Raw genomic sequence first — 56,995 nt, forward strand, 5'->3', positions numbered from 1 at the left:
TTCTTCAGAAGAATAATTTGAAATTCCCATAGCGATAACTTCACCTTTCAGATTTTCTATTTTAGTAACAGCACCTTTACTAAATATACCCTCTATAGATTTTACCCCTACAGGCAAAAGACTTTTTCCTTTGTATAATGCTTTTTCCGCTCCCTCATCTATTGTCAAAACTCCTTTTTTATTAGTTCCGTAAGCAAGCCAGTATTTTTTTGAACTTATTTTTTTATGTTTTTTCACAAAAAGAGTTCCTATGTTTTCTTTTTCTACTATTCTCGTAATATTTTCAGGATCATCCCCGCTTGCGATTATTAAATGTGTACCGATTTTTGTAGCCATTTCCGCAGCAATTATTTTAGTTACCATTCCTCCTGTGCCAAACTTTGTCCCTTCCCCTCCTGCATTCTTTTTTATATCTTCATTTATATTTCCTACAATTTCTATAAGATTTGCATCTTTATATTTTTGAGGATTTTTATTGTAAAGTCCTTGAACATCAGACAAAATAATTAATAAATCCGCATCTATAAGTCCTGCTACAAGAGCCGAAAGCGTATCATTATCTCCCACTTTTATTTCATCTGAAACTACCGCATCATTTTCATTTACGACAGGTATTATTTTATTACTTAGAAGAGTATTGCATACATTTCTTGCATTCAGATATCTTCTCCTGTCGGAAAAATCTCCCTTTGTCAAAAGAAGCTGACCTATAATTTTATTATGCTCCTGAAAAAGCACCTGATAAAGATGAGTCAAAGCTACCTGTCCGACTGAAGCAAGTGCCTGTTTTTCCGACAATGTTTTAGGGCGCTCACTCATATTAAGTTTTCCCATTCCTGCTCCTATTGCCCCTGATGTCACAAGAACGATATCGTATCCTTTATCAGATAAATTACTTAGTTCAAGGACTATTTTTTTTATTTTTTCTCCATCCAGATTTCCGTCTTCTTTTGTCAAAGTCGATGTTCCTACTTTTACTACTATTTTCTGTATATTTCTTAATATTTCTTCTCTTATATTTTGTTCTTTTTTCATTTTTTCCCTTACTTTCCTTATAATTATTCTCCTTCAGGAATCCAAACTGAAATTTTCCCTGCCTGTACACCGAATATTGCAAATCCGTTTTCATCAACAATAATATTTTCAAATCCGCTTCCTGTGATTTCTTTCCATATCTGACCCGTTCTGTTTTTCCCCACTTCTATTATTTTTTCTCCACTGACATCATTTGACAGAACTGCTACACATCCACTGTTTCTGTCATTTTCTCTGCCTGTTCTATAAAATGCTATAATATTTGGAAAATCAAAATAATTGAATTGAGTTCCATAAGCATAATTTTTCCTTACATACAAAAGCTGATCTATTATCCATTTATGTTCACTTTCATTCCCGCCAACACCGTAATAATCGCCATAAAATAGACAAGGATATCCTTTTTCCGATAAAAGTATTATTGCATAAGCATGAGGTTTAAACCAACTTTCTATTTGGGATTCCAATGCACTTCCTTTCTGTGAATCATGATTATCCACAAAAGAGACTGCTTGCATGGAATCTGATATTAAAATTGTATTATCCAGTATTGTTCTTAAATCAAAACTTTTACCTTTTACAGAAGCTTCGTGAAAGTTAAAATGAAGTCCCACATCAAATAAATCTGTTTTGTAATCTAAACTTTCCAAATATTCTTTTAGTATTTCGAGATTATCTTTCCAATATTCTCCCACTGAATAAAATTCCTCTCCATAAACGCTTCTTATTTCTCCGAGAAAATCTTTAACAAATTCTTCACTTATATGTTTGACCGCATCCATTCTAAATCCGTCAAGCTTCAATTCATTTATAACCCATTTACCCCAGTTTATAACTTCTTTTTTCACTTCAGGATGAGCATAGTTCACATCAGCATTCATAAGATAGTCATAATTTCCCATTTCAGTATCTACACCTTTATCCCAGTCTTTGTTTTCTCCTAATATTTTATAAATGGCATTTTTCCCGTTCCTATTATTAAAATCTACTCCTGTAAAAAAATTATAATTCCATTTAAAATCCGAGTATCTGTTATTCCTTCCGGGAAATGTGAATTTTGTCCATCCTTCTATTTCATAAGGTTCTGATATCACTTTTGTTCTATCTGAGGAATCTACTTCGACTGCCTGAAATTTTTCAGTTTCATCTGCACCTGCCTTATGATTCAGAACAACATCGAGATATACATTTATACCGTATTTATGAAGTTCTTCTATAGCTTCTGTAAGTTCCTGTTTTGTCCCATATTTTGTTCTTATCGTCCCTTTCTGTTCAAACTCTCCCAAATCCCATAAATCATAAGCTCCATATCCTACATCCATAGAGGATGTTCCTTTATATGCCGGAGGAATCCAAACAGCGGAAACTCCTACTTCACTTAAATGTGTAGCATCATCTTTAAGTCTTTTCCAGTGTTTTCCATCATCAGGTAAATTCCATTCAAAATATTGAATCATTACACCGTTTTCCATCAGTTCTTCCTTTCTATTTCTTTTTTTAATATTTTTATACAAAAATTCTGGAAAATTTTATTACTTAAAAACTAAGAACCTTCGTTCATTATTTCCTTAATCTTTTAAAGAGTAATCTTTTTTTTATTTATGTATTCTATAACTTCGATTAAATCCTCAGGTGTATCCACTCCTATGACCTCCGAAACTGTTTCAAGTACTTTTATATTATATCCGTTTTCCATAAATTTCAGCTGTTCAAGAGATTCCACTTTTTCCAAAATTCCTTCTTTTAAATTTTTCAATTCTTTTAAAAATTTGAGTGTATACCCGTATATTCCTATATGTCTGTAATATTTAAAATCTTTCACCGCATATCTTTCATAAGGAATTAACGACCTGCTGAAATACAAAGCATTGTCATTAAAGTCTGTTATCACTTTTACTATATTCGGGTTTGAAATATCCTCCCCTGCCTGAAACTCCTTTTTCAATGTTATAATTTCGGATTTTTCTTTCCTGTAGTTGTTTGCAATGAGATTAATTGATTCAATATCTATAAGAGGCTCATCTCCTTGTATGTTTATTGCAAAATCATACTTTGCATAATCAGGATTATTTATAACTTCAGTTATTCTTGAAGTACCGTTTTCGTGCTCTGATGAGGTCATAATTACTTTCCCGCCGAATTTTTCCACAGTTTCAAATATTCTTTTATCATCTGTTGCTACGATTAATGTGTCAATATCAGCTTTTTCAGCTCTTTTATAAACCCATTCTATCATAGGATGTCCGTTTATATTTTTTAGCGGTTTCCCTTCAAATCTCGTAGAAGCGTATCTCGAAGGAATTACTCCTAATATTTTCATATATTTCTCCTTTAATTAATATTCTTTATTTTTCTAATTTAATATAAAATTCAATAATACCCGTCATTTTGACTTTTTTAATATTTACAAATAATAATTATACAATTTTTCCGTTTTCCAAATATAACTTAAACGTTAAAATTTCCTTTTTATGAAAAAAACAGAAATTCAATTCAGCATTATATCTATATACAAATCATTGAAATTTTATGCTCTCTCTTTCCTATCTGAAAATAAAATAATCGACCTGAGTGTAGTAATTTTTAATCTTTGATATATTCTATATATTCTAAAAGTAAAATATTTATTTCTTATAACGAAAATTTTAGTTTCTTTATATTTTTAATTTGTGTATTTTTATTATATCATTTTATTAATTGATATGGAACTGATAAATAATATAAAATAAAGTTAATTATAAATATTTATAGTAAAATAGATAAATCCTTTACGATAAGAAAAAATCGGTTCTGTCACATTTAAATATGAAATTTAAAAAATTAAAATTATTTTGTAAATCATAAAATTTTCTGATTTAATATACATCATTACATGAAAAATAGTAAAAACATATAATATTTAATAAGAAATTTTCCCTTTGACTCCATTTTCTCGCTTTATGTGAATACTGTCAACATTTAATTTCAATACCATCCCGGTATCATTATTTACTATAAAAAAAGCTTTATATAATTTACATTGTTTTTAAAAATCTTTAAATCGGCTATAATTTAAGCTTCTTATACCGTAATCATTCCAGATATTGTCAAAAATTCTCTTTAACTTATCCGTTTTTCATAATTCCATTATTATTTTCATTTGTAAATATTTTAAACAATACTGTATATCTTATTAATTTCATATTTTCAAATAAAATAAAAACTACTCAACTAAAAAAGCGAAATAATTTTATTTCCACTTTTTTTATTGGCATTATCAAAGAAATTTAACATAATATTAATTCTATCAACTATAGTCTTAATATTTTTATATTTAATTTTAATATACTATAAATTTTTTTCTTTATTAATAAAGATAATTCCTCATTTTCTTAAAAATATTTGAATGCTGATCCTGCTGTAATTAAAACAACATTTAATTATTCATCATATATACTTGTATAATATATAATTTATATTTTCATTTTAAATGTAAATAATATATTATAAAGTTAATAATCAAATCTTATTATGAAAGAAAGGGTGATAAATGTGGAAAATAATTTGTGGAAACTGTTGGAAACTTTAAAAAATTACAAATGGGTGGATCTTTCTCACGAACTTACAAATAACAGTCCTTACTGGAACGGAATGCCTAAAGGAGTGTTGGAACTTAATAATACTATTATAGATTTCCCTGAAATGAATCTGAATATACAAACTCATAAGTTTCCGGGACAATTTGGAACTCATATAGACTATCCGGGACATTTTGTAAAAAATGCACGTTTAGCGGGAAATTTTAAAATAGAAGATACTGTCCTTCCTCTTGTTGTCATTGATTTAAGTGAAAAAGTCAGAAAAAACAATGATTATGAGATAGACATTGACGATATCCTTGAATTCGAAAAACAATACGGTACTATTCCTGAAAATTCATTTGTCACTTTCAGGTCTGACTGGTATAAAAGATGGCCTAATATGAATTCTTTAACAAATACTGATGAAAAAGGAAATGCACATACGCCGGGATGGCCTATTTCTACACTTGAATTTTTATTTGACAAAAGAAACATTGCAGGAGTGGGGCATGAAACTCTTGATACCGATGCTGCTATTACTTGTGCAAAAAATGGAGACTTAATAGGAGAAAGATATATCCTGCAAAAGGATAAATTTCAAGTTGAAGCAATGAGCAATCTTGACAAACTTCCTCCTGTAGGAGGAATAATATTCATTACTGCACCGAGAATTGTTCATGCTAACGGATTACCCGCAAGAGTTTGGGCGATTATTCCTTAAAAACTTACTATTGAGGGCTGTAACGCCCTCATTTTTTTATGTTTTTAATTCCCATAATATTCAAAATTTTCCAAAAAAATATTAAATTACATTGAGCAGAGAAATAACTGTCTGAATAAAGTAAATTTGTTGTTTTTCAAACATAAGAATTGTTTTTGAATTTGCAGGACGATGAGACTCTCATAAAAGAAAAAATGCCCTCAAACCTAAAATCCGATTTTCAGACATTTTCTATTTTTCTTTTGTTATTTTTTTTCAGGACTATTACCCTGTTTTTCATTTAACTCGGCAAATGCAGTTACCATACTCGCCAGATTCTGCATATTACTCGGTATTATAATTTTAGTAGATTTTCCGTCTGCCACTTTTTCAAAAGTTTCCATTCCCTTTAAAGAAAGCACTTCTGCGTTCGGAGCAGCTTCTTTGAGTAATCTCAATGCTTCAGCTTTTGCCCTTTGAATGGAAAGAATAGCTTCAGCTTCTCCTTCGGCTTCTTTTATCTGTTGTTCTTTTTTTGCTTCGGCTCTGAGTATTGCCGCCTGTTTTTCTCCTTCAGCCACTAATATTGCCGATTCTCTTTTAGCCTGTGCTTCAAGGATGTTCGCTCTTTTTTCCCTTTCGGCTTTCATCTCTTTTTCCATAGCTGATCTTATATCCGCCGGAGGAATTATACTTTTCAATTCCACTCTATTTACTTTAATTCCCCAAGGATCCGTAGCTTCGTCAAGTTCCACTCTCATATTTGTATTTATTATATCCCTTGAAGTCAGTGTCTGGTCAACCGTCATATCTCCTATTATATTTCTTAATGTAGTAGCCGTAAGATTTTCTATGGCTGAAATAGGTCTTTCAATACCGTAAGTATAAAGTTTCGGGTCTGTTATCTGAAAATATACTATTGTATCAATTTGCATAGTGGCATTATCTTTAGTAATTACAGGCTGCGGAGGAAAATCCACAACTTGTTCTTTTAGTGATACCACTCTTGACACTTTATCAAAAAACGGATTTATAAAATTTAACCCTGAGCTGAGTGACTGGTCATATTTTCCTAATTTTTCAATTATATATACTCTTGATTCCGGTACTATTTTAATAGCTTTAAATATTATTATTAATGCCATTGTTATAATAATGATTATAAACGGTACAAGTATAAATCCCATAATCTCCTCCTAAAATATGTTTTAAACTATTTTTTCCCTAATATTATTTTGTTGCCTTCAAAATTCTTTATTATTACCGTATCTCCCACTTTAAAAAAATCTTTACTGATACCCGTCCATATTGAGCCTTTAAATTTGACTTCGTATTCTTTTTTTAAATTGTCGGTGCTGATAACTTTTTCTATTTTTATTTCCGTTCCTGTCATATTTGAATTAAAATCATTTTTCTTTTTTTTAATGTAATTTTGTAAAACAGGTCTTGTAAAAAGAATGAATACTAATGATAAAACTGCAAATATAAAAAACTCAATATAAGAATTATTAATCAATCCTGAAAATAATGTCACAATAAAAGCTGCCAAAGCCAACCATATTGTTACAAGACCCGGAATAACAATTTCCAATAATGCAAATATTGAAGCTGAAATTGCCCAAAAAATCGCTCCCATTACATAACCTCCTCTCTAAAAAAATAGTTTTCAATTAAAAATAAATTCCTGCGTGCCCTCTAACGCCTCCTTTACCGATACCTACTCCCACTCCTGCGGAACATGATACTAAAGTTAATGCTAATAATATAGCTACAACTAATTTTTTCATGTTTTATCCTTTCATTTTAAAATTTTTATTTTTTACCAACTTGTACATACATTGGAAACCACTTGACAATCTCTATATCTGCAATACTTTTTAGCACCTAAATTATTATTTCTCGGATTTCTTGAGGAATACCATCCGTATGCTCCGGTACTTGCAGACCATGCAACTGCGGCACAAGAATTTTTATATGAAACAATTATTCTGCATGCTCTCCCGCAATGTCTTAATGCCGCCCTTTCAGCATCATATTGATTACGATAGTTATAACTGTAACCTGAATACCCCGTATTTAAATTTAGAGCTATCGCTCCATAATAATCATAATATGAAAAAGAAAAAAAAGACATTATTATAAATAACATTATTATTTTTTTCATCATTATACACACTCTCCTTTTTTAGCATTTATTATTATTTCTAAATATTATACATTACTAATCTTAAAACAAGCTGAAAATTGAAATCTTTTTTGTAACTTTACTCCTTTTTCAATATCGGAAAGTATGTTATTGATAAATTAATATGTACTTTTAAATTTTAAACTTATGTCTATTTCCATATTATTTTCAATTTTTTAAATTTTTATAATTATTTTTATTGTATTTTTAAATATATCCCTCAGTTATTTCATACAATTGTTTTTTACATTATACTACATTTTTCAATTTTTTTTAAGTTATTTATATAAATTTATCATTTCTGTAAATTTTGCTATTTTTGTTTCCAGTTCCTCTTTTATTGAATTTTCCTTATTTATTACTTCTTGAGGAGCTTTCGATAAAAATACTTCATTGGACAATTTTCCCAAAACTTTATCAAGTTCTTTTTTTGTCTTTTCAATATCTTTTTCAAGTTTTGCTATTTCCTTTTCCTTATCTATCAAATTAGCCAGAGGAACATATATTTCTGTAGTTTCAACTAATCTGAAACCTGCCAAATCAGGAATTTCGACATCCGGAGAAAATTCATATTTTTCTATATTTGCCAGTTTGTCGAGAATCTTCGGATTATCCACCAGTATTTTCTTTTCTCTTTCATCAAAAGTTTTAAATATTACTTCTATTTTCTTTGCCGGTGAAACATTTGCCTTTCCTCTTATGTTTCTTATTGCTGTTATAATTTCTTTAAGATAATCGAATTCTTTTTCCGCTTCCTTATTTATTAATGCTTTATCTTCACACGGAAATTCAGATAACATTATTGTTTCTTCATCAATATCAAGCTTCTGCCATATTTCTTCAGTAATAAAAGGCATAAACGGATGAAGCATTTTAAGACCGTTATCCAGAATATGTCTTAATACCCACTGGGCAGTTATTTTATCCGTTCCTTCACTGCCATAAACTCTTGTTTTAGCTATTTCTACATACCAGTCACAAAATTCTCCTCTAAAAAATTCGTAAGCTATTTTTGCTCCACTATCAAGCTCGTAATTTTCCATATATTCATTTATTTTCCCCGATGCTGACTGAAGTTTTGATAAAATCCATACATCTTCCAACTTAAATTCCAGATCTACTACCGATGTTTCTTTATCAAAATCTTCCAGATTCGACAATACGAACTTTGAAACATTCCATATTTTATTTGCGAATGTAGAACCCATTTCCAGTAGCTTTTCGGAAAAATGTATATCCTGTCCTTGGGAAGTGTTGTATAAAAAACTGAATCTTATTGCATCTGCTCCGTATTTGTTTATTAAATCCAAAGGATCAGGAGAATTTCCAAGTGACTTGCTCATTTTTCTTCCCTGCTCATCTCTTATAAGTCCATGTAAATATACGTAATGAAAAGGGATCTCATTGTTTATATAAAGGCTCATCATTATCATCCTTGCAACCCAGAAAAACAATATATCGGCTCCTGTTACTAATGTGTTTGTAGGAAAGAATTTTTCGAAATCTTTAGTTTTTTCAGGCCAACCCATTGTAGAAAATGGCCATAATGCTGATGAAAACCATGTATCAAGAACATCAGTCTCTTCTCTTAAAGCTACTTCTTTTCCGAATTTTTCCTTTGCCTGACTTTTTGCTTCCTCCAAATCCCTTGCTACAAAAATTGTTCCGTCTTCAGCATAATAAGCAGGTATTCTGTGTCCCCACCATATTTGCCTTGAAATAGTCCAGTCTCTTATATTTTCAAGCCAGTTATAATATACTTTTTCCCATCTTTTAGGTGTTATTTTTACTTTTCCGTTTTTTACAACTTCCAGTGCTTTTTCAGCAAGAGGCTTCATTTTTACAAACCATTGAGTGGAAACTCTCGGTTCAATTACCGTATCGCATCTGTAACAGTGACCTACTGCATTTTTATGGTCTTTTACTCCTACAAGATACCCTCCTTCTTCAAGGTCTTTCAATATTTCCTTTCTAGCTGTAAATCTGTCAAGACCACAATATTTACCTCCATTTTCATTTACCTTTGCATCTTCAGTAAATATATTAAGAAAAGGAAGTCCTGTTCTTTTTGCCACTTCAAAATCATTAGGATCATGAGACGGCGTCATTTTAACTACTCCTGTTCCGAATTCCTTATCCACATATTCATCGGTAACTATAGGTATCTCTCTGTTCATAAGAGGTAATATCACTGTTTTACCTATTAAATGAGTATATCTTTCATCAGCAGGATTTACGGCTACTCCTGTATCTCCCAACATTGTTTCAGGTCTTGTAGTGGCAATTACTACAAACTCATCACTATCTTTTATTTTATATTTTATTTCCCATATTTTACCATTTTTTTCCACATGATTCACTTCATCGTCTGCCAGTGCTGTTTTGTCATGAGGACACCAGTTTACAATATATTCTCCTCTATAAATAAGTCCGTCATTGTAAAGCTTTATAAATACTTCCTTTACAGCTTTGGAAAGTCCTTCATCCATTGTAAATCTTTCCCTTGACCAGTCGAGAGATACCCCCAGCCTTCTGAGCTGTTTAGTTATTAATCCTCCATGTTTTTCTTTCCATTCCCATGTTTTTTTCAGAAATTCCTCTCTGCCTATTTCTTCTTTTGTAGTCCCTTGCTCTTTAAGCATTCTTTCTACTTTATTCTGAGTGGCAATTCCCGCATGATCGGTTCCCGGAACCCATAATGTATCAAATCCGCTCATTCTTTTATATCTTATAATTGTATCCTGAATGGCATTATCCATCATATGACCCATATGTAATATTCCTGTTACATTTGGAGGAGGAATTACTATGGAATAGCCCGGCTTCTCATCATTATGTTGTGCATTGAAATATCCTTTTTCTTCCCATATCTTATACCACTTCTCCTCAATTTCACTTGGAGAATATATTTTATTTAACTCCTTTATCATTTCTTTTCCTCCTGTCTGTTTTAAGTTATTTTATCAGTATTTTCTTTATTCATAATATTTAAAATTTTTTCCGTTACTTGTGATTCAATCGGCTTCCTCAGCATTGTTAATATACTCTTTATATCTTTGCAATTTTTTAACTTAACAGTTACTTATTTTTTCCAAAATACAATTAAAACTCATATTCATTTTCTCATTCCAAATAAATAGTAAATGCACTTAAATTAACACATTCAAGTAAAGCAATGTTTATGATATGATTTTTCAATAAATTTTTCATTTGTACTGATTATATTTAATTTGATTAAAGCAATCATCGTATTGTTTTCGTAACAAAACAAAAATATTAATATTTTTTGTATAGTGTTATTTAAATTAAACCGTATATATTATTTTGCAATATAAATTTATTCTTATTTGGAGTATAAATTATAATTATTTAATTTATTTTTCTGATTTTTGCCATAATAGCGGCATTTTTTCCGTTGCCATAATAATTTTTCCTTATCGAAATTTTTTTAAATCCATTTTTTTCATATAATTTTATTGCTTTATCATTATTTTCATCAACTTCTAAAAATATCTTCTTTTCTAAAACTGTTTCTTTACCTCTATCATTTTCATATATTTCCATATCAGAATAAATAATCTCGGATGTTTCTTTTAAAAGTATATTTCCATATCCTTTTCCCTGATAAATTTTTCTTATTCCGATTTCAAACAAATCAATATTTTCAAAAGTATCATAATAGACAATGTATCCTAAAATTTCTTCAAAATCCGATTCTATAAGACAATAAATCAAATATTTATCATTATTTAAAATATCGGAAAAATATTTCTGCTCCGCTTTATCTGAAAAAAGCTCGTTATGTATTTCTATCAATATTTCAGTCACTTTATTTATATTTCCGTCACTTTCATTTACCCTAATAATTTTCCACATATTGAACAAAGCTCCGTTTTATATTAACCCCAGTCTGTTAATAGGCCACCATCTAAATAAAAGGTTACCCTTTATTCTACTTTCAGCCGTATACCCGAAATATCTGGAATCTAAACTGTTCAAAGTATTATCTCCCATAGTCATATAATAATTTTGACTTAGAGTAAGTGTTTCTCCGTTCAGCAGTTTCATAAACAGCTCATCATTATATTTAAAATCCAGTATTGGAAGTACGAGTTCATCTCTTCCTTCCACTTTCAATGTAAATGTATAATATGTACTGTAATTTTCGTTTCCTATAATTTCTTTAAAGTTGCTTTTTGTATTTACATGATCTAAAAATTCTTCAGGTGTCAATGTTCTGAATACTCCATCTTCTTCCAATGTTATAAACTTATCAAGTCTTACTTTATCTCCTTTTTTAGGAATATATATTTTATTATCTCCTAAAATTCCTTCTGCCGAGTATTCTCTTTCACTCAGTTTATCTTCAATTTTATCATTTAAATATATTTTACCTAATTTTCTTTGGGCAACTCTTCCACCTACTTCTACATCTAAAATTTTGTCAATTTTTATCTGCATTGTTTGCCCTGCAGCTCCGACTACTCTTTTCGTGTACATTATCTTATCTGTTATAGGTTCTTTAAATGCTATAATATCTCCGACTTTTGGCAAAGTAAACCTGTATTTTATCATATTGGCAAAAACTCTATCCTGTACTTTTATTGTAGGTTCCATTGAACCTGTAGGTATCACATAATTTCCAAGGTAAAATGTCTGAATAAGCAAAACGAGAACTATTGCAGTTATAGCTGTATCCATTCTTGCAAATGCTTTTCCCAATGTACTTTGTCTTCTCTTTTCAGTTTCCACCAGTTCTTTTCTGGCTTCTTCAGCACTTTTCCCTGTTTCTTTCTGTATTTTTTCTACTTCTTTGCTAAATTCACCATCTTTACTTTCATTTCTTATAGTGGATTCGGTAATTTTCTCTTTTGCAGGTTTTCTATACAAAAATATTAAGGGCATGGAAAGCACCATAGTTATGAAAAGATAAACATAAAAATTTGTGTCCAAAATATTAAACATCAATTTTCCTAAAAAAAGCATTACTAAATTTGCCAGAAATATCCATTCATGTTCTCTTCTCAGTACAAGAAACAGAAAATTTAATGTAAATATTCCGTATATTCCCCAGATTTTCAATTTAATTACAGGATCCGGAACCCTGTCTACAATGAAAAAGAAAATACCCGTTATTATTATTCCCATTATTGTTATAATATTCGCAACTTTTATTCTTTTTTTCTCAGCTTCATCTCCAACGGGAATTTTTTTAAGTATATCATCTTCTTTTTTTCTTATAAAACTGACAACCTGTTTTTCCTTTATAAAAAAATATAAAAGAATTAATGAAGTTATCAAATAAAATATCCCCCATAATATTGTATTCATTGCATTTTCCTTTCTATAAAACAGAAAAAGCTAGCAAATGCTAGCTTTTAGCTACTTTCTAATTTCTTTAATTCTAGCAGCTTTTCCTGATAAATTTCTTAAATAATATAATCTTGATCTTCTTACTTTTCCTATTCTCTTAACTTCTATTTTCTCTATTAGCGGAGAATTGATAGGTATGATTCTCTCTACACCTATTCCTGAAGATACTTTTCTTACAGTGAAGTTTTTAGCTATTCCTCCTCCGGAAACTCTTATAACTACACCTTCGAACACCTGTATTCTCTCTTTATTTCCCTCTTTTACTTTATAATGAACAGCTATTGTGTCCCCTGATTTAAATTGAGGTATATCAGACTTCAAGTAATCTTTCTCTACCAGTTCGATTAATTTCTCTTTCAAGAAATTCACTCCCTTCTTTACGCGATATTCTTTTTATCTCTTCTAATACACAGTATCAGCATCAGCAATAAAAGCGGAATACCCTTTTTCATATACGAAACATATTATCATATTTTTATATTCAATGTCAAGTAAGAGTATAAATTTTTTTAAATTCCTTTTTCTAAATTTTTTTTGTAAAAAAGTTTAATAAAAATTTTTCAGCTCACTTCCTGCTATTTTTTAAAAAACATCGACTATGAACAATTATAAATGAGAATCTTTTTTCTCACTATACATTTTACAAATATTTATGGTATAATTTTTTAAATTAAAACAACGGCTTGAAAGGAAAAAAATGGGAATTATTATTGATTTTTTTGCTATTATAACGGGAAGTTTGCTCGGATTAATTATCGGAAACAAATTTAAAGAAAATATTCGGAATATTATAATGGACTGTATAGGTATGTTTGTTATAATTTCAGGTATAAAAAGTACTCTTAATTCTAATCGGGACATTATTGTTTTGACTTATCTGATAATAGGATCCGTTATCGGTCAAATTATTGATATAGATCTGCAAATAAAAAAATTAAGTATCTTTGTTGAAAATAAATTTTCAAAAGTTTCGTCTATTTCCGTCAAAAATGAGAATTCTATTGAAAGTAAAGAAAAAGTTTCCAATTTTGCTAAAGGTTTTTCCATTACAACAATACTTTACTGCGTAGGAGCAATGGCTGTCATCGGTTCTATAAACAGCGGACTTACAGGAGATAACAGAATATTGAATATAAAAGCCGTTTTAGATGGTATTACTGCTATAATCTTTGCATCAATATATGGTATGGGGGTCTTATTTGCAGCATTTCCGGCCCTTTTATACCAAGGGATGTTTTATTTTTTTGCAAACCAGATAAAACCTTTTTTGACTCCTCAGGCAATATCCGACTTGAATTTTTTAGGCGGAATAATGATATGTGCTTTAGGAATTAATATAATTCTTAAGAAAAATATAAAAGTGGCGAATATGCTTCCTTCTCTTTTTATTTCTATAATTGCCGGAATATTTTTTAAATAACTTTATACAGGGAGGTTGCTATGAAACTTATTGAACTTTACAAAATAATGTTAAAAATCCCTTTATTTAAAGGTTTAAGTATTAATGAAATAAAGGATTTTTTTCAGAAGATAAATTTTCAGATTAAAAATTATGAAAAAAATGAATCTATATTTTTTAGAGGTGATCCTATTGAGCATATTATTATAATCCTTGAAGGAGCTTCTAAAGGAGAAATGCAGAAATTTGACGGAGCTTCTATTACTATTGACTATATAAAACCTTATCAGCTCATAGCTCCGGCTTTTATATTCGGAGATATTAAAATCTTTCCTGTAGATTTAATATCTGTAGAAAAATCAAAATTTCTATTTCTTAATAAAAAAGATTTTGTAGAAATTATGCAGGAAGATAAAAGACTTCTCTTGAATTTCTTAGATGAAATTTCTAATAAAGGACAACTTTTATCCAAAAGAATATGGTTCAATTTCGTAAATAAGACTATAAATGAAAAAGTCATGAGTTATATTAAAGAAAATCAGAAAAACGGTATTATATCATTTAAACCTAACATATCCGAGCTGGCAAAAAAATTTGAAGTTACACGTCCGTCACTTTCAAGAGAAATTTCAGTTCTATGCGACAAGAAAGTTTTGATAAAATTACAGAATAATAAATATAAAATAGATTTTTCCAAATTAAAAGATTTAAATATATAAGGAAAAAGAGTGGTTGGGGTTCCACTCTTTTAGTAACGCTATGAAAAGACAAAAAAGATAAAATCTTTTTTAAAAATAAGTACTATTAAATATATACCTCATTTTTTTAAAATTCAAAATTTTTTTTGTATTTTTTTCACATACTTTTTTAACTTTTTTATTTTATTAAAATACAATTATTTATTTTAGATATAAAAATCCAAAAACTTTTTTAACTTTTTATATTTTTTAAATAAAAAATCCAATCTATCGTTCCGACTAAATTTTTGGTCGCCTGTAGTTGTTACAGGTGGTAGTCATATTTGTAAGTTGTACAGAATCCGTGCTAAGTATAAAACCGCCGTGATGTACCTGATTCAACATACAACAATCCGACCCCATTAAGAAAGAGTAAAGCCCAAAAATTATATTGTCGGTCACGAATAGACCAGACTCTTATTTATATTCTTATATAATTATGTAAATTATTTGTATATATTATATCTGTTAGTTCTAAGAATGTCAATGCCTCTTTTATTTTTTATTTCAATTTCTTTTATATATTCGATTTAATTCAAATTTTTCTTTAAAAATATATGTTTTTCTGATACAATATGAATATATAAATGACGGAATTGATAATACCGCCAAGTGCAGTATTATTTTTATTTTAATATTTTCAGAATATATAAAATATCAATAAGTAGAAAGGAAATTTTAATGGAAATTACTTTTAAATTCAAAAACTTTAAGTCTGATTTTTCTTCTATAATTGATATAAAATAGACTTTCCGTTTATTGTAATAATCACAACAACTTCTTTCTTAGTATTCCGGTTAAATAAAATTCTGCCTGCTTTTTCATCCACTACCACTGTAGTCCTTGAAATCTATTTTAAAATTCAGAGGTTTGTATATCCCTGTTTTCAGACTGAACAATGCTGTTATATACATTTTTTCCTATAACTACGATGCAGGAAATATAAAAAGACTTATAAATACTGTTAAGTTGAGCTATATACGCTATGGGAATTATGTTTACAGAATTTATACTCTGTCAGGTATTTCCCGTTCAGACTCTTGAAATATTTGATGCTTCAGATAAAATGATTGAAATTAAGATTAAAAGCTCTTGAAATTATAATCTTGTTTTCTTATGGTTGTTTGTTCTTTTGTACTCAGCTCAGTTTTTCAAGTTTTAGGCAGAGGAATACTAAGTCTTACATTTTTCCTTGTAAGACAAATTATCTTTATTCTTGCACTGACTTCCATATTTCCAAAAATCTGGAAGCTTGACAGGATATGGTAAATATTTCCGATTGCAGAACTATTCAAAGGAATCTGACTACAATATTTTTAAAAAATGTCTATGAAAATAATATTTTCCTTAAAATAAAAATTACAAAAGGAGTCTATATAAAATGAATGAAAAACAGAAATGGAAAAAGTTTTTTTCTTACTATAAACCTTATAAAAAAATATTTTTTGCAGATATGTTTTTTGCATTTACAGGAGCTCTTATAACTCTTATACTTCCTCTTATTATAAGATATATAACAACCAGTGTCATATACAGAGAACCTCAAAGTGCATTAAAAACTATTTCTTTTCTTGTTATTACTATGCTCGGACTTATAGCTATAGAAGGATACTGTAATTTTTTCATAGCTTATTATGGTCATATTATGGGAGCTAAAATGGAATTTGACCTGAGAAATGAAATTTTTCAGCATTATCAGAAACTTTCATTCAGTTTTTTTAATAATCAGAAAACCGGTCAGCTTATGTCTCGTGTAACAAATGATTTATTTGATATAAGCGAGCTTTTTCATCACGGTCCCGAAGATATACTTATTTCAGCAATAAAAATACTGGGTTCGTTTATTATCTTATTTCTTATAAATTCTAAGCTTGCTTTCATAACATTTACAATAACTCCTGTCATAATTTTGTATGCAGGCTATCTGAATAGAAAAATGAAAAAAGCTTTTGTCAAAAATAGAAGAAGAATTGCAGATATAAATGCTCAAATTGAAGACAATCTTTCAGGTATACGAGTCGTGAAATCATTTGCTAATGAACATATTGAGATAGAAAAATTCAATGAAGGAAATCATAAATTTGTACAAAGTAAAAAAGACAGCTACAGATATATGGGGCTTTATCATTCAGGGCTTTCAGCACTTATTACCTTAATAAGTGTGGTAGTTGTAGCTGTGGGTTCTTTCTTTATTACGGAAAAAATGATGAGTATTCCTGATCTGATAACTTTCCTTCTTTACATTAACAACTTTACAGATCCTATTAAAAAACTGATTAACTTCACAGAGCAATTTCAAAACGGGGCTTCAGGATACGAAAGATTTATTGAAATACTTTCTGTCGTTCCTGACATTGAAGATAAATCTGATGCTTTGGAATTGAATAATATAAAAGGTAATATTTCCTTTAATTCAGTAACTTTCAATTATGCCGAAGCAAATGAAAAAGTTTTGTCGAATATCAATTTTGATGTAAAATCAGGAGAATATATTGCTCTTGTAGGTTCTTCAGGAGTTGGAAAATCCACACTTTGTAGCCTTATACCAAGGTTTTATGATGTTTCCGGTGGAAGTATAACTATTGACGGAGTAGATATAAGAAACATAAAAATTAAAAATTTGAGAAACAATATAGGTGTTGTGCAGCAGGATATCTATCTGTTTACAGGAAATGTAGCAGACAACATCCGTTACGGAAGACCTGATGCAACAGATGAAGAAATTGTTGAAGCGGCAAAAAAAGCAAATGCCCACGATTTCATTATGGAACTTCCTGACGGCTATAATACCGATATAGGACAGAGGGGAGTAAAATTATCCGGGGGACAGAAGCAGCGTATTTCCATTGCAAGAGTTTTTCTTAAAAACCCACCTATACTTATTTTTGATGAGGCTACAAGTGCTCTTGATAATGAAAGTGAAAAAATAGTTCAAGCATCCCTTGAAAAACTTGCAGAAAACCGAACAACTTTTGTCATTGCCCACAGGCTTTCCACTATAAGAAATTCTGAAAGAATACTTGTCCTAACCGAAAACGGTATCTCGGAAAGCGGTTCTCATGAAGAACTTCTGGAACAAGACGGAATTTATGCAAAACTTTATAATATGCAATTTAATAAATAATTATTAATTAATTTGGAGGTGTTACATATGAATGAAACATTAAAAATTTTAAAGGAAAGAAGAAGCATAAAAAAGTACAAAGACATTAAAATTGAAAAGGAACTTCTTGATGAAATACTTGAAGCCGGTAAATTTGCTGCAAATGGAAAAGGAGCTCAGTCAGGATGTATGATTGTTACCCAAAATTTCGATTTAGTGAAAAAACTTGAAAAATTGAATGCTCAAATCCTTGGAAATCCCGAGGCAAAACCTTTTTACGGTGCTCCTACAGTAATTGTAGTTTTTGCTGATAGCACAAGACGCACTTACATAGAAGACGGAAGTCTTATTCTGGGCAATCTTATGAATGCCGCTTATTCTCTTGGAGTAGATTCCTGCTGGATTCATAGGGCAAGGGAAGTTTTTGAAACTGAAGAAGGACAAAAGCTTACTTCTGAATGGGGGTTACCCAAAGAACATAAAGGAATCGGATTTTGTATTTTAGGATATCGGGATTGTGAATATCCTAATCCCAAACCGAGAAAAAAAGACTTTGTAAAAGTTATAATATAAAGGAGCAGACAGGGGATGAAGTTATACTTTAAAAGAAAAAAGCAGACTTCCGATACTTTCAGGCTGGGACTTCTTCTCAGCATGGTAGGAGGTTTTACCGATGCCTATACTTTTGTTACAAGAGGAAAAGTACTTGCAAACGCTCAAACGGGAAATATAGTTTTTTTAGGATTGAGATTGGTCGAAAAAAAATGGGAGAAAGCTTTTTTCTATTTTCTCCCTATACTTGCTTATATTTTGGGTATTATTGTTGCAGAATATATAAGAAACGAATTTAAAAATTCAAAAATCCATTGGCGACAGATTATTATTATTATAGAAATTATAGTTTTATTTATATGCGGATTTGTTCCTATAGGAAATTTAAATGTTTTTGTCAATATTTCCATTTCTTTTATGTGTTCCCTTCAAGTTCAGGCATTTAGAAAAACCAATGGAAATATTTCAGCTACTACAATGTGTACAGGAAATTTAAGAAGCGGTACTGAAAATCTCTTTTATTTTATAATGAAAAAAGATAAAAATTCCGGAAAAAATTCTCTTATTTATTTCGGACTTATATTTTTCTTTATTATTGGAGCAATTACAGGTTCATTTTTTTCAGAATGGATATTTGAAAAAGCTATTTTAGTTGCATGTGTTATACTTCTACTTGTATTTATTATAATGTTCAGGGAAAAAATATAAGTTATATTTTTCTCCGTGAAGGTTTATAATTACTTTTACACTTCATCTATCAATTGAAAGTTTTTTTAACGAAAAATACAGGAATAAATATTAATCCGAACAGAACAAATGTGTGATTTTTTATCACATTTTTTCAAAAATACAAAAATATATGAGGACCTGAACCGGTCCTCATAAAATTTTATCTTCCATTTATTTTTTCTGATTTCAACTCTACTTTCTCCAAAATATTCAAATTTATGTTTTTTATAAAATAGATCTGCGGGTTGACTTACAATAAGGCCATATAAAACTGTCTTCATAAGTAATTTCATTAAAATATTTATCAATTTCACCCATGAGCATGTCTCTTATGCCTTGGCTCGAATATCCGGAATCCAATCATTTACTATAAAAGTTATCTCTCTATCCTCTACAACCCTTCCAAAGCTGATTAAAATTTTTGTCATAAACTGATATAACGAATAAAAAATTTTAAAGAGCTGTCTTGCTTCCATCCAATTTTTTTATCCTTATTCCTGAGCGGAGTCTTAAATTTATATAATCTTCTACACTCTATTAAAATTTATATTTTTTCATATTTTTTATTTTCTGTAACAGAAAATCAAGTTTTTATATTATTATTTCCCATTTTTCAATAATAATATATTTTTATTAATTTTTTACTTAATTATTCTTCTTTCAATATCTCCCCTTTTCTTAAATCTCCTCTCATTTTCTGAATAATATTATCCATTTCTTCAAGTTTTTTAAGGATTTTCTTTTCTTCTTGACTTGTTTTTATTATTTTTGAAATTCCCCCGTTTTTTATTATAATTCTTTTATCCGCTATTAATGCCAATGTAGGATCATGAGTAGCCATTAATACTATTTTATCTGAAGATACAAGTAAATCAAGGGCTTTTTTTCTGTCAATTCCGGCATTTTCTATTTCATCAATAAGAACTATGGGAGATGAACTTAAAATTGCAGTATCGGCTATCATTAGAGCCCTTGATTGTCCTCCGCTCAAAGCAGTGACTGGAGTACCGAGATTAAACTGTTCTCCTGCCAGCCTATTGGCTTCTTCTATAATTCTGTCAGTTATTTTTTCTATATTATCAACCATTCTACTTTTCGCATGAAGTTCTAGAAATTCTTTTACTGATAAATCCATTACAAAATTCATATTTTGGGATAACTGAGCTACAAGTTTGTTATTTGAGGAATATCTCCATTTTTTATCGGGTAATTCGTTATTTATAAGTATTTCTCTCTGTGTAGGAGTATCCTTTTGGGCCGTCCATTCAATATCAGCAAGAAGTCTTGATTTTCCTGACCCCGTAGGACCTACTATAGAAATTATTTCAGATTTATGAATATCAAGCCTGTCAAATCCTTCAGAATTTCCCGATTTATCCTTTCCTGCGATAATTGTGAGTATCTCAATACCTTTATCTTCTTCCATTCCGAGAAAAAGTTTCATCTGTTCTATATATTCTATAAGACTTTCTTTAAGCTTTTCAATATCAAGAGCAGCATCTTCTATTTCTTCTTCAGTAAATTCTTCTAAAAATTGACTGAATGTTTTATTTTCATGCCCATTTATATTTATAGCATTTTCAGAAAAAAAGTTTTCTGAAAAAGGATATTTTTCAAGAAGTTCACTGATTTTCAGCTCATTAACTATTTTTCTATTCATCACTACTCCCTAAATTCATTTTTCTTACATTTCCCATCTGATATTTTTCTCCTATTCTTGTTTCTCCAAGGCAATATGAGCATAAAGCTGAAGGCATAGGAAATCTGAGTTTTTTTCCTTGTACAGTTTCTATTTCCTTTTCTTTTTCATAAAGGAGAGTGCTTAATTCGTATGCTCCCTGTCCTGTAAGTCCATTCACATGCATTGTTACGGCTGTGGGATTTACAGAATTTACTCTTGAAGCAAATACTTCTCTTTCAGCTTGAGAAACTATATCTCCTTTTGTAATAATTACGATATCCGCAGATTTAAGCATCGGTCCTATTTTTTTAGGAGTATTTATTCCTGATAAATTATCAATTACACATATTCCTTTTATATCTTTTATATAAGGCGAACATCTGTTGCAAAGTCCTGCCGACTCTGTAATCAGTATAGAAAGCCCCAAACTTCTTCCCCACTGAACTACTTCTTCTATATTTGACACAAAAAAATGATCCGGACATAGTGCCCCTGAAAGACCTTTTTTCACAGGAATCCCCGCTTTTTCATATAATATATCGTCATCTGTATACAGACAATCAAATTTTACGACTCCTACAGACATTCCCTGCTGCTTTAGAGCATCTATCGTTTTTAAAATAACACTTGTCTTTCCTGATGATGGCGGTCCTGAAACTACTACTAAATTCATCCTTTTCTCCTCTGCTTCTTAATTTACAGTATTTTTATAATAATATTTCTATAATTTCATAATGGCTTCGTTAAATTCATTTTCACATTGTCTGACAAGTCCTCCAACATCGTTTCCATGTATAAAATCCCAACCTATCCATTTAAATTTCTGGTCTTCAGTCAAGTGATTGTCCACATTGGGATTTGTTGATGGAAATTTTCCGTTTGCAGAAAACAAAGTTCCTATTTTCTCTGACATAAAAAAATCTATAAACGGTTTAACCTTATCTTTTTTTGATTTTTTTGCTATCATAAATATAGGACTTAGTAATGCTCCGTCTTTTGGCCACACAGCTTCAAGATCAGTAGCCCCCATAAGCATTTGAGTAAAAAAATAAGGAATTATACTGATTGCCGGAGCATCTCCGTTTTTCCCTTTCGCCTTTACCATTTGTGCAGGATGAAGATTTTTTTTGTATGATCTTGCAAGTTTATGTATTCCTTCAGAACCGTGTTCCTTATATATATTAATAATTAAAGCGTTGAATAAATCCAAATCATTCATAGGCAATGCTACCGAGTCTTCAAACTCTTCACTTAATATATCTTCCCATGTTTCAGGGAATTTTCTGTCTCCCAATACCGTTTTATTTACTAAAAATACAGCAGGAACTACTCCCATTATTGCATACTGCTTTTTAGGATCACGCAAATCTATTTTATCATTACAAAAATCCTTATTCATTTCATCCAAATATGTTTCAAATATACCTTTTTCCATGTATTGCCCCATAAGTTCCTTATCAAAAAACAGCTCAAATCCTGCTGACAAAAGTATATCCGATACTTTATCGGGATTTCCCGTCTTTACTTTATCCACTACCCAGTCCAATCCCAAATTCGCTGATTGGAGCTCATAGGTTATTTTATAATCCGCTTCGGCATTTCTTTCATTTACCCAGTTTTTAATTCCTTCCATAAGAGGTATTCTTATAGGACAGGGCAACACTCCTTCAATAAGGATATCTCCTGTTGTATTTTCTTTTCTTCCTTCTAATGAAATATCGGTATCACTGTCTTTTTCAAGAAATGCTGCAAGTTTTTCCTCAAACAGTTCAGGATTTATTTTTTTTACTTTAAGTGCCATTTCAAGATTTATATTTTTAGCCATTGATTCAAACATTTGTTTGTTTTTTAGCTGCTCAAAACCGTTTGCTATAAGAAAATTAAGTGTTTCAGGATATTTTTCCACAATTTGATACAATGTATCTTTTAAACTGAAAAATTTATTCATAAAGTTTCATCTCCCTTTTATTTCAGAAATTCTGTATTAATTTTTTATTTTAATTATTTTGTATATTAAATTATATCATATCCACAAAAAAAATATGTAACTTACGTTACATATTTTAAATTATATTTTTTAATTTTTCTTTACTTCCAGTTTCAAAGCACCCAATCCCGTTATAATCACAAAAATTATTACCATTAATAAAAAAATCGAGAGCATAACAACCTTTATTCCTCCTAAAAAAATTATAACTAATATCATCCATAAAATTTTTATAAGTCCTAATGAAGTAGTATAGTCAATTTCAAAAGCTATTAATAATATTGCCAGTAAAGCTATCCCGAAAGATATTCCGAAAGCTGTATAATTTAATTTGACATCCATTTCAAATATTTCTTCCGTTATATTTATCTGTTTTTTCTGACTTTTCATTATAAAATTCTGATATATCTGAAATGTATGTTTTCCATTTTGTAAATCCCATTCTATCTCTTTATTCAAAGGTATTATTTTTGTTTCATTATCTATTTTTAATCTTAACTGTGTATATAGGCTCTTCGAAATTTTGTTATTTAAAATTATTTTCATATTTTTCATTCTCTTCCTTTTCAATTATCATATCCAATCCGTCTTTTCTGTTTACAGCATAAATTTTGCCGTCATTCAGTAAAATTATTTTCCTGATTATGGAAAGCCCAAGGCCCACTCCTGAAGTTTTTTCTTCTTTTTTATAATATCTCTCAAATATTTTTTCAGTTTCACTTTCAAAAATACCTGCACCATAATCCCTAACTATGATTTTTTTCTTTTTATTTCTATTTTCTGCTATCAATTCTATCTTTTTTTTACCTGAATATTTTATCCCGTTATCTATGAGACCTCTTACAGCTTCTGAAAGAAGATACCCGTCTCCCGTTATTATAATATCCTCATCCGCTTTAACTATTATATTTTGCTCTTTATCCAATACCTCATAGTCTCTTTTTATTTTCTCCAGAAATTTCTTTACATTTATTTCTTCTTTTTTCAGTTTCACCTTTTCCAAATTGGAACTTAAAAAAATATTGTTTATTATTTTTTCGATGTTTTTTATTTCCATATCAATATTTTCCAATGATTCGGTAAAAAGTTCTCTGTCATTTTCAGCCCATTTCAATATATCAAGATATCCTTTCATTACTGCAAGAGGGGTTTTCAGTTCGTGAGACACATCTGAAGCAAACTTTTTCTGACTCTTTATTAATTCTTCCTTTTTTGAAAATGTATCGTTAATGACATCTATCAACTCACCTATTTCATCATCTCTTGTTTTTTCAAGTTTCATTTTTATATTTCTGTTATTCAGTTCCTTACTTTGCCTTATAACTTCAGAAACAGGAGTAAGTATATTTTTAGCTACCAAACTTGAAATGACATATTCGGAAATAACTAAAAGTATGAATATAACAGTCATTATATAAAAAAATTTAGAAAACTCTCCAAAAGCAAAATTTCTTGTAAAATAGTATTCTCTTCCTTTTTTCCCCTTATAAATTTTGTTATATATGAGTTTTCTGCTCCTTATCTGTAATTTATCCGTTTTAAAATTATTCATTTCCTCTTCATCAAAATTTTCAGTCAAATAAATAATTTTATTATTTTCCCTTACTGCGACAGACATATATTCTTTGTCAGCATAATTATATTTTACATAATCTTTTTTTATTTCATTAAGATTATCATTTTCCATTTTTTCAAGAATACCATACACAATCTGATCCAACTCTTTAATTTCAGACTTCACTTCAATATGTATGAAAAAAAGAAACATACTTACGATAATAATAAAAGAAGCAATTATTATCCTCACTGTATTTGCAAAAATTATTTTATCTTTAATCTTCTGTATTTTCTTCATATTTTAATATATATCCTATTCCTCTCACTGTTTTTATTATATTTTTTTCTAATTTCTGCCTTATTTTCTTCATTGTACTGTCAAGAAGATTATCGCTGGCATTCCAGCCCCACACTTTTTCCACAATTTTATCTCTCGATACTATTTCTTCTTTATTTTCAACTAAAATTTTTAACAGCTCATATTCCGTCTTACTGAAAATAACAGGATTTCCATTTATGATAACTGAATAATTTTCGGTATTCAGTTTTATATTTCTGTAAATAAGTTCCATAATTCTCTTTTTTCTTATATTTATATCTATCCTCGCATTAAGTTCAGGCATATCAAAAGGTTTTGTAACATAATCAGATGCTCCCGACCTAAGAAGTTCCACTTTTTCTTCAGTGGAATTTCTTGCCGATAGAACTATAACAGGAACCTCAGAAATTTTCCGTATATTTTTACATACTTTATTCCCTTCCATTCCCGGAAGCCCTAAATCCAATATTACAAGGTCGTAATATTCCCTATTTTTATTAATATTGTTTAATGCATCAATTCCGTTTGTTTCAATACTGACTTCATGATTTTCATGCTCAAGTTGGATTTTTAATATTCTCACAATTTTTTCATCATCTTCTACAACTAAAATTTTCCCCATATCTCTAGAATCTCCATATTTTATTAATTTTATTCATTAAATATTTTTATTCAGTTTAAATTCATTTAAAAAACTTTTGTTTTTGTTAGAATTAATTATATATGACAAAAATATTATATATTAATTCCTTAAAAATGAAAAGAAAAAATCAAAAAATTCAGATAGTTTCTTTGTAAAATTATCTGAGAAAGGAGATTCCATTATGGAAATTTCATTTATCATACCTGTTTACAATGAAGAGAAAAACATCCCTCTTTTATTGAAAAAACTTGAAGAAACTGTGGAAAACAAATATGTAGATTATGAATTTATTTTTATAAATGACGGAAGTACAGATTTATCAGGAGAAATTTTACACAGTCTTTCTTTAAATAAAAGTTACGTTAAAATTATTTCTCTCGAAAAAAATTCAGGGCAGTCCAAAGCACTTTATAAAGGCTTTAATCTTGCAAAAGGAGAAATTATAGTATCCTTAGACGGTGATTTACAGGCAGACCCTACAGATATAATCCTTTTATTGCCTTACTTGGAAAAATATGATATGGTCAACGGTGCAAGATCCCGAAGAAAAAACAAAAATTCCGACAAGTTATTTTCAGTTTTAGGAAATCATTTAAGAAATATCATTGTAGGTGATGACATTCAAGATGTGGCAAGTTCTATGAAAATTTTTAAGAAAAAAGTACTGAAGTGTTTTTATCCTTATACAGGTATGTACAGAATACTTCCCGTTCTTGCACAAATAAGCGGATTTTCCGTTGCTGAAATTCCCGTTCCTTATTATGACAGAATTTTCGGAAAATCAAATTATACTTTTTATGATCGTTTTTTTACAAGTCTGAAAAATATTTTTATTGTAAAACGGATAAAAAAGAAAAAAAGAAATTATAATGTTAACTGTTTTGTGTAATCTTAACTAAATACAAACTTAAAAATTATAATAGCTTTTTCAATTTTTTAATTTTAAATTTTTGATCAAAATATTAAAAAAATATCATTTAACAAAATTATAATCATAATTATAATCATATAATAGGATATAAAGTTTGATCAAAATATTTATATCCTCTAATAGATAAAAAAGTATCAGCTTAATTATATAAGTTATAACTAAACTGATACTTTTTTAATTTTTCTTTGCATTTTAAGCTATTCTTCTTACTTCAATAATTCTAAAGCAGCACTATAAATATGTTCCGAAGTCAACTCATATTCTTCCATAAGAAAATCCAATGTTCCTACTTGTCCGTATCTTTCCTTTATTCCTATTCTTTTCAATCGTGCATTTCCTTTTTCAGCCATCACTTCAGCAACTGCACTTCCCAATCCATTATGAATACTGTGATTTTCACATGTGATAATTTTCCCTGTCTTATCTGCATATTTAATTATTAGTTCCTTATCTATAGGATTTAAAGTAAACATATCTATCACTGCTACACTTTTTCCTTCTTTTTCAAGTTTCTTTGCCGCTTCCAATGCCTGACATACCATTATTCCGTTGGCAATAAGAGTAATATCATTTCCGTCTTTTAAGACATTTCCTTTTCCTATTTCAAAAATCGAACCTTTCTCATAAACAGTCGCTGCATTTTTCCTCATTGTCCTAATCCAGTAAAATCCGTCTTTCAAAGCTATCTGTTCAAGAACATTTTCAAACATTACTCCATCTGTCATTTCCATTACGACAGTATTTGCAAGTCCTCTCATTATTCCCATATCTTCAAAGGACATATGAGTTCCTCCATTATGTACAGCTGTTACTCCCGCATCAGAGGCAATCACTTTTATATTATTTTTCTGATATGCCGCCGACATGAAAAGCTGATCAAAACATCTTCTACTTGCAAATGCTGTGAATGTATGTACAAAAGGATATTTCCCCGCAATAGACATTCCCCCTGCCACTCCTATCATATTTGCTTCCATTATTCCACAGTTTATTACTTTATCAGGCTTTTCCTTTTGAACGGCATCCATTGTCATAGAACTCATAAGATCCGCTTCAAGCGCTACTATTCTGTTGTCTTTTTCCATTAATCGGGAAAGTACGGTAGAATATACTTTTCTCATTTCAATATCATCCTTTTTGAAATCTCCGTTGTACACCTTAATCATTTTATTCTCGCCCTCTTTCCAGCTTTTCCACTTCTTTTTCCATTTCTTTTTTCAAATCGTCATTTAATCTCATATGATGTGAATTTTTCATTTTCTCAATATATTCCACTCCTTGACCTTTTATTGTATCGAGAATTATAAATAAAGGTTTTTCATTTTCTGTCCGTGGAGATTTCACGGCGTCATATATTCCTTTAATATCATCCCCTTTTATTGTAACAGTATCAAATCCGAAAGCTTTCATCTTTTCTTCAAAGGAAAACGGATTTATTATTTCTTCCAAAGCTCCATCCAACTGCTGCTTATTATAATCGAGAAATATAGTCATATTATTTAAATTATGGTGAGCTATAAACTGGAAGGCTTCCCAGCACTGCCCTTCGTTCATTTCTCCATCTCCGATGATTGAAAACACCCTATTGGGCTTTTTATCCAAATGAAGTGCCATAGCTATACCGGTAGCAATGGATATACCTTGTCCGAGTGAACCTGTAGTTACATCTATTCCTTTTGTTTTAAGTCTGTCAGGATGGCTCGGAAGATTTGTACCGTTCTGATTTAAAGTATAAATTTCCTCAAGAGGAAAAAATCCTTTTAATGCCAGAGTCGAATATAGTGCAGGACCTGCATGCCCTTTTGACAGAACGAAATAATCCCTTTTCTCCCAACACGGATTTTCAGGATTTATATTCATAACTCCACCATAAAGTACGGCAAGAACTTCGACTACCGATAAGCTTCCTCCGTAATGTCCAAATCCTAAATGATTTAGGGATTTTAATGTGTTTATTCTAATTTCTCTAGCCAGTTTCTTCATTTCTTCCAATTTTTCTTCATAATTACTGTTACTCACTTTAATTAGCTCCTTTCAGCTTATATAAATTAATTTTCTTTTTTCTTTTTTGAAGGTATAAAGCCGAACACTACTAAAATAGCTGTTATTCCTATTATTACACCTGACACTGCCATAGGTGATACATATTTCGCCATATTTCCCAATACTATCCCTACAGTTACAAAGTCGGCATCTGAAAATGTAGTATTTGCAAATCCTAAATTTCCCAATACAGGAAGTAATATTACAGGTAAAAATGTCAGCAGAAGCCCATTTGCAAAGGCTCCTAAAGCAGCTCCTCTTCTACCTCCCGTAGCATTTCCGAATACTCCCGCTGTAGCTCCACAGAAAAAGTGAGGTACTACTCCCGGCAAAATAAGAGTCCATTTCAGCATACCAAGCATAAATAATCCTACTATCCCTCCTAAAAAACTACATAAAAATCCTATTAATACTGCATTAGGTGCATAAGGGAAAACTATCGGGCAATCCAGTGCAGGCTTTGCATTAGGTACAAGTTTCTCCGAAAACCCTACAAAGGCGGGAACTATTTCAGCTAAAACAAGTCTGACTCCTGATAGTATTATATACACTCCTGCTGCAAAAGTTATTGCTTGAATTACTGCAAATACTATATAGTTATCTCCTCCGCTCAGATTGGTCTCTACAAATTCCTTCCCTGCTACTAATGCCAATATTAAATAAATTATCATCATAGTCAGAGAAATAGAAATTGAGCTGTCTCTTAAAAAGCTTAGGTTTTTAGGTAATTTCATTTCTTCAGTGGATTTTGATCCTTTTCCTGTGAGAGAACCTACCATTCCTGACAGTACATATCCTATCGTACTGAAATGTCCGAATCCTACATCATCACTTCCTGTAATTTTTCTCATGTAAGGCTGTGCAAGAGCAGGAAATATAGCCATTACAAGTCCCAATGTCAATGAACCTATAATTATAAGTAACGGTCCGTTAAATCCTCCAACTTTTAATATTATCCCTATCATACAAGCCATATACAATGTATGGTGACCTGTCAGGAAGATATACTTCAGTCTTGTAAATCTTGCTATAAATATATTCCAAAACATACCGAGTGCCATTATTAACGCAGTTACCGTTCCATATTCTTTCAATGCCAATGACACTATCGCTTCATTGTTAGGTACAATACCCTGTACGTGAAATCCCTGTTCAAACATACTCCCCATAGGTGCAAGAGAGCCTACTACCAATCCTGCTCCTCCTCCCAATACAAGAAATCCGAGTATTGTCTTAACCGTTCCTTTGACTATGTCCGTTATAGGTTTTTTTTGAACGATTAATCCTATCATAGCTATCATTCCTACTAAAATTGAAGGTACTTTTAAAATATCTACTATAAAAGTCAGTAAAGTTTTCATATTTTCCTCCTAAATTATTATTTTAATTCTTATTTTTTAAAATAGTTTGTCAATTTTTCCTCAAGCTCAGACATACTTATAATACTGTCCAGAACTATAAGTTTCTCAGATGAAATACTTGCACTTTCAGCAATATCCTTTCCCATTACAAATACATCAGCAGCCCCCGGAACTGCTGAAGCCAGATCTGAATGTTCCACTTCGGCTTCCACTCCAATTTTCTTTAAAACTTTCTTTATGTTCATTTCTACCATAAAACTGCTTCCCAGTCCTGAACCGCAAACTGCCATAATTTTCATAAAATTTCTCCTCCTATTTCTTTTTTATAAATCTATATATGAATTTTCTTTTTCATATCTATATCAGTATTCTTTTATAATTTCTTCTATTTCCTGAATATTATTTGCATTTATCAACTTATCGATACACTTGTCATTCTGAAATAATTCCATTAATTTCATAAGTATTTCCATATGACTGTCCGCATCTTTAGAAGCGAGGATAAATATAAGATATATTTTCTGTTCTCCGTAATTTACAGGATTATTAAGTTTCAAAAAACTTATTCCTGTATTTATTACTCCGTCTTCGGGTCTTGCATGGGGCATTGCCAAATTTTCTCTTAATACTACATAAAAGCCCAATTCATTTATACTTTTTATCATCGCATGTATATATCTTTCTTCAATCACACCTTTTTCAAGTAGAGGCTTTCCCGCTATACGTATACTTTCCTCCCAGTTTTCTACAAAATCAAGTATCTGTATATTCCCATTCAGTTCTTTTTTCAACATACAAGTTCCTTTCTGAAATATCGTTCCAATTCTTCATATTCCGACATCTGTGAAATTTTTTCAATAAATCCGTATTTAGTTACAAGCTCAAACAAATCATTAATTATATTTAAGTGATTATCTTTATCGATAGTTGCAAAGCTTAAAAATATATTTGCACCTTTTCCGTTGGGGAAAAAAACTTTTTCTTTTACAACTAATAATGAAATACCGCTTTTCAAGACATTTTCCGAAATTCCTGCATGGGGTATCGCAAGTCCTTCTTCAATTACTATATATGCTCCATGTTTTTCTACAATTTTTATCATTTCTTTTATATATTCTTTTTTGACAATTCCGTTTTTCTCTAAAATATTTCCTGCTTCAATTATGGCTTCTTTCCAGTCCTCAACTTTTTCCAAAAATTTTACATTATTATAATTAAGCATCTTTCCGAGCACTGCTCCTACATCCGACAAATCATCAATCACTTTATTTTCAAGCTCTCTTTTCAAATCACCTACAAGTTTATTCCTGTTTTCTATATCTGTATTGTTTTCTATTACTTCTATCAGTTTTTTCATGGATATTTTCGTACTGCTTTTTCTTATTCCATATTTGGAAAGAAGTATAAAATCTTCTTCTTTAAGTAACGGATTTATTTTAATAACGGGAATTCCGTATTTATCTTCCAACTCTACAGTTGATAATATCAAATCGGTGTTTTTATAGTTCGGTACAAAATCTTCTATTAAATAATAAGGAAGTACATCCACTATATCCAAATTATAATTTTCTTTCAGGCTTTGTTCCAATACCTTTGAACTCCCGTATCCAAGTCCACAAATCAATATTACTCTTTTTGTTTTTTCCGAAGTATTTCTTTCAATGGAAGATTTTATGTGAAATCCCATTAAAGCTATTTCATCTTCAGGAAATTTCATCTCAAAAATTCTTTCTATTTCTTTAACTCCCTGACTGACTACATCAAGAATGGGATCCTTTGCCAAAATCAATTCTTTGAAAACGGAATTTGTTATACTGATATTATTTTTAATACGATACATGGCAGGTTTTATATGATACAAAAGTCCATCATAAAGTATTTCGTCTCTTGTCAAATCTATTTTAACTATTTTGCTTACTTTAGAAATCATTTTTTTTATAATCAGTTCTTCATTTATCCAGTCTTCAAAAGAATTGTTCTTAAAATTGTTTATGTTAATCCCTGTTATAAGGTCGGTTATTTCAATTAAAACTTCTGATTTTAATTTCTTTTCACCTGAAATTTTTTTCAATATATTTTCAATTTTTGCATATTCATCAGTATGTACAAGAAATTTTCTTGAGATCATATCTCTATCATTTTCATAAACTTTATGAGAATTCAGCAATACCAGTACATAAGAAAATATCTTACTGTAACTTTCTTCATTTATGTTAAGCTGCATCATTTTCTTTATTTCCAGTATAAATTCTTTTGTATTTTCAATACTTTCCTCTTTTATATATTTATAAAAATAATTTAGAACATGTGTTTTAAAAACTTTCAGATTATTTTTTCCATTTAAAAAAATAAGTACTTCTTCCAACAATTCCACTTTTTTTATGAGAAGTTCCCTTGTATTTCCTACAAGCATGTAACCTTTATCATTTTTATAAAAAAGTTTTATTTCCTCTTTTTCAAGTTCTGACGATAACCGTTTTATATCTTTTTTTACTGTCGTTCTCGAAACTTCAAGTTCCTCACATATTTTTGTAATGTTTAGTCCTTTTTCATCAAAAAACAGTATTAATTTTAAAATGATTTTTCTATCCTCTACAGATAACTTCCCCGATTTTTCCAGAACTTCATAAAGACTTTTAAAATTCTGATTCTTTTCAATAAAAATAGTATTCCTGTCTCTTTCTGTAACTTTATAACCTAATATTTTTAACATGTAATCTATGTTATCAATATAATATCTTGCCGCTCTGTCAGACACTCCGTATTCTTCTGATATTAACTTAAAAGTATATTTCTTTCCTTTAATAAGATTGTTCAATATTTCGGTTTCTCTATAATTCAACATCATATATCACCTTTCACTATAAGAATACCTCATAAAATAAAATAAACAATTTACACTATATTTCAAATATATTTGAAATAATGTTACCCCCTATCTGATTTATGAAATCATTTCGTCACAAAATATCTACAGTTTTAAACATTCATTTAAATACATATTTACAATATAAAAACATCTTCATCTATAGTATAATAATAAATAATACAGATAAAGATGTTTCATGAGGATTTGCTGTTGTTCGCTTCTCTTGCTATCTATTACAAAATTTTGTTCCTCATAAATATTCATTATACTTGGAAAATAGCAACTCCCTTCGTTTACACATCTGTTTTCTTTACCGGCACAATTTCATATTTCTTCGGAAAATTTTGAATGCCTTAAAATTCCGAGATTTTTCTTTTATTCTATATTCTAAATATCGAATAAAAGAAAAACATAAGTTTAAATTATTATTCTCGATTCTTATTTAAAGTAATTGCTCAAATATTAAAAAATTATATATTTTCAAAATAACTTTCAAGCTCCTCATATTTACTTATCTTGGATATTTTCTCAATAAATCCATATTTTGTTGTGAGTTCAAATAAATCATTTAATATTTCCATATGTTCATTTTTATTTTTAGCTGCAAAACTTAAAAATATATTTACTCCTCTTCCGTCAGAAAACTTCACTTTTTCCTTTACAATCAACAATGAAACTCCTGTTTTTAAAACATTCTCTGAAATTCCTGCATGAGGCATCGCTATCCCTTCATCAATTATTATATACGGTCCATGTTTTTCCACTAGCTCTATCATTTCATTTACATAATCGAAAGTCGTATTTTTATTTTTTACAAGCATCGTACCTGCTTCCAACATTCCTTCCTGCCAGCTTTTTACATTATCTAAAAATTTTACATTGTCTCTGTTGAGCAGCCCTTTTAATACTGATCCTATTTCCGATAAATCATCTCTTATCCTCCTATCCAAGCCTTTTTTCAAATCATTTACAAGACTTTGCATATTTTTTATCTCTGTATTATTCTCTATTATTTTCAGTAGTTTTCTTAGTGAAATTTTTGTACTGCTTTTTTCCATTCCATATTCAGACAATTTTTTAAAATCATTTTCTTTGAGTAAAGGATTTATTTTAATAACGGGCACATGATATTTTCTGTTAAGGGAAATTGTAGATATTATTAAATCTATGTTTTCATAACCCGGTATTAAATCATCTGCTAAATAATAAGGTAATACATCTATTATATCCAACTCATAGTTTTCTTTAAGACTCTGTTCAAGAATTTTTGAACTTCCATATCCCAATCCGCAAATTAATATTACTTTTTTTACGTTTTCTCTTTTACTTCTTTCTATAGCGGAATTTATATGAAAACCTATGGAACATAAAGAATATTCTCCAAATTTTATGTTAAATATTTTTTCTGTCTCCTGTACTGCTTTTTCAGCAATTTCAAGAATAGGATCATTATTTAAAATCATTTCTTTAAAAACTGAGTTTACTATCTGAATTTCATTTTTTATTCTATATATTGCAGGTTTTATATTATTGAGAAGCTCTTTATACAATATAATATCATTGGTAAAATCAATTCCTGTGAGCTTTCCTGCTTTGGAAATAATCTTTTCTATAATAACACCTTCGTTTATCCATTGATAAAAAGAATTTTCTGAAAATCCGTTTATCATTATTCCCGTTATGAGATCAGCAATTAACAGTAATTTCCCGTCATTTAAACAAAAATCTTTATTTCTGTTCGTAAATATCTTTTTCAATACTTCTTCAGATATTAAATATTCCGGAGTATGCAATAAAAACTTCTTAACGGTGTGCTTCCTGTCATTATTGTATAATTTTTCAAAATTAATTAAAATAAGTATATATGAAAATACTTTACTGTAATTCTGCTCTCTTATTTCAATATTCATTTTTTTTCTAATTTCTGCTAAAAATTCTCTGACTATTTCTATGTTTTCATATTTTATATATCCATAAAAATAATCTGAACTTTCCCATTTATCATTATTTTCAGAAACAAAAAAACTTCCTCCGTCAAATTGTGCCATAATCTCTTCCAAAGTTTCAACTCTTTTTATGAGAAGTTTTCCTTTATTCCCTTCAAGTTTATATCCCACATAATTCTCATAAATAAGGTTTATGCCATCTTTTTTCAGCTCATCAGTCAGTTTCTCCAAATCTTTTCTAACCTCTATTCTGGAAATTTTCATACTTTCAGCTATATCAGAAAGCTTCAGTCCGCTCTCATCAAAAAAAAGTATCATTTTCAATATGTTCATTCTTTCTTTTAATGATAGATTTTCACGATTCATTTTCATCTCACCTTTCATTTTTGTTTGCTTAGGTTATCTTCAGCAGTATATTTTTTGAAAATATATACACTTTTTCAATATTTCTTCATAAAAATTATTACTATAATAAAATATTACCACTTAAATTAAAAAAAGCAAGTTTTTTTAAAAAAAAATGTTGACATATATATAAAACTATGCTATATTATTCTTGTTAGCAATCACTGTGAAGGAGTGCTAACAAATTTATAAAAAGAATACATTTTATATAAGATGTATAAGACATAATATATAAGGAGAATGATAAATATGGAAGAAAAATTTACACGGAAAAGCATGGAAGCTATTTCAGAAGCTCATAATTTTGCAATAAAATATAGAAGTTCCGATATGAAAGTGGAACATCTGTTACTTGCATTAATAGGACAAATGAATGGTCTTATTCCGAACATTTTGAAAAAAATGGGGATAGATACAATAAGTCTTATGAAAGTATTGGAAGATAAATTAAATAAAATGCCTAAAATTGAAGGAGGAACTTCAGAACCGAGACCTAATGCGGAATTGAACAGAATATTGGTAGGATCGGGAGATTATGCTAAAAAAATGGGAGACAGCTATATAAGCACTGAGCATTTATTTCTGTCAGCTTATGATAACAACAGTTTTTTAAGAGAAAACGGTGTTATAAAAAATCAATTTGAAAATGTTCTTAACGAAATAAGAGGAGGTAGAAAAATTATGTCGGATAACCCTGAAAATTCTTATGAAGCATTGGAAAAATACGGAAAAGACTTAGTAGAACTGGCACGTAAAGGGAAAATAGACCCGATTATAGGTAGAGATAATGAAATAAGACGTGCTATTCAGATTTTATCCAGAAGAAATAAAAATAACCCTATATTAATAGGGGAACCGGGAGTAGGAAAAACTGCCATTGCCGAAGGAATTGCTCAAAGAATACTAAAAGGTGATGTTCCTGAAAATTTGAAAGATAAAACTATATTTTCTCTTGATATGGGAGCATTAATTTCAGGAGCAAAATATAGAGGAGAATTTGAGGAAAGATTGAAAGCCGTACTGGATGAACTTGAAAACAGTGAGGGAAGAATTATACTGTTCATAGATGAAGTTCACAATATAGTAGGGGCAGGGAAAACTGAAGGTTCTATGGACGCCGGAAATCTTTTAAAACCTATGCTTGCACGTGGTGAAATTAAAGTAATAGGGGCTACCACTCTTGACGAATATAGAAAATATATTGAAAAGGATGCTGCCCTTGAAAGAAGATTTCAGCCTATCATGGTTAATGAACCATCTGTAGAAGACACTATTTCCATATTACGTGGTTTGAAAGAGAAATTTGAAATATTCCACGGAATCAGAATTACCGACAATGCTATAGTGACTGCCGCTACAATGAGCGATAGATATATAAACGATCGTTTTTTGCCTGACAAAGCTATCGACCTTATTGATGAAGCCGCAGCAAAAGTAAAAACTGAAATAAATTCAATGCCTACAGAACTTGATGAAGTTACAAGACGTCTTATGCAGTTGGAAATTGAAAAAGTGGCATTGAAAAAAGAGAAGGATCAAGCTTCCAAAGATAGACTTGAAACATTGGAAAAAGAAATTTCAGAACTTAGAGAAGAAGAAAAATCCCTTAAATCCCAATGGGAAAGTGAAAAGGAAGAAGCCGGAAGACTCACGAAAATAAATGAAGAAATTGAAAAAGTTAAGCTCGAAATTGAAGAAGCCGAAAGAAAAAGTGATTATAACAAGCTCGCTGAATTAAAATACGGAAAACTTGCCACTCTTGAAAAAGAAAGAGAAGAAGAGGAAGAAAAGTGGAACAATGCTGATAAAGGAAACTCAAATAAACTGTTGAAACAGGAAATTGACAGTGAGGAAATTGCCGAAATCGTAGGAAAATGGACGGGAATCCCGGTCTCTAAACTCTTACAAGGAGAAAAGGAAAAAATATTGAATTTAGCAGAACATATGAAAACTCGTGTTATCGGACAAGATGAAGCTATTGAAACAATAAGTGATACTATAATAAGATCCCGTGCAGGGCTAAAAGACCCGAACAGACCTATAGGTTCATTTATTTTTCTCGGACCTACAGGAGTAGGAAAAACATATCTGACTAAAACCCTTGCACATAATTTATTTGACGATGAAAACAATATCGTCAGAATAGATATGAGTGAATATATGGACAAATTCAGTGTCTCCAGACTTATAGGTGCTCCTCCGGGATATGTAGGCTATGAAGAGGGAGGACAGTTGACTGAAGCGGTGAGAAGAAAACCATATTCCGTTATACTGTTTGATGAAATTGAAAAAGCTCACCCCGATGTATTCAATGTTTTGCTCCAGTTACTAGATGACGGAAGACTTACAGACGGAAAAGGTAAAGTAGTCGATTTTAAAAATACAATCGTAATAATGACTTCAAACATAGGAAGTGAAATTATATTAAAAGACCCGAAACTTTCAAGGGAAACTAAGGAAGAAGTTCTTGATGAAATGAAACACAGATTTAAACCTGAATTTTTAAACAGAATTGATGATATAGTAGTATTTAACTCGTTAGGAAAAGAAAATGTAAAAAATATTATAAGTCTTATACTGAAAGATATAAATAAAAAACTTAAAGATCAGTTTATAAAAATCGAATTTACAGACAAAGCCCTTGATTTCATAGTGGAAGAGGCATATGAGCCTGCTTATGGAGCAAGACCTTTAAAGAGATTTGTGCAGAAAGATATAGAAACTAACCTTTCAAAAATGATTTTGTCAAATGAAATACCTGAAAACAGTACAGTTTTAATAGAGAGCGACGGAAAGAAGCTGACTTATAAAGTAAAATAACAAAAAAATGTAAAAAAACTCACTGAGTGATAATTCATAAAGTGAGTTTTTATTTTCCGTTTTATTTAAAATATCATTACTGTCGCAGGTATCATGAAAATAATTCCGGAAAAATTTGTAGCTGACAACAGATAACTTTTTTCTCTTAAAAGTCTGATTCTGCAATTTATTACAGCAATCAAAAATCTTAAAAAGATGTTTTATTTTGTTTTTTAATTTTATTAAATTAAATTTCAAATAATTAAAACATAAGAAAATATTTTAAATATCAGCTAACTCTATACTTTTAGTCTTTTCATTTAAAATCAAAATTTCATCGGAAATATATTTTAATATGCTTAAGTTATGACTTATAAATATAATTATTACGTTTTTCAATGATTTTAAAATATCAAGAATTTTCTCCTGATTTTCCAAATCCAATGCTGATGTCGGCTCATCCAGAATCAATACTTCCGGGTTTCCTGCCAATGCTCTTGCAATAGAAAACCTCTGTAGCTCTCCTCCTGATAGCTCACACGGATATTTATTTATAAATTCAGAGTTTACTCCTACTTTATCGGCAAGTTCATTTGGAGTATAATTCGTAGAATTTAGCCGAATAATTTCCAATACGGAAAACTTTACAGTTCTTTTCGGATCAAAGGAATTAAAAGGATTTTGAAATACTATTTGAAAGCCTTTTCTACTACTTAACATTCTTCCGTTTAATAAAATTTCTCCTTTATATTGTAATAGTCCTAAAATCGCCTTTATAAAAGTTGTTTTTCCTGATCCCGTTACTCCTGCCAATCCGTATATTTTCCGTTCCAGTTTTAAATTTATATTTTTAAGTATAATTTTTTCATTATAATTTACTGTTAAATTTCTGATTTCCAGCATTATAGTCTCCTAATTTAAATAATTTCAGTAATTTTCTACTATACTCTTCTTTCGGATTATTTATAACTTCTGAAACTGCTCCTCTTTCAATTATTTTTCCATTTTTCATAATTAACAATTTATCTGAAACTTTTCCAACAATATTCAAATTGTGCGTTATAAATATCAGTGACATTTTTTCTTCTCTTCTGTATTTGTCGAGAAATCTTACTATCTTTATTCCAGTATCTTTATCCAAAGATGTTGTCGGTTCATCACAAATTAAAATTTTAGGTTTTAATAACAGTGCTGTAATAATTACCAGTCTTTGTAACTCTCCTCCTGATAACTCATGCGGACATTTTTTCAGATGATTTTCATTAAGTGAAACTACTTTAAGAAGAGAACTTATTTTTTCTTCATTTCTTTTCAATTTTTTTATTTTATAAATTCTATCAATCTGTTTATCTATTTTTTCTACAGGGGAAAAAGTATTAAAAGGATTCTGATATACTATAGCTATATCTGAAAGCCTTATTGAAGCAATTTCTTTTTCCTGTAATTTTAAGATTTCTCTATCAAAAAATTTTATACTTCCTGAAAAATTATATATCTTTTTATCCAATAATCCTATTATTGCTAAAGCCGTGAGAGTTTTTCCCGAACCTGACTGTCCTATTATTCCCAGTGATTCATTTTTATTAATTTTAAAATTTATATTATCTACTAAAATTTTATCTTTAACCGTTATTTTTAAATTATTTACTTCCAACATCCCGAAGTCCCTCTCCTATTAAATTTATAGAAAAAATTAAAAGTAAAACCAAAATTCCCGGAGGTAACCACAACCACAGTTTATTCTGTATATTTAATACATTCAGTGCTATCGAAAGCATAGATCCCCAGCTGGATCGGGGTTCCTGAACTCCCATTCCTAAAAACGATAGAGATGACTCCATCAAAATAGCTTGGGCAACGGAAGTAGTAAAAATTACAAGAACGGTATTTTTCAAATTAGGAATTATATGATTTATAAGTATTTTTATTGTTTTTTCATCATTTAATTTTAAAATTTGAATAAACTCTTTATTTTTTAATGTTTTTATTTCCGTTCTGATTAATCTTGTAGGCACTGCAAAAGTAAAAAATACTATTATCATTATCAAATTTTTAACAGAGGGCCCTGTGAAAGCGGAAATTGAAATTGCAAGAACATAAAAAGGAAAACACATAAGTATGTCACATATTCTCATAATTACACTATCAAGTTTTTCAAAATAAACCGAAAGAAAACCTAAAATCAGAGAAATAAGCATTTTAATTAAAGTCGCTAAAATCCCTACAGTTAGTGAAACTTTTCCTCCTTCCATTAATCTTGCCAGAATATCCCTTCCTGTAGAATCCGTTCCTAATAATGCTGTTATATTCGGTGGATTTTCTATATTCATCAAATTGACGGCATTGGGATTTACAGGATAAATAACAGGACCAAGAAAAATAAATAAAATAATTGTCAGAAATATTAATCCTCCTGATAATAACTTATATCTCATATTAAACTCCTATTCTTTTATCTAAATAGTAATTTAAAATATCTGATAAAAAATTTGAAATAAGGACAGTAAAAGCTATTATTATAATTATTCCCATAATTAAAGGATAATCCCTGTATAAAACCGCATCATAATTTAATTTTCCAAATCCCGGCCATACAAATATGGTTTCGGTTATTAATGTACCAGAAATAAGATTGGGAATTTCTGTAAAAATCATCGTAAAAATTTGAGGTAAAATATTTCTCAATCCGATTTTTTTGTACGCTTCATATTCTGTCATTCCAAAGCCCCGATATGTTCTTATGTATTCGGCGTCTTTTACAGATGACATATATCCTTTTATATATCTTACAAAATGTGAAAAATTTATAAAAGTTAAAACAGAAATGGGTAATGCCGCGTAATAAATTTTTATAAAAAATTGACTTAACTTATCAGTACTTAAAAGTTCTCCTGTCCCTGAAACAGGGAAAAGCGAAATATCAAATGTAAACCATTTTATAAGTAAAATTGCAAATAAAAACGTAGGCATTGAAATTCCTATTCCACTTATAATATCCGTTATTTTATCAAAAAATTCTTTATTATATGCGGTATACCTTCCTACTATTATTGAAATGTAAAGTGATACTACTAATGACGGTACAGTCAAAAAAAGTGTATTGAGTAATCTTTCCGAAATCACCGTCATTACAGGTTGCCCATACTTCATAGAATAACCGAAATCAAATTTCAAAACTAAAGTAAGCCATTTTAAAAATTTTATCGATATCGGAGCATAATGTCCTTTTTTTTGAAGCATTATTTCAATCTGTTCAGGAGTCATTCCCGGTTTCATTGAATCCATATAAGGGTTTCCGGGAGATAACTGTAGTAGTACAAACACAAAAATACAAATCCCAATTAATATTACTCCGGATATTAATATTCTTCTAATTATATACTTCCTCATTTTTCCTCTTTCACATTAAGTTCTGGAAAAGCTATTTTTCAAGTTCCCAGTTTTCAACATTATAAAAATCTGCAAATGTATTCGGAGTATAGTTTTTCAGATTTTTATTATAAGCTTTTACTATATCCGAAGCATATAAAGGCACCCAAGGTAATTCTTTATTCAATAACTTTCCAAAATCATTAAGTATCTTTGTTCTTTCAGTAATTTCAACAGCTTTTCTATTTAAGTCCATTAAATTATCAGCTTCCTTTGATCTATACCCTGCTATATTCCAACCGAAAACTCCTCTTTTGTCAGAAGCCTGTGTAGAATACCAGTAAGGTGTAGGATCAGGGTCTACATCAAGAGTATTCCCCATCAGATACATCTCAAATTCATGATTTCCCACTACTTTTGTCATTACCGCTTTAAATTCCATAGCTTCTATATTTACTTTGATTCCTATTTTAGCCAGATTGTCCTGAATAACCATACCTGTTTTTTCCCTAATCGTATCTTCTGTAGGAACAGTAAGAGTCAATTCCAGATCTTTTCCATTTTTATCTACAACTCCATTTCCATTTGTATCTTCATAACCTGCTACTTTTAAAAATTTTTTTGCTTTAACTTCATCAAACTTATATTCAATCAGACCTTCTTTCGGATATGACCACAAAGACGGAATCATAGGTGCATTTATCACGACTCCGTTTCCTTCAAGAAGTCCTTTAACTATTGCTTCTCTATCTATTCCGTATGCAATTGCAGTTCTTAAATTTATATCTTTTAAGACCTCATTTCTTAAATTAAAACCCATATACTGTATTTTTGAATTCGGATATTTTATTATTTCTATGCCCCCATCTTTCAGTGTTTTGACATTATCTGATCTGATATTTGAAATATCGGCTATCTGAATACTTCCTTTTAATAATTCTACACTTACGGTTTCTTCATTAACTACTTTAAATATGAAAGTTTTTAATTTAGGCACTCCTTTATAATATTCATCATTTGAAATCAGTTTTACAAATTCTCCCAATTTGAATATATCCAGTTTATATGGACCTGAACCTACGGGATTGGAAATATACTCATTATTTTCTCTCCATTTACTGATCTCAATTTTTTCCCAAATGTGTGAAGGTAAAATTCCTAAAGTTCCTATATTAATCAACATAGGTGAATAAGGTTCATCAAAATTAATTTCTATTGTTTTTTCATCAGGACACGCAATTCCTGCGATTTCAGATGCTTTATTTTCGTGAAACTCTTTAAATCCCTTAATAGACTGAACATAGCTTGCCAAATCTCCCTCATATTCAGGACTTGCCAAAGATTCTAAAGTAAATTTAATATCTTTTGAAGTAACGGGCATTCCGTCATGAAATTTAATATTCGGTTTTAAAGTGAATACAATCTTTTTTCCGTCATTGCTTATTTCATATTTTTCAGCCATTGAAGGTTCTAATTCAATTTTAGAATTTAATTTTAAAAGAGAATCATACACTAATGAATTTACAACAACATCATACTGAGTATTGGCTACCAACGGATTAAATTTCCCCTCGGGAGAAACCGCTATCCCGTAATTCAATTCTGAAACTTTTTCGCCCGCTTTGTCGGCTGTACTTTGTCCTTTTGAACAGTTTATCATTCCTAAACATATTACAACGAGCATTGTTGTTATTTTTAAAGTAGACCATATCTTTTTCATACTAAAATTTTTCATCATTTTCCTCCTCATTAATTACTTATATTTTTCTCTTAAAATATGTGAAGCCTTTACCATTGATGATAATTTTTGTTTTATTACTTCATAAGAATTCAACGGTCTTTTGGCAAATGTTGCAAATCCACAGTCAGGATTCAACCATATTTTTTCAGGCGGTAAAAATTCCAATACCTTTTCTGTCGCCTCAACAATCTCCTCGGGAGTTTCAATAATATGATTTCTCGGATTTATACATCCGAAACCTAATATTATTTTTTTATCTAAAAAATTATTTTCAAACAGCTGCTTTACTTCTCCTGCCCGAGGAGTGGAAAATTCCAATGCCAGCATATCCACATCTAGTGAGTCGAAAAATTCTCCGAGTTTGTCATAAGCCCCTTCAAGTAATACCGTTTCATGACAAGTCCAGTTTCCGCGACAGACATGCATTCCACTTAAAACATCTTCATATTTACGAAGTTCGTCAAATATGGGAGCTAACAAATCATTAGCAAATTTCAATTCCCGATCAACCTTGATCTTTGCAGACAATGCTCCTCAATAAAAAGAATTATCTCCGCTCTGTCTCATAAAAACAACTTCAGATAAAATCGGCTCATCAATCTGAATAATTTTAACTCCCACTGAAACAAGACGTCTTATTTCATTAATCAGCAGTTTTACTACATCATTCCCTAATTCTTTACGATTTTCGTATACTTTCCCCGTGACTTCTTTTAACCACATAGAACGAGTCAGCAAATAAGGACTCGGTAAAGTCATTTTAAAAGGTTTATCCGTAATACTTTTTATCATATCCACTTCTTCAATATTCAGCTTGGTATCTGTAGAAATTTTCCCTGTACATACGGGACTGTTCATAGAATTGTCAGCTGCATCCATTTCTTCGAGACTTTTATTAAAATCATCAGTATTTCCCGTGATTTCTTTTATATTTTCCATTGTCATTAGCTTTATACCAGAAACACGTTCGGCAACATAGCTCATATAATTATCCCGTGACAATTCTCCGCTTATAATTATGTCTATCCCTACGTCTTGTAGCATATTAATAACCGTTTCCGTTTCCGAAAACATTTTTTCTTTATATTTATTACAGTAATAGCTGTCTTTTATACTCTTTTCCTTTAACTGTAACAATTCTTCAGAACGTGGCATACTTCCAATTAATGTAGTCGAAAAAGGTTTAAATATATTTTTCACATTAACCTCCTTAAATTTGATTGTATAACACAGAAAGACTGCCTAAAAATTAAAAATTACTTTTTCAATGTATAAATTCAAAAATATTTTTAAAAATTTATACCACAAGTATTTATTAATTCTAAAGCAATCTTTTATTTTATAAATCGATTAATTTTTAAGGTTCTACTATTAAATTACTGTTAGACAATATTTCTACAACTTCTCCCATCGTGGTTATAGTTCCTACTTCTAAATGGTCATTCAGCTCATAGTAATCAATACAAATACCACAAGTCATAACTTTTACTCCCCTTTTTTCAAGCTCTTTCAAATCTTCTAGACATCCTGAACCTTTAGCAGTTAGTTTTGCTCCTTCTCCGTAAAAAACAATATGAGCAGGCAGATTTTCCCTTTGGGCAAGAGTATGAATAAAGGCTTTCATTAAATTATCAACTAATACTTTTTCACCTTCTCCCATTCCTGTTCCTTTAATTACAACATCATAACTTTGTGCCATTTCAGATCACTCCCATATAATAATTTTTATTACTTTAATTATCATCTTGTCATCTTCTTATTATTAAATATAACACTCGTATATTCCTTTGTCAATAAATATAAGAATTTAAAATACTCTATAAGATTTTTTTATAACAGTCAGAGTTAAATGATTTTTAATAATTGAAAAATAGTAAGATTATGCTTTCACAACTGGAACCCAAAGTTCCATTTCGTAATCGCTACTTTCCATATTTCCTTCAGAATATACTTCAAAGTCAGGTGTTCCTGCATGTTTATATCCCTGCTCGGGGAAAAATACTTCTGTTATATATTTCCAACCCTCATGAATACCGCCCGGCATAGGCCCTCTCAACTTGACAACGACATATTCCGCTTCAGGCACTTCTATTGTTTCAAGTCCTAAGCCTGCAGCTTTCTCCGTATCTTTAACATCATATTCCGCCATATATTCAAATCCGTAACAGGCTCCGTAACTTTGTCTGTCACCTAATTTTTCCGGAATATGATGAGCGACTTTTTCAAATAATTTAATCCAAGCCTTCTGAAAAAAATCTTCTCCGTTTCCTTCAGCTTTTATGCCTGCAACTTTAAAAGCTCTTTTCTTTTCAATTTTTATTTCCATATTCTTTCCTCCTTCAACATTTAAAGATAATCTGATTGGAGAGAAAATTTGAAATGATTTTCCGTTTCTTACTTCTGTGGGAATGGGGAGCCATGAAACTTTTTAAAAGCCGCTGCAAATGAATCAGGAGATTCGTATCCGTATTTAAACGCTATATCAATTATTTTTTCATTACTTTCTCTCAAATCTGTAGCGACACGGGAAAGTTTTCTAAAACGGATATATTCATTTAAAGAATAACCGACCATTATTGAAAAGATTCTACTGAATAAAGGATAAGAATATCCTGAAAGTAATACTACCCGTTTTCTGTCAAGTTCATCAGCCAAAGTTTTCTCAATATAATTCATAGTCTGATTGAAAGCTTTAATAATATACATTTCTAATTCCTCCTTTCATAAAGATTATATATTGAAATGTATAATTTTCCCCGATAATTTCTGTACAAATTTTATCGTTTCAAAAAAGAAGAAAATTCTGTCAATTTTCTTCTCTATCGTTTTTATTTCTTTTTTCTTTTGTTTTAATTTTTTTATTTCTTTATATTCCGACAAAATTAAAAAATATTGGTCATTTAATATTCTATACACTCGGAATTCTTGCGTTTTAATACTTTTACACTTGTACAAACTGTAAATATTCCAAACATAAAGACTGTAATAATCCGTCATTGCTTAATTTTATTTTATTTTCCAAGTTCCCGGAGCAAATAATACAAGCATCGGAAATATTTCAAGCCTTCCTGCCAACATTGCAAAACTCAGTACAATTTTTGACAAATTATTAAGTTCTGTATAACTTAATGTCGGTCCCACTTTTCCAAGTCCCGGCCCTATATTATTAAAAGTCGCTGCAACTGCACTGAAAGCAGTCAGAAAATCATCCGTATTTGCAGCTATTATAAAAAGCATAACTACAAATAAAACCATATATACAAGAAAATAATTTGTAACACTTTTCTGTATTTTTACATCCAGAGTTTTATTTTCATACTTTACGGAAATTACTCTGTTAGGACTTACCATATGTTTTATTTCGGCTGAAAACATTTTCCCAATCATAACTATCCTTGATATTTTAAGACCGCCTGCGGTTGACCCTGCACAGGCTCCGAAAAACATTAATATAAGAAGTATTGTTTGTGAAAATACCGGCCATGAACCGAAATCAGCTGTGGAATACCCTGTTGTTGTTATTATTGAGGAAACTGAAAAAAATACATCTCTGAAACACTGCCATAATGAATTATATTTTGAAACTATATTTATAAATATAAATACCGTGCTCATAAATACCGTTATTAAATAGTATTTGAGTTCTTCATTCGCAAAGGCTTCTTTTATCTTTTTTATTAAAATATAATAATATACATTAAAATTCACTCCGAATACAAGCATCCCCACTGCAAGTACCATTTCCACATAAGCACTGTTATACGGCAGTATACTTCCGTTTCTTACTCCAAAACCTCCTGTTCCTGCTGTTCCAAAGGCAATAAGAGCTGCTTCAAAAATATCCAGTCCCCCGAATACTAAAAGTACGGTAAGGACTATTGTCATTACAACATATATTTTATAAAGAACTCTCGCAGTTGTAGAAAGTTTTGAAACAAGTTTTCCGAAAGTAGGTCCGGGAACTTCAGCTTTCATAACATGAACTGAACTGGGAGAATTTTTCGGAAATACTGCAAGTGCAAGAACAAGAACACCCATTCCACCTACAAAATGTGTAAAACTTCTCCAAAACAAATTTGAACGGCTTATTTTTGAAAGATCAGTTATTACACTTGAACCTGTTGTTGTAAATCCGCTTACAATTTCAAAAAATGAATCTGTAAACGAAAGTACTTCCTTTGTCATAAATAAAGGTAAGGCTCCGAAAAATGATAAAAGTATCCATGATAGGGAAACTATAACAAATCCTTCTCTCCCTTGAATTGATGTATCTTTAGGAGTTCTTGCCGAAAGAACAAACCCTAAAATTAAAAGAATTACTATTACTGAAAAATAAGAAACTTTATATTTTAAAGTTTCTCTGTATATAAAACTTATTATTAAAGGCAGAACCATCAGCCCTGCTTCAAGTAGAAGTATTCTTCCCACTATAAAAGCTATCATTTTTTTGTTCATTTTTTAATTTCTCCTGTTTTTACTTTACATCAGAATATCATCAATGTCTTCTATTGCCTTTCTGAATGTGACAATCATAACTTTATCTTTTTCCTGAATAATATCATTTCCTCCCGGATAAATCATTTCTTCTCCTCTTAATATACAAGTTATTAGAAGGTTAGGAATAACTTTCAAGTCTTTAATAGGTATACTTGTAACTTTACTTTGGGAGCTTACTTCAAATACGATAGCCTCTATCCTATTTTCCACAAGTCTGTGAAGAGTATTCATTTTTGATCCTTTTGCATTTATTTTTGAACGCACGACTCTTATAATTATATCCGATATTATTTTTTTAGGAACAATAATGGAATACAGTCCTTTTTCGTCTAAAACCGGCAATAGAAGAGTTCTACTCATTTTAATCATAATTTTTCCTGAATTAATCGACTTTGCAAACATTGAAATTACTACATTTTCCTCGTCTTTATCAGTTAAAGCCAGAACGGCATCATAATTTTTAATTCCTTCACTTACTAAAAATTCCTGATCAGTTTCTTCACCGTATATAACCACCGCTTCAGGATAACTTCGACTCAATTTTTCAGCTTTTTCTCTGTCGGATTCTATTATTTTCACTTTCTTTTTATTATTCAAAAGCCTTTCAGTAAGATAGTGAGATATAGTTCCTCCTCCTACAAGCATTGCTGAATCTATATTTTTATTTTCATATCCCATTTCATTGTAAAACTTTGTTATAGCTCCGTTTGTTCCTGTGACATATATACTGTCATTTTCAGACAGAATAAAATTCCCTGTAGGTATAAATATGTCATCTCCTCTTTTAACTACAAAAACTATAATTTTATCTGAAGAAATATTCCCCAGATTTTTTAACATAACTCCATTAAGACTACTTTCTTTTGTTATTTCAAGTTCGAGGATATTTGCTCTATTGGAAAAAATACTGTCTACACTTATTGCATTGGGAAACTTAAGTTTACTGATTATACTCTTGGCAGCTTCAGCTTCGGGGTTTATCATCATGGATATTCCCAATTCTTCTCTTACAAATCTCATATTTGTACTGTATTCAGGATTTCTTACCCTTGCAATAGTATATTTCGCCCCTATTTTTTTTGCGATAATACATGAAATAATATTTAATTCATCGGCTTCCGTTACCGCTATAAATACATCAGCACTGTCCGCTCCGGCTTCCAGAAGATTCTCATAGGAGGCCCCGTTTCCTACTAATCCTGTAATATCATTTGTATCTATTATACGATTCAGCACTTCTTCTCTTTTTTCAATTAGAATTACATCATTTCCCTCTTCTGACAATTCACTGCACAAAGATTCTCCAACTACTCCGGCACCTACTATTATTATCTTCATTTTCACCTCTTCTTTTTTTTATTACACCTGTATTATATTTTATTTTGTTATTATATGCAAATATTATTTTTTCTTTTTTTAATATTGAATAAAAAAACTCGGTTAAAATCATTCGAAAATCCCCGAGTTTTATATTATTTGAAAATATTGACATCTAGATTTCACTCCATTTTTCCTAAACACTTTCATCAGGATATTTTGCCACATCTTTTGCAAAATATGTTATTATTGCATTTACTCCTGCTCTTTTAAAAGCATACATCTGTTCCATAACTATATTTTTTTCATCTATCCAACCGTTAAATGCTGCGGCTTTCACCATGGAATATTCTCCCGACACATTATAAGCTATGACCGGAATCCCAAACATTCCCTTCACTTTAGTCAATATATCGAGATAAGCTAAAGCAGGCTTCACTATTATCATATCCGATCCCTGTATAAGATCGGATTCTACTTCGCTTAAATCATCTCCTGCATATCTGTAATCCATCTGGTAAGATTTTCTGTCTCCAAATTTCGGTGCCGAATTTGCAACATTTCTGAAAGGCCCATAAAATGATGAAGAATATTTTTACTGAATAAGACATTATAGCAATATTTCCAAATCCATTTTTATCAAGTATTTCAGATATTTTTTCCACTCTTCCGTCCATCATATCTGATGGGGCAATAATATCCACTCCTGCTTTTGCATAAGACAAAGCTATTTTTGCTAAAATTTCCAAGGTTTCATCATTTTTCACATATCCCTTTTCATCAAAATCCCCGCAATGGCCATGGTTTGTATATTTGCAACAACACACGTCCCCTATGATTAAAAATTCAGGATATTTCCTTTTTATATATTTTACTGCTTTCTGAATGATTCCATTTTCATTATAGCTTTCAGTTGCATATTCATCTTTATACTTCGGTATACCAAACAGCAATATTGAATTTATCCTAATCTCAACAATTCTTCAAGTTCTCCGTCTATTCTGTCTAAAGAATATCTGAATATTACGGGCATTGATTTTATTTCTGTTTTTATATTTTCTCCTTCTTCAATAAAGATAGAATATATTAAATCTTTTTTTTAAGATATACATCTTTCACAAGATTTTTTATTTCAGCACTGTTTCTTAGTTTTCTATGCCTTTTATACATTTCAACCTCTTTTTTATATAATTTTTCTTTTATATTTAGGTAATGCCTAACAATATCTAATTTTTTGAAAAACAATATACAGTATAAAAAATTTTATTCATTATTTAATTTTTCGCTATTTTGTCTATAGTTTCCTGCACTCTTCCCTTTAAAGCCTTGGACCTTTTACAGCTTTTCCCGTATGAAGATATACTTATCTGAAATTCATCATTTTTAACTATTACCCCAAACATGGAATTCATTTCTGTTTTAGATGAAACATTGTTTACAAGTATGTTTTCTTTCATACATATGCCGGATATTTTATCGTTTAATTCCGTATCATCTATTGCAGTCACTACAAGAAAATAATTCTTAACGAGATTTTTTATTTCATTTCCATTGTGTGTCATATTTTTATTTATTATTTTTATTCCTTTTATTTCCGATAATCCCTCTTCTGTAATTTTTTCAGAATAAACCGTAATATTTGCTCAGTATTCTTTTAAAATTTCAATCTTTCTTTTTCCGATTTTACCTCCTCCTATGATTAATATTTCTTTATTTTCAAGATCTACAAACATTGGGAAAAACATTATCAATTCTCCTTTAATTTTTTAGTTTCAATTTTTATAATTGTACATACATTATAGTAAGAACATATTTTTTTGAAATTTATTTTTCCTGAAACAAATACTCTATTATCTGCTCAGCACACTTTCCTTCATTTTCATTGTGAAACTCTTTTTCAAAAACTCTATTTTTTGTCATATAAACTTTATCATAATATTTTTCAATCAAATTTCTTATTACAATATCAAACTCATCTTTTTTGACATTTTCAACATGTTCTGTTATCTGTTTTCCCCCTATATATTTTTCAAGTTTCCAAAGACATGAAATAATCTCTTCCTTACTATAGTTTTCCTTTAAATATTCTTCTTTTATTATTCCGATCCTTTTTTTCAATTGAGTTTCTATAAGTATTTTTCTTGAGTTTAATATTTTGTCGTATAAATACATGGGCATAACTATGTTTCCTATTCTCCTGCTTTCTCCTTCAACTATTACAGTATTCGTTCTGAATGACAAAATCCTTTTTAAAACCTGAGATTCAAAAAATTTTTGTGAATATCTTTCTCCTAATCCTATGTCTCCTAATAAAGAACCTCTATGATTGGCACATTCTTCCAAATCAAGCACATCATATCCTTTTTCTTCCAAAATTTTTAATATCTTAGTTTTTCCTGAGCCTGTTTTCCCATATAATGATATAAATTCGATTTTCCCTATCATTTCAGGTAGTTTTTCATTTAAATACTGTCTATACCCTTTATATCCTTTTGACAATTTTACGATCGGTAAAGAAAATTCTTTGAAAAGTGAAACTATCGTTGAAGAACGCATTCCACCTCTGGAACAGTAAACAACTATTTCAGTGTTTTTTTTTATGTATTTTTCAATTTCCATATATATATCATATACTTTAGGTCCTGCGACTTTTAAAGCTTCTTTTATCGCTTCTTTTTTCCCCTGCTCTTTATATAATGTCCCTATTACTTTCCTTTCGATATCTGAAAAAACGGGAATATTTACTGCTCCGGGTATATGAGCTTCTTTATATTCCATAGGACTTCTTACATCAATAAATACAAGTTTTCTATTTTTTTTCAGCAGTTCTTCATAGCTTTGAGCAATAATCATTTTTCAATCCTCCGAAATAAATCCTTTCTTAAACATTTTCTCTCTCTTATATTCTGTTTACATAATCAAAATATACAAATCCGTCTTCCAATACACACATTTTTGTCATTGAGCCGTTATCTATCCTTATTTTCCAATATCCATCAAGATTTCCGTATAAATAATAACTAACTATAGTTTTTATTACCCCTGCATGAGTAACAATTATAAGCTTTTTATTTTTATATTTATTTATAAGTTCTTTGAGTTTTGTAACAACTCTTCTCATTACTTCTTCAAGACTTTCACCACCTTGAACTTTAAACGTTCTCCAGTTGTTATTCATTTTTTCAGCTTCTTCGGGAAACTCACTGACTATTTCTTCGTAAGTTTTTCCTTCAAATATTCCAAAATTAATCTCTTTAAATTCTTCTAGGAGAATTTTTTTTATTTTTTGATTTATTTTAAGTATTTCCATGCTTTCTACACATCTTTTCAAATTACTTGAAAATACGATATCTATATTTTTTTCAAAATATTTCAGTAATTTCTTTGTTTTTTTCAGCTGTTCTTTTCCTGTTTCATTTAACTCAGGGTCAAGATGTCCGAAATACAGTTTCGACTTGTTCATATCCGTTTCTCCATGTCTTATAAATACGATATCCGTCTGTCTTATTTTCATCTTATTATCACTCCTGTTAATAAAACTAAAATTGTAGAAGCTCCCATAGCATCACCTGTTACCCCTCCTATTTTTCTTTTTACATTTTTCATAAATAATAATATAAACAAAATTGATATCACTAAAACTATCAATCCTTTTATCTTTAATATTAGAAATGAAAGAAATCCCGTCAAAACAATTGAAAAAATAGCTTCACTTTTACCGTTCCCTTCTATATATCCCATTACTCATCCCTTCTTTTCCGGCATATCCCTCAAATCCTGCATTTATAAGTGTGGATAACCTTGAAATAATAGGATAAAGCAATATATAGTCCGACTTTACTTCCGAAAGAAGGATAAATACAGTATCAATGCAACAGCACCGTTTGTACCTATTCTGGAGTCTTTCATAATTTCAAGTATTCTGTCTTTTGAAGCATAACTAAACAAACCGTCAAAAATATCTGCTAAACCGTCGATGTGTATAAGACCTGTTATAATTATCTCTGCTATTATAATCATTATTCCTGTAAGAAGTCTGTTTTCTGTTATTTTTCCCATAAACATATTTATTGTTAAAAGAAAAAATCCTATTATAAATCCCACAAAAAGAAAATACTTTATTGATTTCCCCGGTTTTTTTCGTCATATTTCACTTTTATAAAAACAGGAATTCTTGTCATAAACTGTATTAAAATTAAAAATTCTTCTATCCTTTTTCAATTCCTTTATTTTTCTATAATTACTTTGTATAGCTCTATAATTTACCTATAATACATCTCATATTCCGAAAATATCCCTATTTTTTAAATAAATTTACATACTTTTGTTCAGAATCTATATTGCATATAAATTAAAATTAATACTAATAAAAATTTCTTTAAAACTAAATCTACTAATAATTTATAATACACAATTGTTTTGATAAATCCTTTCAAATCTAAAAGATAACAGCTCTATTTAATTAACCGGAATTACAAATCCTCAAATTATTTTCATTATATTTTTTTCTACATTTATTATAAAATATTGTGTTAGTTTGTTTTTTATCATTTACTGTTTCATTAGTTTCGTTTTCAATTTTTCCAGTTCTTCAAAAAATTTCATTCTTTTTTCTTTTCTTTTCCCATAAACATTTTTCTAAATTTTCCCAAATTTTCATCATAATATTTTTTTACTTTTTTCAACTCGAATAATTTATAGTTTTACTTATACTTTTCTTTATTTATTATAAAATCCAATATAAATTTCTCTTTTTCTAAATTTTTTTCTATTTTTTCCGTTTTATCATTTTCCAATGTTACAATATCATAAAAATCATGATTTTCATAAATTCTATATAAATTTTTATTTCCGGGAACTGACATTTTTTTATGTTATCCCCGTAGACATTTTAAAACTGCCACTCTCCATGTTCCAAAAAAAATCTTTCTTCACTTCTTGCTGACTGTACTATTTTTGCTGTCATTGTTGTAGTTAGTGTCCAATAATTTAATAAATTCAAAATAGGTATCTCCAATATTTTCCCTGCAATAAAAGGAGCTTTGTCTGTAAAAGGTTCATCGGAAAAAATCGTTTTTTCATCTCTTATTCCTTTTATTAAACCTGTAAATTTCATATTTGATATATACTCTATGAGTTCATTATTATCAAACATTTTTTACAAATATTTTTTTTTCACAGGATATCTCATTAAATATTCTATCAGTTCAGAGTATCCGAAATTCAATATACAATAACATAACTGTTTCTATTCATACGCAAAAATACATCAAATACAGCTTCCTGATTATGCATATTATTTTTCAGATAAACTTCACTTTCTGTATACTGATATCTGTCTGAATTTAAAAATCTAAAAGATTTATCCATTATAACCTCATTTTTTTATTTTTTTAATTAATTTCATTTTATCATATTTACTTTTAAAAAAGAATAGATAATTAAGAATTTACAAATAAAGGAAAGAAAACTCATAACATTTTAGTTTCATAAATTAATGCTACCATAGTTTTATACTCCTAAAATATATTTTTATTAATCTTCCGACTTTTTTAAACAAATTCACCTTTCTTTTTCTTTATAATCATAAAGTTAATTATTTCTAATATCATTATTATTTCAGTCTAATTATCAAATCAAAGTTTTTCAATTAATCTGAAATTTTATAAAATAAAAAAGGAACTAAAAAATTAAATAATTTTTAGGCTCCTTTGCTTCAAATCTTGCTATACTGATATTTATATTATTTTTATAATTTTACTTCAAAACCGTTATTTTTATTTAAAAAGTCTGTTTTACCGCATTATAAATTGTACTCTTTTATGATTTTTAATTTTTTCAACAGTTCTAACATTATTTTTTTAATAATAACCTTTGTTTTATTAAAATTTTTTTCAAAAATTTTATATATTCTCAATTAATATTTATTTTCTTTATTGACTTAAAAAAATATCGAGGTATAAATATATTGTTAATTAAATATTATTTTATGCGATAGTGGAAAAGGAGAAAAAATGGAAATCAAAGATTCAGTAAAAAATATGATGAAAGATGTCATAGAATGGAGAAGATATCTCCATAGACATCCTGAAACCGGTTTTGACCTTAACAATACTGTGAGGTTTGTATGTGAAAAACTTGATGAAATGAACATCGAATATGAAACGGATATGGGAAGTAAATGTTCAGTTATAGCTTATATTAATAGGAATAAATCAGGTAAATGCATAGCTATCAGAGCTGATATGGATGCTCTTCCAATAAAAGAAACTACAGATTTTGAATTCAAGTCTGAAAATGATAATATGCATGCATGTGGTCATGATGCACATACCGCTGGGCTTTTATGTGTAGCTAGACTGCTAAAGGAAAGAGAAAACGAACTAAACGGAAAAGTAAAGCTCATATTTCAGCCTGCTGAAGAAATCGGTTTGGGAGCCAAAGGTATAATTGAAAAGGGCGTAATTGACGATGTAGATGAAATTATAGGACTTCATGTAGGGAATATTTACCCTGAAGGAAAAAAAGGTAACCTCATATTTACAAAAGGTCCTATGATGGCATGTATGGATAAATTCATACTTAGAGTTAAAGGACAAGGAGCACACGGAGCTTATCCTCATTTATCAAAGGATCCTATAGTTACTGCAAGTCACATTGTTGTGGGTGTTCAGGAAATATTAGGTAGAGAAATCAATCCTGTTGAGCCTGCTGTAGTCACAATAGGTGTTATAAAAGGAGGAAGTGCATTTAACATTATTCCTGAAGTTGTCGAGCTCGAAGGAACTGTCAGAGCAGTCAACAATGATACAAGGCACTACGTTAAAAAAAGAATTGAAGAAATTGCTTCAAATATTGCATCAGCATTTAGATGTGAAACAGAATATGAATTTTTCTATCAGCCTCCCCCATTGATAAACGATGAAAAAGTTACAACTAAGCTAATGGATCTTGCAGAAAGACTATACCCCGGAAATGTAGAAGAAATGAAATCTCCTATAATGGGTGGAGAAGATTTTGCATGGTATCTTCAGAAAGTACCGGGAACTTTCTTTTTTATACACAATCCTCTTGAAATTGACGGAAAAGTATGGGCTCATCACACTCCAAAATTTGCCATAGATGAAAACTATATGGATAAAGGTATAGTTCTTATGGCAGAATATGCAAAAGAGTTTTTAAAATAAATTTTTATATAACATATTATGAGGGTATAATGCCCTCATTTTTTAAAAGCTTTGTAAAATTCCTTATAATTATTTTTTATTATGAGTTGTCTCATAAAATAGAAAAATATTAGACTGCTTCACGGGATATAAATATATAATGTTATTTTTTCAAACATAATTTCATATTTCTTCGAAAAATTTTGAATACCGAAGTTTTTTAATTCCTTATAACTATTAAAAATACTAAAATAAACAGATATTTTTTCAATTTGAATATGGAGTCTTTTACTATAATTTTAATTACAAGTCTTTGTAAATCCATTAGCTTTTATTATTTTTTGAGCTAATTCATTTATTAAATTTCCATAATAATTTATTTTATAATGATTTCCATTTATTTTTTTAGTAAATGTTAAATTTGAACAATAACTCTCTTTAATAAAATATATAGGAAGACCAAATCCTGTCTTTAAATCTACTATATTTCCCTGTTTAGAATTTAATGTTGTATTTTCAGATATTATTAAAGTTATTTCTCCAAACTGTATTTGCTTATTTATTGCTCTCTTTGATACATCTTTTATTGCTTCTTCTACTTCTTTTCTATATTTTTCATTTAGTATTGCAGCTGAACCAGTTTTACTTTTAGCTTGGTTATTTAATTTTTGGGTTTCCATTGAACTAATAGTTTCTTCTATTCCGTATCTTGCTAATCCTAATGTTCCACAAGAATTTAACATTATTCCTAAAATTATCATCATTACTATCTTTTTCATTATCTTTCAACTCCCATTCTTAAATTTCTTAAATAGCTGTTTATATCCAATACTCCTGTATTTTCTTTTCTTTCATATGGAGATATTCCTATATTAACTTTTGGATTATTTACCAATCCTTTGTCTCGATATTTCCCACTATTATAATCCTTTAACAGCTCATTTCTATTATATTCATCTTTCGCATTCAATAGAAATTCACTATTATCCAA

Annotated in this window: 50 protein-coding genes, 1 other RNA gene and 3 pseudogenes (1 of these 54 only partly in view); 9 read left to right on the top strand and 45 right to left on the bottom strand. The window is 29.7% G+C overall.

Features of this window, described 5'->3' with window-relative positions; all coding sequences use genetic code 11:
* From proB to kdsB, 3 genes are all read right to left on the bottom strand, one after another.
* Positions 1–1,035, bottom strand: partial view of a glutamate 5-kinase gene (gene proB / locus EII29_RS03105; protein ID WP_125236084.1) — the 5' portion only. The gene continues 108 nt to the left of window position 1, outside the view; 1,035 of the gene's 1,143 nt are visible here — the first part of the coding sequence; it begins with the start codon at positions 1,033–1,035; its stop codon lies beyond the left edge, outside the window.
* A gap of 23 nt (positions 1,036–1,058) precedes the next feature.
* Positions 1,059–2,507, bottom strand: coding sequence for an alpha-amylase (locus EII29_RS03110; protein WP_125236085.1), 1,449 nt, complete (start codon positions 2,505–2,507; stop codon positions 1,059–1,061).
* Between the two features lie 104 nt (positions 2,508–2,611).
* The gene (gene kdsB / locus EII29_RS03115; protein ID WP_125236086.1) at positions 2,612–3,355 is read right to left on the bottom strand and encodes a 3-deoxy-manno-octulosonate cytidylyltransferase; all 744 of its coding nucleotides are present in this window, start codon (positions 3,353–3,355) and stop codon (positions 2,612–2,614) included.
* Positions 3,356–4,566: 1,211 nt separating this feature from the next.
* On the opposite strand from kdsB, the gene EII29_RS03120 reads away from it, so the two are divergent.
* On the top strand, positions 4,567–5,316 hold the full coding sequence (locus EII29_RS03120) for a cyclase family protein (protein ID WP_199726010.1): 750 nt from the start codon (positions 4,567–4,569) through the stop codon (positions 5,314–5,316).
* A 245-nt stretch (positions 5,317–5,561) separates the two neighbouring features.
* On the opposite strand, the gene EII29_RS03125 is transcribed toward EII29_RS03120, so the two are convergent.
* The 7 genes from EII29_RS03125 to rplS all read right to left on the bottom strand — a co-directional run bounded on the left by EII29_RS03125 (position 5,562) and on the right by rplS (position 13,213).
* Positions 5,562–6,482: an SPFH domain-containing protein gene (locus EII29_RS03125; protein ID WP_125236088.1), complete on the bottom strand. Its 921-nt coding sequence runs from the start codon at positions 6,480–6,482 to the stop codon at positions 5,562–5,564.
* Positions 6,483–6,508: 26 nt separating this feature from the next.
* Positions 6,509–6,931 (bottom strand): NfeD family protein, encoded by a 423-nt coding sequence (locus EII29_RS03130; RefSeq protein ID WP_125236089.1) that lies wholly within the window; start codon positions 6,929–6,931, stop codon positions 6,509–6,511.
* A 183-nt stretch (positions 6,932–7,114) separates the two neighbouring features.
* Positions 7,115–7,462: a DUF4189 domain-containing protein gene (locus EII29_RS03135; RefSeq protein WP_125236090.1), complete on the bottom strand. Its 348-nt coding sequence runs from the start codon at positions 7,460–7,462 to the stop codon at positions 7,115–7,117.
* 296 nt (positions 7,463–7,758) lie between these two features.
* Positions 7,759–10,407, bottom strand: a complete 2,649-nt coding sequence (locus EII29_RS03140) for a valine--tRNA ligase (protein ID WP_158612458.1) — start codon at positions 10,405–10,407, stop codon at positions 7,759–7,761.
* Positions 10,408–10,849: 442 nt separating this feature from the next.
* A complete protein-coding gene (locus EII29_RS03145; RefSeq protein WP_125236092.1) occupies positions 10,850–11,356 on the bottom strand; it encodes a GNAT family N-acetyltransferase in 507 nt (168 codons plus the stop codon).
* Positions 11,357–11,374: 18 nt separating this feature from the next.
* Complete coding sequence (gene lepB / locus EII29_RS03150) at positions 11,375–12,811, bottom strand: signal peptidase I (RefSeq protein WP_125236093.1); 1,437 nt, start codon at positions 12,809–12,811, stop codon at positions 11,375–11,377.
* A gap of 51 nt (positions 12,812–12,862) precedes the next feature.
* A complete protein-coding gene (gene rplS, locus EII29_RS03155) occupies positions 12,863–13,213 on the bottom strand; it encodes a 50S ribosomal protein L19 (protein ID WP_125236094.1) in 351 nt (116 codons plus the stop codon).
* Between the two features lie 337 nt (positions 13,214–13,550).
* Between rplS and EII29_RS03160 the strand changes: the two genes are divergently transcribed.
* Together EII29_RS03160 and EII29_RS03165 are read left to right on the top strand one after the other, a co-directional pair.
* Positions 13,551–14,273: a DUF554 domain-containing protein gene (locus EII29_RS03160; RefSeq protein WP_125236095.1), complete on the top strand. Its 723-nt coding sequence runs from the start codon at positions 13,551–13,553 to the stop codon at positions 14,271–14,273.
* Between the two features lie 20 nt (positions 14,274–14,293).
* Positions 14,294–14,971: a Crp/Fnr family transcriptional regulator gene (locus EII29_RS03165; protein ID WP_125236096.1), complete on the top strand. Its 678-nt coding sequence runs from the start codon at positions 14,294–14,296 to the stop codon at positions 14,969–14,971.
* A gap of 234 nt (positions 14,972–15,205) precedes the next feature.
* Here EII29_RS03165 and ssrS read toward each other — a convergent pair.
* A non-coding RNA gene (gene ssrS, locus EII29_RS03170) (6S RNA) lies at positions 15,206–15,408 on the bottom strand.
* Positions 15,409–16,370: 962 nt separating this feature from the next.
* On the opposite strand from ssrS, the gene EII29_RS03175 reads away from it, so the two are divergent.
* Genes EII29_RS03175 through EII29_RS03185 form a run of 3 tightly spaced genes read left to right on the top strand, consistent with a single transcriptional unit; the run spans position 16,371 to position 19,352 of the window.
* A complete protein-coding gene (locus EII29_RS03175) occupies positions 16,371–18,113 on the top strand; it encodes an ABC transporter ATP-binding protein (protein WP_125236097.1) in 1,743 nt (580 codons plus the stop codon).
* Between the two features lie 27 nt (positions 18,114–18,140).
* Positions 18,141–18,665: a nitroreductase gene (locus tag EII29_RS03180; protein ID WP_125236098.1), complete on the top strand. Its 525-nt coding sequence runs from the start codon at positions 18,141–18,143 to the stop codon at positions 18,663–18,665.
* 15 nt (positions 18,666–18,680) lie between these two features.
* Positions 18,681–19,352, top strand: coding sequence for a YoaK family protein (locus tag EII29_RS03185; protein WP_125236099.1), 672 nt, complete (start codon positions 18,681–18,683; stop codon positions 19,350–19,352).
* 670 nt (positions 19,353–20,022) lie between these two features.
* Here EII29_RS03185 and EII29_RS03190 read toward each other — a convergent pair.
* From EII29_RS03190 to EII29_RS03215, 6 genes are all read right to left on the bottom strand, one after another.
* Positions 20,023–21,036, bottom strand: coding sequence for an ATP-binding cassette domain-containing protein (locus EII29_RS03190; protein WP_125236100.1), 1,014 nt, complete (start codon positions 21,034–21,036; stop codon positions 20,023–20,025).
* Positions 21,026–21,727 (bottom strand): GTP-binding protein, encoded by a 702-nt coding sequence (locus tag EII29_RS03195; RefSeq protein ID WP_125236101.1) that lies wholly within the window; start codon positions 21,725–21,727, stop codon positions 21,026–21,028. Before EII29_RS03195 ends, EII29_RS03190 begins: the two co-directional genes overlap by 11 nt.
* 48 nt (positions 21,728–21,775) lie before the next feature.
* Complete coding sequence (locus EII29_RS03200; RefSeq protein WP_125236102.1) at positions 21,776–23,002, bottom strand: ABC transporter substrate-binding protein; 1,227 nt, start codon at positions 23,000–23,002, stop codon at positions 21,776–21,778.
* Between the two features lie 129 nt (positions 23,003–23,131).
* Positions 23,132–23,587, bottom strand: coding sequence for a hypothetical protein (locus EII29_RS03205; protein ID WP_125236103.1), 456 nt, complete (start codon positions 23,585–23,587; stop codon positions 23,132–23,134).
* Positions 23,568–24,896, bottom strand: a complete 1,329-nt coding sequence (locus EII29_RS03210) for a HAMP domain-containing sensor histidine kinase (protein WP_125236104.1) — start codon at positions 24,894–24,896, stop codon at positions 23,568–23,570. Before EII29_RS03210 ends, EII29_RS03205 begins: the two co-directional genes overlap by 20 nt.
* A complete protein-coding gene (locus tag EII29_RS03215) occupies positions 24,874–25,539 on the bottom strand; it encodes a response regulator transcription factor (protein WP_125236105.1) in 666 nt (221 codons plus the stop codon). Before EII29_RS03215 ends, EII29_RS03210 begins: the two co-directional genes overlap by 23 nt.
* Before the next feature lie 202 nt (positions 25,540–25,741).
* On the opposite strand from EII29_RS03215, the gene EII29_RS03220 reads away from it, so the two are divergent.
* Positions 25,742–26,449 (top strand): glycosyltransferase family 2 protein, encoded by a 708-nt coding sequence (locus EII29_RS03220; RefSeq protein WP_125236106.1) that lies wholly within the window; start codon positions 25,742–25,744, stop codon positions 26,447–26,449.
* Positions 26,450–26,697: 248 nt separating this feature from the next.
* Here EII29_RS03220 and EII29_RS03225 read toward each other — a convergent pair whose 3' ends face one another.
* From EII29_RS03225 to EII29_RS03255, 7 genes are all read right to left on the bottom strand, one after another.
* Positions 26,698–27,657, bottom strand: a complete 960-nt coding sequence (locus EII29_RS03225; RefSeq protein WP_125236107.1) for a transketolase family protein — start codon at positions 27,655–27,657, stop codon at positions 26,698–26,700.
* Position 27,658: 1 nt separating this feature from the next.
* Complete coding sequence (locus EII29_RS03230) at positions 27,659–28,474, bottom strand: transketolase (RefSeq protein WP_125236138.1); 816 nt, start codon at positions 28,472–28,474, stop codon at positions 27,659–27,661.
* Positions 28,475–28,539: 65 nt separating this feature from the next.
* Positions 28,540–29,895 carry a PTS ascorbate transporter subunit IIC gene (locus EII29_RS03235; RefSeq protein WP_125236108.1) on the bottom strand — a complete coding sequence of 452 codons (1,356 nt, stop codon included), beginning with the start codon at positions 29,893–29,895 and terminating at the stop codon, positions 28,540–28,542.
* 29 nt (positions 29,896–29,924) lie between these two features.
* On the bottom strand, positions 29,925–30,194 hold the full coding sequence (locus EII29_RS03240) for a PTS sugar transporter subunit IIB (RefSeq protein ID WP_125236109.1): 270 nt from the start codon (positions 30,192–30,194) through the stop codon (positions 29,925–29,927).
* Between the two features lie 63 nt (positions 30,195–30,257).
* The gene (locus tag EII29_RS03245) at positions 30,258–30,689 is read right to left on the bottom strand and encodes a PTS sugar transporter subunit IIA (RefSeq protein ID WP_125236110.1); all 432 of its coding nucleotides are present in this window, start codon (positions 30,687–30,689) and stop codon (positions 30,258–30,260) included.
* Positions 30,683–32,740, bottom strand: a complete 2,058-nt coding sequence (locus EII29_RS03250) for a PTS sugar transporter subunit IIA (protein ID WP_125236111.1) — start codon at positions 32,738–32,740, stop codon at positions 30,683–30,685. Before EII29_RS03250 ends, EII29_RS03245 begins: the two co-directional genes overlap by 7 nt.
* 494 nt (positions 32,741–33,234) lie before the next feature.
* Positions 33,235–35,076 (bottom strand): PTS sugar transporter subunit IIA, encoded by a 1,842-nt coding sequence (locus tag EII29_RS03255; protein ID WP_158612454.1) that lies wholly within the window; start codon positions 35,074–35,076, stop codon positions 33,235–33,237.
* 288 nt (positions 35,077–35,364) lie between these two features.
* Here EII29_RS03255 and clpB point away from each other — a divergent pair, with 288 nt between their 5' ends.
* A complete protein-coding gene (gene clpB, locus EII29_RS03260; protein ID WP_125236113.1) occupies positions 35,365–37,935 on the top strand; it encodes an ATP-dependent chaperone ClpB in 2,571 nt (856 codons plus the stop codon).
* Between the two features lie 261 nt (positions 37,936–38,196).
* On the opposite strand, the gene EII29_RS03265 is transcribed toward clpB, so the two are convergent.
* The 19 genes and pseudogenes from EII29_RS03265 to EII29_RS12010 all read right to left on the bottom strand — a co-directional run bounded on the left by EII29_RS03265 (position 38,197) and on the right by EII29_RS12010 (position 54,208).
* Positions 38,197–38,817, bottom strand: coding sequence for an ATP-binding cassette domain-containing protein (locus EII29_RS03265; protein ID WP_125236114.1), 621 nt, complete (start codon positions 38,815–38,817; stop codon positions 38,197–38,199).
* Positions 38,783–39,571, bottom strand: coding sequence for an ABC transporter ATP-binding protein (locus EII29_RS03270; protein WP_125236115.1), 789 nt, complete (start codon positions 39,569–39,571; stop codon positions 38,783–38,785). Before EII29_RS03270 ends, EII29_RS03265 begins: the two co-directional genes overlap by 35 nt.
* Positions 39,555–40,349, bottom strand: coding sequence for an ABC transporter permease (locus tag EII29_RS03275; protein WP_125236116.1), 795 nt, complete (start codon positions 40,347–40,349; stop codon positions 39,555–39,557). The genes EII29_RS03270 and EII29_RS03275 overlap by 17 nt, the downstream gene beginning before the upstream one ends.
* A 1-nt stretch (position 40,350) precedes the next feature.
* Positions 40,351–41,304 (bottom strand): ABC transporter permease, encoded by a 954-nt coding sequence (locus tag EII29_RS03280; RefSeq protein ID WP_125236117.1) that lies wholly within the window; start codon positions 41,302–41,304, stop codon positions 40,351–40,353.
* Positions 41,305–41,335: 31 nt separating this feature from the next.
* Complete coding sequence (locus tag EII29_RS03285) at positions 41,336–43,018, bottom strand: ABC transporter substrate-binding protein (protein ID WP_158612455.1); 1,683 nt, start codon at positions 43,016–43,018, stop codon at positions 41,336–41,338.
* Positions 43,019–43,036: 18 nt separating this feature from the next.
* On the bottom strand, positions 43,037–44,224 hold the full coding sequence (locus tag EII29_RS13120) for a cobalamin-independent methionine synthase II family protein (RefSeq protein WP_305021990.1): 1,188 nt from the start codon (positions 44,222–44,224) through the stop codon (positions 43,037–43,039).
* 157 nt (positions 44,225–44,381) lie between these two features.
* Positions 44,382–44,723 carry a sulfurtransferase-like selenium metabolism protein YedF gene (gene yedF, locus EII29_RS03300; RefSeq protein ID WP_125236121.1) on the bottom strand — a complete coding sequence of 114 codons (342 nt, stop codon included), beginning with the start codon at positions 44,721–44,723 and terminating at the stop codon, positions 44,382–44,384.
* A 180-nt stretch (positions 44,724–44,903) separates the two neighbouring features.
* Positions 44,904–45,730: pseudogene (locus EII29_RS03305) on the bottom strand (GyrI-like domain-containing protein).
* Positions 45,731–46,030: 300 nt separating this feature from the next.
* A complete protein-coding gene (locus tag EII29_RS03310; RefSeq protein WP_125236122.1) occupies positions 46,031–47,479 on the bottom strand; it encodes a TrkH family potassium uptake protein in 1,449 nt (482 codons plus the stop codon).
* A gap of 24 nt (positions 47,480–47,503) precedes the next feature.
* Positions 47,504–48,859, bottom strand: coding sequence for a Trk system potassium transporter TrkA (gene trkA / locus EII29_RS03315; RefSeq protein ID WP_125236123.1), 1,356 nt, complete (start codon positions 48,857–48,859; stop codon positions 47,504–47,506).
* A gap of 175 nt (positions 48,860–49,034) precedes the next feature.
* A pseudogene (hemB, locus tag EII29_RS03320) lies at positions 49,035–50,008 on the bottom strand (porphobilinogen synthase).
* A 104-nt stretch (positions 50,009–50,112) separates the two neighbouring features.
* A pseudogene (locus tag EII29_RS03325) lies at positions 50,113–50,583 on the bottom strand (bifunctional precorrin-2 dehydrogenase/sirohydrochlorin ferrochelatase).
* 79 nt (positions 50,584–50,662) lie between these two features.
* A complete protein-coding gene (gene mnmH, locus EII29_RS03330; protein ID WP_125236124.1) occupies positions 50,663–51,691 on the bottom strand; it encodes a tRNA 2-selenouridine(34) synthase MnmH in 1,029 nt (342 codons plus the stop codon).
* A gap of 46 nt (positions 51,692–51,737) precedes the next feature.
* Positions 51,738–52,352: a histidine phosphatase family protein gene (locus EII29_RS03335; protein WP_125236125.1), complete on the bottom strand. Its 615-nt coding sequence runs from the start codon at positions 52,350–52,352 to the stop codon at positions 51,738–51,740.
* Positions 52,349–52,579 (bottom strand): adenosylcobinamide-GDP ribazoletransferase, encoded by a 231-nt coding sequence (locus EII29_RS12760; RefSeq protein WP_233573242.1) that lies wholly within the window; start codon positions 52,577–52,579, stop codon positions 52,349–52,351. Before EII29_RS12760 ends, EII29_RS03335 begins: the two co-directional genes overlap by 4 nt.
* A gap of 96 nt (positions 52,580–52,675) precedes the next feature.
* A complete protein-coding gene (locus tag EII29_RS12765; RefSeq protein WP_233573243.1) occupies positions 52,676–52,942 on the bottom strand; it encodes an adenosylcobinamide-GDP ribazoletransferase in 267 nt (88 codons plus the stop codon).
* Positions 52,943–53,541: 599 nt separating this feature from the next.
* Complete coding sequence (locus EII29_RS12770; RefSeq protein ID WP_233573244.1) at positions 53,542–53,703, bottom strand: hypothetical protein; 162 nt, start codon at positions 53,701–53,703, stop codon at positions 53,542–53,544.
* Positions 53,704–53,729: 26 nt separating this feature from the next.
* The gene (locus EII29_RS12775; protein ID WP_233573245.1) at positions 53,730–53,993 is read right to left on the bottom strand and encodes a hypothetical protein; all 264 of its coding nucleotides are present in this window, start codon (positions 53,991–53,993) and stop codon (positions 53,730–53,732) included.
* A gap of 68 nt (positions 53,994–54,061) precedes the next feature.
* A complete protein-coding gene (locus EII29_RS12010; protein ID WP_158612456.1) occupies positions 54,062–54,208 on the bottom strand; it encodes a hypothetical protein in 147 nt (48 codons plus the stop codon).
* A gap of 644 nt (positions 54,209–54,852) precedes the next feature.
* On the opposite strand from EII29_RS12010, the gene EII29_RS03350 reads away from it, so the two are divergent.
* On the top strand, positions 54,853–56,025 hold the full coding sequence (locus tag EII29_RS03350; protein WP_125236126.1) for a M20 family metallopeptidase: 1,173 nt from the start codon (positions 54,853–54,855) through the stop codon (positions 56,023–56,025).
* Between the two features lie 278 nt (positions 56,026–56,303).
* Here the strand turns inward: EII29_RS03350 and EII29_RS12015 are convergent, their stop codons facing one another.
* A complete protein-coding gene (locus EII29_RS12015) occupies positions 56,304–56,783 on the bottom strand; it encodes a hypothetical protein (RefSeq protein WP_158612457.1) in 480 nt (159 codons plus the stop codon).
* The coding region (locus EII29_RS03355; protein ID WP_125236127.1) for an ABC transporter ATP-binding protein at positions 56,783–56,995 on the bottom strand (213 nt) is incomplete at its 5' end. The genes EII29_RS12015 and EII29_RS03355, both read right to left, overlap by 1 nt.

The organism is Leptotrichia sp. OH3620_COT-345 (assembly GCF_003932895.1).
Taxonomy (GTDB): Bacteria; Fusobacteriota; Fusobacteriia; order Fusobacteriales; family Leptotrichiaceae; genus Pseudoleptotrichia.

Bases quoted from the DNA above. Each gene is read 5' to 3' on its own strand.
- EII29_RS03110 (WP_125236085.1), bottom strand. From the start codon at position 2,507: ATGGAAAACGGTGTAATGATTCAATATTTTGAATGGAATTTACCTGAT.
- kdsB (WP_125236086.1), bottom strand. From the start codon at position 3,355: ATGAAAATATTAGGAGTAATTCCTTCGAGATACGCTTCTACGAGATTT.
- EII29_RS03125 (WP_125236088.1), bottom strand. From the start codon at position 6,482: ATGGGATTTATACTTGTACCGTTTATAATCATTATTATAACAATGGCA.
- EII29_RS03130 (WP_125236089.1), bottom strand. From the start codon at position 6,931: ATGGGAGCGATTTTTTGGGCAATTTCAGCTTCAATATTTGCATTATTG.
- EII29_RS03135 (WP_125236090.1), bottom strand. From the start codon at position 7,462: ATGATGAAAAAAATAATAATGTTATTTATAATAATGTCTTTTTTTTCT.
- EII29_RS03145 (WP_125236092.1), bottom strand. From the start codon at position 11,356: ATGTGGAAAATTATTAGGGTAAATGAAAGTGACGGAAATATAAATAAA.
- lepB (WP_125236093.1), bottom strand. From the start codon at position 12,811: ATGAATACAATATTATGGGGGATATTTTATTTGATAACTTCATTAATT.
- EII29_RS03160 (WP_125236095.1), top strand. From the start codon at position 13,551: ATGGGAATTATTATTGATTTTTTTGCTATTATAACGGGAAGTTTGCTC.
- EII29_RS03165 (WP_125236096.1), top strand. From the start codon at position 14,294: ATGAAACTTATTGAACTTTACAAAATAATGTTAAAAATCCCTTTATTT.
- EII29_RS03175 (WP_125236097.1), top strand. From the start codon at position 16,371: ATGAATGAAAAACAGAAATGGAAAAAGTTTTTTTCTTACTATAAACCT.
- EII29_RS03180 (WP_125236098.1), top strand. From the start codon at position 18,141: ATGAATGAAACATTAAAAATTTTAAAGGAAAGAAGAAGCATAAAAAAG.
- EII29_RS03185 (WP_125236099.1), top strand. From the start codon at position 18,681: ATGAAGTTATACTTTAAAAGAAAAAAGCAGACTTCCGATACTTTCAGG.
- EII29_RS03195 (WP_125236101.1), bottom strand. From the start codon at position 21,727: ATGAATTTAGTAGTAGTTTCAGGACCGCCATCATCAGGAAAGACAAGT.
- EII29_RS03200 (WP_125236102.1), bottom strand. From the start codon at position 23,002: ATGAATAAATTTTTCAGTTTAAAAGATACATTGTATCAAATTGTGGAA.
- EII29_RS03205 (WP_125236103.1), bottom strand. From the start codon at position 23,587: ATGAAAATAATTTTAAATAACAAAATTTCGAAGAGCCTATATACACAG.
- EII29_RS03210 (WP_125236104.1), bottom strand. From the start codon at position 24,896: ATGAAGAAAATACAGAAGATTAAAGATAAAATAATTTTTGCAAATACA.
- EII29_RS03215 (WP_125236105.1), bottom strand. From the start codon at position 25,539: ATGGGGAAAATTTTAGTTGTAGAAGATGATGAAAAAATTGTGAGAATA.
- EII29_RS03220 (WP_125236106.1), top strand. From the start codon at position 25,742: ATGGAAATTTCATTTATCATACCTGTTTACAATGAAGAGAAAAACATC.
- EII29_RS03225 (WP_125236107.1), bottom strand. From the start codon at position 27,657: ATGATTAAGGTGTACAACGGAGATTTCAAAAAGGATGATATTGAAATG.
- EII29_RS03230 (WP_125236138.1), bottom strand. From the start codon at position 28,474: ATGAAGAAACTGGCTAGAGAAATTAGAATAAACACATTAAAATCCCTA.
- EII29_RS03235 (WP_125236108.1), bottom strand. From the start codon at position 29,895: ATGAAAACTTTACTGACTTTTATAGTAGATATTTTAAAAGTACCTTCA.
- EII29_RS03240 (WP_125236109.1), bottom strand. From the start codon at position 30,194: ATGAAAATTATGGCAGTTTGCGGTTCAGGACTGGGAAGCAGTTTTATG.
- EII29_RS03245 (WP_125236110.1), bottom strand. From the start codon at position 30,689: ATGTTGAAAAAAGAACTGAATGGGAATATACAGATACTTGATTTTGTA.
- EII29_RS03250 (WP_125236111.1), bottom strand. From the start codon at position 32,740: ATGTTGAATTATAGAGAAACCGAAATATTGAACAATCTTATTAAAGGA.
- EII29_RS03255 (WP_158612454.1), bottom strand. From the start codon at position 35,076: ATGAATCGTGAAAATCTATCATTAAAAGAAAGAATGAACATATTGAAA.
- clpB (WP_125236113.1), top strand. From the start codon at position 35,365: ATGGAAGAAAAATTTACACGGAAAAGCATGGAAGCTATTTCAGAAGCT.
- EII29_RS03265 (WP_125236114.1), bottom strand. From the start codon at position 38,817: ATGCTGGAAATCAGAAATTTAACAGTAAATTATAATGAAAAAATTATA.
- EII29_RS03270 (WP_125236115.1), bottom strand. From the start codon at position 39,571: ATGTTGGAAGTAAATAATTTAAAAATAACGGTTAAAGATAAAATTTTA.
- EII29_RS03275 (WP_125236116.1), bottom strand. From the start codon at position 40,349: ATGAGATATAAGTTATTATCAGGAGGATTAATATTTCTGACAATTATT.
- EII29_RS03280 (WP_125236117.1), bottom strand. From the start codon at position 41,304: ATGAGGAAGTATATAATTAGAAGAATATTAATATCCGGAGTAATATTA.
- EII29_RS03285 (WP_158612455.1), bottom strand. From the start codon at position 43,018: ATGAAAAATTTTAGTATGAAAAAGATATGGTCTACTTTAAAAATAACA.
- yedF (WP_125236121.1), bottom strand. From the start codon at position 44,723: ATGGCACAAAGTTATGATGTTGTAATTAAAGGAACAGGAATGGGAGAA.
- EII29_RS03310 (WP_125236122.1), bottom strand. From the start codon at position 47,479: ATGAACAAAAAAATGATAGCTTTTATAGTGGGAAGAATACTTCTACTT.
- trkA (WP_125236123.1), bottom strand. From the start codon at position 48,859: ATGAAGATAATAATAGTAGGTGCCGGAGTAGTTGGAGAATCTTTGTGC.
- mnmH (WP_125236124.1), bottom strand. From the start codon at position 51,691: ATGATTATTGCTCAAAGCTATGAAGAACTGCTGAAAAAAAATAGAAAA.
- EII29_RS03335 (WP_125236125.1), bottom strand. From the start codon at position 52,352: ATGAAAATAAGACAGACGGATATCGTATTTATAAGACATGGAGAAACG.
- EII29_RS12760 (WP_233573242.1), bottom strand. From the start codon at position 52,579: ATGGGATATATAGAAGGGAACGGTAAAAGTGAAGCTATTTTTTCAATT.
- EII29_RS12770 (WP_233573244.1), bottom strand. From the start codon at position 53,703: ATGTCAGTTCCCGGAAATAAAAATTTATATAGAATTTATGAAAATCAT.
- EII29_RS12775 (WP_233573245.1), bottom strand. From the start codon at position 53,993: ATGTTTGATAATAATGAACTCATAGAGTATATATCAAATATGAAATTT.
- EII29_RS12010 (WP_158612456.1), bottom strand. From the start codon at position 54,208: ATGGATAAATCTTTTAGATTTTTAAATTCAGACAGATATCAGTATACA.
- EII29_RS03350 (WP_125236126.1), top strand. From the start codon at position 54,853: ATGGAAATCAAAGATTCAGTAAAAAATATGATGAAAGATGTCATAGAA.
- EII29_RS12015 (WP_158612457.1), bottom strand. From the start codon at position 56,783: ATGAAAAAGATAGTAATGATGATAATTTTAGGAATAATGTTAAATTCT.